General features: G+C 62.3%; 43 protein-coding genes and 2 tRNA genes (1 of these 45 cut by a window edge). 25 read left to right on the forward strand and 20 right to left on the reverse strand.

The features are described 5' to 3' along the window. Positions 1–348: the 5' portion of a Crp/Fnr family transcriptional regulator gene (locus tag NKI06_RS15710; protein WP_023668987.1), read on the reverse strand. 339 nt of this gene lie to the left of the window's left edge; only the first 348 of its 687 coding nucleotides appear in the window; it begins with the start codon at positions 346–348; its stop codon lies beyond the left edge, outside the window. A 508-nt stretch (positions 349–856) separates the two neighbouring features. On the opposite strand from NKI06_RS15710, the gene NKI06_RS15715 reads away from it, so the two are divergent. Beyond that, entirely contained in the window at positions 857–3,121 is a 2,265-nt protein-coding gene (locus tag NKI06_RS15715; protein ID WP_352986100.1) for a DNA/RNA non-specific endonuclease, read from the forward strand. Positions 3,122–3,369: 248 nt separating this feature from the next. Then, positions 3,370–3,642, forward strand: a complete 273-nt coding sequence (locus NKI06_RS15720) for a hypothetical protein (RefSeq protein WP_023706833.1) — start codon at positions 3,370–3,372, stop codon at positions 3,640–3,642. Between the two features lie 38 nt (positions 3,643–3,680). Here the strand turns inward: NKI06_RS15720 and NKI06_RS15725 are convergent. Both NKI06_RS15725 and NKI06_RS15730 read right to left on the reverse strand, forming a co-directional pair. Then, positions 3,681–3,755: transfer RNA gene (locus tag NKI06_RS15725), tRNA-Val, on the reverse strand. A 128-nt stretch (positions 3,756–3,883) separates the two neighbouring features. Next, a complete protein-coding gene (locus NKI06_RS15730; RefSeq protein WP_352654778.1) occupies positions 3,884–4,567 on the reverse strand; it encodes a phosphoglycolate phosphatase in 684 nt (227 codons plus the stop codon). Between the two features lie 155 nt (positions 4,568–4,722). Between NKI06_RS15730 and rpiA the strand changes: the two genes are divergently transcribed. From rpiA to gor, 3 genes are all read left to right on the forward strand, one after another. Next, on the forward strand, positions 4,723–5,454 hold the full coding sequence (gene rpiA / locus NKI06_RS15735; RefSeq protein WP_023736612.1) for a ribose-5-phosphate isomerase RpiA: 732 nt from the start codon (positions 4,723–4,725) through the stop codon (positions 5,452–5,454). Then, complete coding sequence (locus NKI06_RS15740; protein WP_023668979.1) at positions 5,441–6,058, forward strand: DUF2059 domain-containing protein; 618 nt, start codon at positions 5,441–5,443, stop codon at positions 6,056–6,058. Before rpiA ends, NKI06_RS15740 begins: the two co-directional genes overlap by 14 nt. A 124-nt stretch (positions 6,059–6,182) precedes the next feature. Beyond that, positions 6,183–7,574 carry a glutathione-disulfide reductase gene (gene gor, locus NKI06_RS15745; RefSeq protein ID WP_352986101.1) on the forward strand — a complete coding sequence of 464 codons (1,392 nt, stop codon included), beginning with the start codon at positions 6,183–6,185 and terminating at the stop codon, positions 7,572–7,574. A gap of 74 nt (positions 7,575–7,648) precedes the next feature. Here the strand turns inward: gor and mgtE are convergent, their stop codons facing one another. Together mgtE and NKI06_RS15755 are read right to left on the reverse strand one after the other, a co-directional pair. Next, positions 7,649–9,016, reverse strand: a complete 1,368-nt coding sequence (mgtE, locus tag NKI06_RS15750) for a magnesium transporter (protein ID WP_023738847.1) — start codon at positions 9,014–9,016, stop codon at positions 7,649–7,651. A gap of 290 nt (positions 9,017–9,306) precedes the next feature. Further along, positions 9,307–11,193 carry an ABC transporter ATP-binding protein/permease gene (locus NKI06_RS15755; RefSeq protein ID WP_352519919.1) on the reverse strand — a complete coding sequence of 629 codons (1,887 nt, stop codon included), beginning with the start codon at positions 11,191–11,193 and terminating at the stop codon, positions 9,307–9,309. Positions 11,194–11,826: 633 nt separating this feature from the next. Here NKI06_RS15755 and NKI06_RS15760 point away from each other — a divergent pair. Continuing rightward, positions 11,827–12,234: a hypothetical protein gene (locus NKI06_RS15760; RefSeq protein ID WP_198024927.1), complete on the forward strand. Its 408-nt coding sequence runs from the start codon at positions 11,827–11,829 to the stop codon at positions 12,232–12,234. A 6-nt stretch (positions 12,235–12,240) separates the two neighbouring features. Here the strand turns inward: NKI06_RS15760 and NKI06_RS15765 are convergent, their stop codons facing one another. Both NKI06_RS15765 and NKI06_RS15770 read right to left on the reverse strand, forming a co-directional pair. Next, a complete protein-coding gene (locus NKI06_RS15765; protein WP_352986106.1) occupies positions 12,241–12,921 on the reverse strand; it encodes a DsbA family oxidoreductase in 681 nt (226 codons plus the stop codon). A gap of 49 nt (positions 12,922–12,970) precedes the next feature. Further along, positions 12,971–14,791 carry an extracellular solute-binding protein gene (locus NKI06_RS15770; protein ID WP_023726575.1) on the reverse strand — a complete coding sequence of 607 codons (1,821 nt, stop codon included), beginning with the start codon at positions 14,789–14,791 and terminating at the stop codon, positions 12,971–12,973. 260 nt (positions 14,792–15,051) lie between these two features. On the opposite strand from NKI06_RS15770, the gene NKI06_RS15775 reads away from it, so the two are divergent. Then, complete coding sequence (locus NKI06_RS15775; protein WP_352986108.1) at positions 15,052–15,675, forward strand: invasion associated locus B family protein; 624 nt, start codon at positions 15,052–15,054, stop codon at positions 15,673–15,675. A gap of 81 nt (positions 15,676–15,756) precedes the next feature. Here NKI06_RS15775 and hspQ read toward each other — a convergent pair whose 3' ends face one another. Then, positions 15,757–16,080 carry a heat shock protein HspQ gene (gene hspQ / locus NKI06_RS15780; RefSeq protein ID WP_023668971.1) on the reverse strand — a complete coding sequence of 108 codons (324 nt, stop codon included), beginning with the start codon at positions 16,078–16,080 and terminating at the stop codon, positions 15,757–15,759. Positions 16,081–16,304: 224 nt separating this feature from the next. Here hspQ and NKI06_RS15785 point away from each other — a divergent pair, with 224 nt between their 5' ends. Then, positions 16,305–17,267, forward strand: coding sequence for an AEC family transporter (locus NKI06_RS15785; protein ID WP_023741221.1), 963 nt, complete (start codon positions 16,305–16,307; stop codon positions 17,265–17,267). On the opposite strand, the gene NKI06_RS15790 is transcribed toward NKI06_RS15785, so the two are convergent. Then, the gene (locus NKI06_RS15790; protein ID WP_023741222.1) at positions 17,244–18,455 is read right to left on the reverse strand and encodes a UbiH/UbiF family hydroxylase; all 1,212 of its coding nucleotides are present in this window, start codon (positions 18,453–18,455) and stop codon (positions 17,244–17,246) included. The genes NKI06_RS15785 and NKI06_RS15790 overlap by 24 nt on opposite strands. 95 nt (positions 18,456–18,550) lie before the next feature. On the opposite strand from NKI06_RS15790, the gene NKI06_RS15795 reads away from it, so the two are divergent. The 8 genes from NKI06_RS15795 to NKI06_RS15830 all read left to right on the forward strand — a co-directional run bounded on the left by NKI06_RS15795 (position 18,551) and on the right by NKI06_RS15830 (position 26,835). Next, positions 18,551–19,438 (forward strand): DUF2182 domain-containing protein, encoded by an 888-nt coding sequence (locus NKI06_RS15795; RefSeq protein ID WP_352986109.1) that lies wholly within the window; start codon positions 18,551–18,553, stop codon positions 19,436–19,438. Positions 19,439–19,452: 14 nt separating this feature from the next. Next, entirely contained in the window at positions 19,453–20,067 is a 615-nt protein-coding gene (locus NKI06_RS15800; RefSeq protein ID WP_027050895.1) for a DUF1326 domain-containing protein, read from the forward strand. Beyond that, on the forward strand, positions 20,064–20,894 hold the full coding sequence (gene pcsA, locus NKI06_RS15805; RefSeq protein ID WP_023668966.1) for a phosphatidylcholine synthase: 831 nt from the start codon (positions 20,064–20,066) through the stop codon (positions 20,892–20,894). Before NKI06_RS15800 ends, pcsA begins: the two co-directional genes overlap by 4 nt. A gap of 17 nt (positions 20,895–20,911) precedes the next feature. Continuing rightward, the gene (locus NKI06_RS15810) at positions 20,912–21,889 is read left to right on the forward strand and encodes a quinone oxidoreductase family protein (protein ID WP_023734010.1); all 978 of its coding nucleotides are present in this window, start codon (positions 20,912–20,914) and stop codon (positions 21,887–21,889) included. A gap of 210 nt (positions 21,890–22,099) precedes the next feature. Then, positions 22,100–23,677, forward strand: coding sequence for an ABC transporter ATP-binding protein (locus NKI06_RS15815; RefSeq protein WP_352986131.1), 1,578 nt, complete (start codon positions 22,100–22,102; stop codon positions 23,675–23,677). Next, the gene (locus NKI06_RS15820; RefSeq protein WP_031193354.1) at positions 23,674–24,798 is read left to right on the forward strand and encodes an ABC transporter permease; all 1,125 of its coding nucleotides are present in this window, start codon (positions 23,674–23,676) and stop codon (positions 24,796–24,798) included. Before NKI06_RS15815 ends, NKI06_RS15820 begins: the two co-directional genes overlap by 4 nt. Then, positions 24,798–25,718: an ABC transporter permease gene (locus NKI06_RS15825; protein ID WP_023668962.1), complete on the forward strand. Its 921-nt coding sequence runs from the start codon at positions 24,798–24,800 to the stop codon at positions 25,716–25,718. The genes NKI06_RS15820 and NKI06_RS15825 overlap by 1 nt, the downstream gene beginning before the upstream one ends. Before the next feature lie 49 nt (positions 25,719–25,767). After that, positions 25,768–26,835, forward strand: coding sequence for a BMP family ABC transporter substrate-binding protein (locus NKI06_RS15830; RefSeq protein ID WP_352986112.1), 1,068 nt, complete (start codon positions 25,768–25,770; stop codon positions 26,833–26,835). Positions 26,836–26,973: 138 nt separating this feature from the next. On the opposite strand, the gene rimO is transcribed toward NKI06_RS15830, so the two are convergent. The 6 genes from rimO to NKI06_RS15860 all read right to left on the reverse strand — a co-directional run bounded on the left by rimO (position 26,974) and on the right by NKI06_RS15860 (position 32,456). Further along, positions 26,974–28,287 carry a 30S ribosomal protein S12 methylthiotransferase RimO gene (gene rimO, locus NKI06_RS15835; protein WP_023691314.1) on the reverse strand — a complete coding sequence of 438 codons (1,314 nt, stop codon included), beginning with the start codon at positions 28,285–28,287 and terminating at the stop codon, positions 26,974–26,976. A gap of 139 nt (positions 28,288–28,426) precedes the next feature. Further along, on the reverse strand, positions 28,427–29,086 hold the full coding sequence (locus NKI06_RS15840) for a TerC family protein (protein ID WP_023668959.1): 660 nt from the start codon (positions 29,084–29,086) through the stop codon (positions 28,427–28,429). A 262-nt stretch (positions 29,087–29,348) separates the two neighbouring features. Continuing rightward, positions 29,349–29,756, reverse strand: a complete 408-nt coding sequence (locus tag NKI06_RS15845; RefSeq protein WP_032889884.1) for a DUF930 domain-containing protein — start codon at positions 29,754–29,756, stop codon at positions 29,349–29,351. A gap of 119 nt (positions 29,757–29,875) precedes the next feature. Next, on the reverse strand, positions 29,876–30,802 hold the full coding sequence (locus NKI06_RS15850; RefSeq protein WP_023691313.1) for a glycosyltransferase family 2 protein: 927 nt from the start codon (positions 30,800–30,802) through the stop codon (positions 29,876–29,878). Continuing rightward, complete coding sequence (locus NKI06_RS15855; RefSeq protein ID WP_352986114.1) at positions 30,803–32,023, reverse strand: FAD-dependent oxidoreductase; 1,221 nt, start codon at positions 32,021–32,023, stop codon at positions 30,803–30,805. A 43-nt stretch (positions 32,024–32,066) separates the two neighbouring features. Then, entirely contained in the window at positions 32,067–32,456 is a 390-nt protein-coding gene (locus NKI06_RS15860) for a sugar 3,4-ketoisomerase (RefSeq protein WP_023832183.1), read from the reverse strand. Positions 32,457–32,887: 431 nt separating this feature from the next. On the opposite strand from NKI06_RS15860, the gene NKI06_RS15865 reads away from it, so the two are divergent. After that, entirely contained in the window at positions 32,888–33,604 is a 717-nt protein-coding gene (locus tag NKI06_RS15865; protein ID WP_352986115.1) for a hypothetical protein, read from the forward strand. A gap of 347 nt (positions 33,605–33,951) precedes the next feature. Here NKI06_RS15865 and NKI06_RS15870 read toward each other — a convergent pair whose 3' ends face one another. Further along, positions 33,952–34,143, reverse strand: coding sequence for a DUF3606 domain-containing protein (locus NKI06_RS15870; RefSeq protein ID WP_352670684.1), 192 nt, complete (start codon positions 34,141–34,143; stop codon positions 33,952–33,954). Between the two features lie 186 nt (positions 34,144–34,329). Between NKI06_RS15870 and NKI06_RS15875 the strand changes: the two genes are divergently transcribed. Next, positions 34,330–34,491: a hypothetical protein gene (locus NKI06_RS15875; RefSeq protein WP_023691300.1), complete on the forward strand. Its 162-nt coding sequence runs from the start codon at positions 34,330–34,332 to the stop codon at positions 34,489–34,491. A 147-nt stretch (positions 34,492–34,638) separates the two neighbouring features. Here the strand turns inward: NKI06_RS15875 and NKI06_RS15880 are convergent. Further along, a tRNA-Ser gene (locus tag NKI06_RS15880) sits at positions 34,639–34,728 on the reverse strand. Positions 34,729–34,938: 210 nt separating this feature from the next. Continuing rightward, positions 34,939–35,418, reverse strand: a complete 480-nt coding sequence (locus NKI06_RS15885) for an MgtC/SapB family protein (RefSeq protein ID WP_027050850.1) — start codon at positions 35,416–35,418, stop codon at positions 34,939–34,941. A 295-nt stretch (positions 35,419–35,713) separates the two neighbouring features. Here NKI06_RS15885 and NKI06_RS15890 point away from each other — a divergent pair, with 295 nt between their 5' ends. The 7 genes from NKI06_RS15890 to NKI06_RS15920 all read left to right on the forward strand — a co-directional run bounded on the left by NKI06_RS15890 (position 35,714) and on the right by NKI06_RS15920 (position 43,230). Then, positions 35,714–36,919 (forward strand): septal ring lytic transglycosylase RlpA family protein, encoded by a 1,206-nt coding sequence (locus NKI06_RS15890; protein ID WP_023701721.1) that lies wholly within the window; start codon positions 35,714–35,716, stop codon positions 36,917–36,919. 102 nt (positions 36,920–37,021) lie between these two features. Continuing rightward, complete coding sequence (locus NKI06_RS15895; RefSeq protein ID WP_352986116.1) at positions 37,022–38,188, forward strand: D-alanyl-D-alanine carboxypeptidase family protein; 1,167 nt, start codon at positions 37,022–37,024, stop codon at positions 38,186–38,188. Positions 38,189–38,260: 72 nt separating this feature from the next. Next, positions 38,261–38,935, forward strand: a complete 675-nt coding sequence (gene tmk, locus NKI06_RS15900; RefSeq protein ID WP_023668949.1) for a dTMP kinase — start codon at positions 38,261–38,263, stop codon at positions 38,933–38,935. Further along, complete coding sequence (locus tag NKI06_RS15905) at positions 38,932–39,987, forward strand: DNA polymerase III subunit delta' (protein ID WP_023730621.1); 1,056 nt, start codon at positions 38,932–38,934, stop codon at positions 39,985–39,987. Before tmk ends, NKI06_RS15905 begins: the two co-directional genes overlap by 4 nt. Positions 39,988–40,078: 91 nt before the next feature. Continuing rightward, positions 40,079–41,629 (forward strand): methionine--tRNA ligase, encoded by a 1,551-nt coding sequence (gene metG / locus NKI06_RS15910; protein ID WP_352986117.1) that lies wholly within the window; start codon positions 40,079–40,081, stop codon positions 41,627–41,629. Beyond that, on the forward strand, positions 41,629–42,417 hold the full coding sequence (locus tag NKI06_RS15915) for a TatD family hydrolase (protein WP_352986119.1): 789 nt from the start codon (positions 41,629–41,631) through the stop codon (positions 42,415–42,417). The genes metG and NKI06_RS15915 overlap by 1 nt, the downstream gene beginning before the upstream one ends. Before the next feature lie 3 nt (positions 42,418–42,420). Continuing rightward, positions 42,421–43,230 (forward strand): MBL fold metallo-hydrolase, encoded by an 810-nt coding sequence (locus NKI06_RS15920; protein ID WP_352986122.1) that lies wholly within the window; start codon positions 42,421–42,423, stop codon positions 43,228–43,230. Between the two features lie 23 nt (positions 43,231–43,253). Here NKI06_RS15920 and NKI06_RS15925 read toward each other — a convergent pair whose 3' ends face one another. Further along, a complete protein-coding gene (locus NKI06_RS15925) occupies positions 43,254–44,015 on the reverse strand; it encodes a GNAT family N-acetyltransferase (protein WP_352986124.1) in 762 nt (253 codons plus the stop codon). A gap of 288 nt (positions 44,016–44,303) precedes the next feature. Further along, positions 44,304–44,738 (reverse strand): hypothetical protein (locus NKI06_RS15930; RefSeq protein WP_352986126.1); only part of this gene is annotated, 435 nt, incomplete at its 5' end.

Consider the following 44,738-nt stretch of genomic DNA (forward strand, 5'->3'; position numbering starts at 1 on the left):
GCGATCAAAGAGTTGTGTCCTGCTGAGCGAAACCAGCTCGCAAGCGGTCAGGCAGATGGCGGTGGCGGTGCGTGGCCGCCCGTCAAGCGCGCCGATCTCGCCGACGAGGCTGCGCGACAGCTCGATATTGGCCACCAGCTTCTGCCCGCCAGGCGAATAGATCGAGATTTCCACCGTGCCGCTCATCACCCCGTAGATTCGGTCGGCGGCATCTTCCTGGACGAACAGATGCTGGCCGGCGGCGTAGCGCTCGACCTTGCAGCCGCTGAACAGGATATCGAACAGCTTTGGATCGATGCGTGCCAGGCGCGGCAGATCGTTTCTGTCGTTTGGGCCGCCAAAAGCCATGTTCCAAATTCCCAATTGCCGCAATCGGCGAAGTTTAAGGGCCGAAGTCTAAGGCAAGAGTGCACCGCGTCAAAGGCCGGCGTTCATCCCTTGCGATTACGCCTTGTAAAGGCTTGGCGCAGTGGTCGCGCCCAGTGCCTGGCTCGTGCGGGGCGGAAAGCCGCCTGCACGCGCGGCGAGAGGAGCCGCGCGTGCAGGCGCCAACTGATAAAAATGGATAGGTGATAAAATTTCTGTAAAACCGAGCGGCCGCAATGGCCCTTCCACCCGTTGCGATAGGTGGGCGCAAACAGCGTGAGCGTCTGTGACGGAGATCACATACAGCATCGCTGAAATAATGCGAGCGTCATACATCGCGCGAGCGACTGCGGCAAAGAGACATGCCGACGTTGCACTCCGGTCATCTTCGACGCGAGTTGATTTGTTTCCTTGCCTGCCAGTCAGAATTGCACCAGTCTAAAATGGGGCAATACATTTCTTTTCTTCGACAGAACCTTTGAGGGCGACTATGCCGGTCAGCAGAGAGCAGCGAATCCGTCAATATCTCGATCTCGTCACCGGGGGCGAGGGGACTGAATCAGTCCTCGGCAACGTGGAGACGATGGCAGGCGGCGCTCTGGAATCCCTTGCGCCTGCGGAAGCCGGCAAGACGGAGGCGGCGTTTGAATCGGCGCGCGCTGGCATGGAGAGCCTCGCGCGGGGCGCCGAAGTCGCGCCCGAGCAGCTTTCCGATCTGGAAGCCATAATCATCCCGGAGTTGCGGCCGGTCTATGACATCAAGGATGGCACCTTTACGACGCTGACTTTCGACGGCGCTCCGACACCTGGCCATTCGCTGTGGACGAAGCTTACCAGCGAGGCCGCATTGAAGCAGCGCATCGAAGCCGCCCTGCCGGCGATCGGGCGTATCGAACTGTTGTGGGACACCAATATCCCTTACGGCGGCACGGGCTTCGTCGTCGGCCGCAACCTGCTGATGACCAACCGTCATGTGGCGCAGATATTTGCGGACGGCCTTGGCGACCGCAATGTGCAATTCATCAACGGCCGCGCCGCCGGCATCGACTTCAAGCGCGATTCGGCGGCAGGAAACGTCTTCAAGATCCGCAATGTCCGGATGATCCATCCCTATTGGGACATGGCGATTCTCGAAGTCGAAGGCCTGCCCGACAACATCACGCCGCTGTCGCTCGCGGTCGCCGACGCGCGCGATATGCTGCGCCAGGAAGTCGTCGCCATCGGCTATCCGGCGTTCGACAATCGCAACGCGGTCGATGTCCAGAACGAGCTCATGCGCAATCGTTTCCAGGTCAAGCGCCTGCAACCGGGCATGCTGCAGGGCGGCTTCGATACGGAGAGTTTCGGCAAGATCGTCAGCGCGGCGACACATGATTGCTCGACCACTGGCGGCAACTCCGGCACCGCCATGATCAACCTCGCCACCGGCGAGGTCGTGGCGCTGCATTTTGCCGGCCGCTATCTCGAGCGCAACTACGCCGTGCCCACCGGCGCGCTCGCCAAGGACCAGCGTGTCGTCGACCTCGGCCTCAATTTCGCCGGCGCCGCCAGCGGCGGCCCCAACGATTGGGGCGCATGGTGGAACAAGGCGGACAGTGGGTCGCCGGCCGAGGGCGTAAACCTGGTTGAAGTCGGCGGCGCCCAGCAGATCCCGGGCGTCGCCACCCAGACGCCTCCATCCGGAGGCGTCGTCGTTTCGCCGGGCGGCAGCGTCACCTTCGAAGTGCCGTTGCGCATCACCGTCTCGCTCGGCGCAACGCCTGGCCATGAAGCGGTCACGGAATCGGTCGAACTGGAAGCGGCCAAGCCGACCCCTCCAGGCGGCGCATTCGTTCCCAAAACGGTCGCGGACTATGCCGGCTATAAGGGCTACGACGAAAAATTCCTGTCCGGCGGCACCAAGCTCGCGCCCGTCGTGGTGCCGATGCCGGAGGCCACCGACCTGTCCGTGCTGGCGCAGCTCAAGGCAGGGGGCACGCGGCTAGATTACCAGAATTTTTCACTCAAGATGCACGCCAAGCGGCGGCTGGCGCTGTTCACCGCCTCCAACGTCACCGAGGAGAGCAATCTGCGCGAGCCGGAAAAGGGCCGCAACTATTCGCGTGGCGGCCTGTTCAGCGAGCGCTGGTTCCCGGATCTGCGGCTCGACGACAAGTATCAGATCCCCGATGTCTTCTACACCCAGGATCAGGGCGCCTTCGACAAGGGCCATATCGTCAGGCGCGATGACGTGGCCTGGGGCAGCACCTTCGAGCTGCTGCTCAGGGGCAATGTCTGCTCCTTCCATGTCACCAACTGCTCGCCCCAGGTCGAAGGCTACAACCGCTCCGACAGCGGCGAGAAGAACTGGGGCGATCTTGAGAACCACGTCCTGTCGGAGGCGGCGAGCGAGCGGCTTTGCGTCTTCGCCGGGCCGGTCCTCGCCGAAGACGACCGGACCTTTGCCGGCAAGGGTCCCAAAGGCACCAGTCTTCGCGCGCTAGTGCCGCGCCGCTTCTGGAAGGTGGTGGTCGCCCACGTCAGTGACGGCATCGCCAGCTACGGCTTCGTGCTCGAACAGGATCTGTCGGACACGCAGCTTGAGTTTGCCGTCTCCGACGAGTTCATCGGCGCCATGTACCCGCTGACCGAAATCTCCGAAATGACCGGCGTCAGCTTCGACCAGTCGCTGGTCGATGCCGACCAGTACGAAACGGTTCGCGGCACCGAAATTGCCATGCGGGCGGGATCACGGAGACGAAAGAAGAAGGCTTAGGCTCGCGCGGCGCTGCGATGCCTTGCAGGGAACACCATGACCGAATGGACGCAATCCAAGCCGACCTCCCTGCTGCCGGCCACGCGCCCCCGAGCGGTACCAATTAGCGCCAACACAGCGGAGATCTGGATCAGCACATAGCTGACGGCGAGCCGGGCACCGGAAAGAAGTCGTTCGTCAAAAAGCCGTGATGCAGCGCTTCAAGATAGCGGCAATAATACGGGCTGGTTTTCATTCGGGGTTTTTACATGCGCACACGTCACGCCATCATGCTTGCACTTTCCGTGCTTTCCATTCCTGCCGTCTCCATCCCGGCGCAGAAGGCACGAGCGCTGGAGCCTGAAAAATACACGGTCTACTGCGCCAACGATCACATCGAGGTTTCGTTCTGGGATCTCGAGCAGATGAAGGTGCGGAACGGATCCGATGTATGCCAGTTCCAGAGCTACACGAGCTACTCAAGCGCGTTGAACTTTGCGCAGAAGAATTTTGGTGGGGAAGGGGCGAGTTGCAGCTGCTAGGAGTGCTGGCTTGGAGTGTGCTGTTCCGGGAAAGAAAATGGTGGGCGATGCAGGGATTGAACCTGCGACCCCACCCGTGTGAAGGGTGTGCTCTCCCGCTGAGCTAATCGCCCGCTCGTTGCCCGAAGGCCAAGCGAGCCGCGATATAAGGGAGGCAGGGTTGTGAAGTCAAGGCGATGCGCCCGCCTTCTATGCCTGAAATAGGCGAGGGCAGGCGCTGCCGCGCACTCGCCCGTTTCGTTCAGCCGGTCGCCGCAGCAATCAGCCGTTCCGCCAGGTCGAGCGTCAGCGCGTCGAAATGCGAAATCACCGCCGACGGCTCGAATTCCCTGACATGGCGGTCGGTGTAGCCGAAATCGACGGCAACCACGGGAATGCCGGCGGCCTTGGCCGTGTCGATGTCGGTCTGCGAATCGCCGACCATCAGCGCATGGTGCGGGTCACCGCCGGCGAGCCTGATGGTTTCGGTGAGATGGCGCGGGTCGGGCTTGCGGAAGGCGAACGTGTCCTGGCCGGCGATCGCGGCGAAATGCTTTGTCAGGCCGAGCGCCTCGATCAGCGCTTTCGAATTCGCCTCGTATTTGTTGGTGCAGATGGCAAGCAGATAGCCGGCCGCCTCGAAACGGGCGATCGCCTCGACCACGCCGGGGTAGGGGCGCGACTTGCCGGGAATGTTGACCGTGTAGTGATCGAGGAACAGTTTCAGCAGCCGGTCGTGCTCGTCCACTGCCAACGACTTCTGCTGCGCGGTATGCGCGCGCTCGATCATCACCCGTCCGCCCTGGCCGACAAAACGCCGGAAGCCGGCCTCGTCGACAGCGGCAAGCTCGCTGGCGGCAAGGCTGTGGTTCAGGCTATCGAGCAGGTCCGGCGCAGTGTCGATCAGCGTCCCGTCGAGGTCGAACACGATGATCGGTTGGGTCATGGCCTATCCTGTGGCTGATGCATTGCAGGCAGGCGATAGCGGCTGCGCTTCTTTCAGGCAAGCCGGTGCGAGCCAAAGTCTTTGACCCTGCGGGCAAAAGTGCTAGGAGCGCGCATCCAGAAAAATCAGAACCAAGCCAAATCCCCGGGGCGAGCATGGATGCGAGGCAGTTGAAGGTCGAGGCCGCGCGGGCAGCCCTTGCCCATGTCAGCGACGGCATGCGGCTCGGCATCGGCACCGGGACGACGGCCGACGAATTCGTGCGGCTGCTGGCCGAAAAGATCGCCACCGGCTTGTCCGTCATCGGCGTGCCGACGTCGGAGCGCACTGCAGCCCTTTGCCGCGAACTTGGCGTGCCGCTGTCGACGCTTGAGGAAACGCCCGAGCTCGACCTTACCGTCGACGGCGCCGACGAGATCGACGCGGCGCTGACGCTGATCAAGGGCGGCGGCGGCGCGCTGCTGCGCGAGAAGATCGTCGCGGCGGCATCTCAGCGCATGATCGTCATTGCCGATCGCTCGAAGATGGTCGACACCCTTGGCCAGTTTCCCTTGCCGATCGAAGTCAACCGGTTCGGCCTGCGCGCCACCGAAATCGCGGTCGCGGCAGCGGCCAAAAGTCTCGGCCTTTCCGGCCCGGTTACATTGAGGATGACGGGGGGCCAGCCTTTTGTTACAGACGGCGGCCATTTTATCCTCGATGCATCTTTTGGCCGCATTCCGGATACAAGAGCGCTTTCGAATGCTCTCCATGCCATTCCTGGTGTGGTCGAGCATGGTCTTTTCATCGGGCTGGCGTCAGCGGCCATCATCGCCGGCGGCGACGGCATCCAAACCGTCCATGCCGCCCGAAAACCAGGGAGTTCTACCGATCATGATGTTGCATAACCGGGTTCGCAATCTTTGCGCCGTTCTGGCGGCTTCGGCCGTTTTCGCCTTCTCTTCCCCGGCGTTCTCGCAGGAGATCACGGAATCGCATCTGAAGGCGGCACGGGCGGCGGTCACGGCAATCCACGCGACCGACTCGTTCGACAACATCCTGCCGCAAGCGGCGGCCTCGCTCGAGCAGCAGCTCATCCAGAAGAACCCTGATATGCAGGAGCTGATCGGCAAGACCGTCAGCGAAAAGGCACTGGCGCTGGCCTCGCGCCGTGCCGATCTGGAGAAGGAAGCAGCGCTCGCCTATGCCAAGGTGTTCTCCGAGAAGGATCTCACCGACATCGCCGCCTTCTACAATTCCGATGCCGGCAAGAAGCTGCTCGACAACGGCCCCAACGTGACGCGCGAACTGGTCAAGGCCGCCGACATCTGGCAGAACGGCCTGGCGCGCGATCTCGCCCAGCAGGTCGGCGAAACGCTGGCAGCCGCCGCGAAGGCCGCTGCTCCGGCCGCGCCTGCGCCGGATAACGCAACTGCCCCCGCCGATGGCGCTGCACCTGCCGACGGCGATGCGCCCGCAGACGGTGACCAGCCGGAAGCGCCGAAGAACTAAGACGTCTGATTTCGCCACCGGCATCCTTGCCGCTGGACAAGAAAGCCCGGTGGAAACCGGGCTTTTCTTTTGGCCTCGTGCGGCCTACCTGTCTCAAACATTTCTTGAGGCAAGGAACAGCAGCATGGCCGGTTACGACTACGATCTCTTCGTCATCGGCGGCGGCTCCGGCGGGGTGAGGGCGGCGCGCGTGGCGGCAGCGCTCGGCAAGCGCGTTGGCATCGCCGAGGAATACCGCTATGGCGGCACCTGCGTCATCCGTGGCTGCGTACCGAAAAAACTCTATGTCTATGCCTCGCAATTTCCCGAGCATTTTGCCGACGCCGCCGGCTATGGCTGGACGGTGCCCGAGGCGAGCTTCGACTGGCCGACGCTGGTCGCCAACAAGGACCGCGAGATTGCCCGTCTGGAAGCGATCTACGAAAAGAACGTGAAAGGCGCCGGCGGCGAGACGTTCCACTCGCGCGCCATGCTGGTCGACCCGCATGTCGTGCATCTCCTGGGCGATGACCGCACCGTCACCGCCGACCAGATCCTGATCGCCACCGGCGGCCGGCCGGCGCCGCACCCGGCGCTGCCCGGTCACGAGCATTGCATCTTTTCCAATGAGGTTTTCGACCTCAAGCAACTGCCGAAGGCGATCATGATCGAGGGCGGCGGCTACATCGCCGTCGAATTCGCCAATATCTTCCATGGCTTGGGCGTCGACACCACGCTGGTCTATCGCGGCAAGGAGATACTGTCGCGCTTCGACATGGACCTGCGGCACATGCTGCACGAAACCATGGAAAAGAAGGGGATCAAGATCCTCTGCCACGCCGTGTCGGAATGGGTCCGCAAACGGCCGGACGGCAGGCTGGATGCGTTGGTCACCGGCGGCAAGGTGCTGACGATCGACCAGGTCATGCTCGCCATCGGCCGCCTCCCAAACACCGAGAATATGGGCCTGGAAGGCGTCGGTATCGAGCTCGGCATAACCGGCGCCATCGTTGTCGACCAGTATTCCCGCACCAACATCGACAACATCTGGGCGATCGGCGACGTCACCAACCGCGTGCAGTTGACGCCTGTGGCGATCCACGAAGCCATGTGCTTCATCGAGACCGCATTCAAGGGCAATCCGACCGCGCCCGACCACGACACCATTCCGACCGCCGTCTTCTCACAGCCGGAGATCGGCACCGTCGGGCTGTCCGAGGACGATGCCGTCAAGCGCTACTCCGATATCGAAATCTACCGCGCCAGATTCCGGCCGATGCGGCACACGCTGTCGGGCCGCGACGAAAAGATGCTGACGAAGCTGGTGGTCGATGGCGCCACGCGAAAAGTGCTCGGCGCGCACATCCTCGGGCCGGACGCCGGCGAGATGGCGCAGTTGCTCGGCATTCCGCTGAAGGCCGGCGTCACCAAGGATGATTTCGACCGCACCATGGCCGTCCACCCGACGGCAGCGGAGGAACTGGTCACCATGTACAAGCCCACCTACCGCGTGAAGAACGGCGTGCGGGTCGATTGACGCCCGCGCGCTCGATCTTGAAGAACCCCCCATGGCAGCCGCTGTTGCCACCGCGATGGGAGGCCTGAAGCTTATTACAACAAAGTGCCGCGCAGGATGACCAGCGCCACCGAAAAATAGATCACCAGGCCGGTGACATCGACCAGCGTGGCGACGAACGGCGCCGAGGCGCTCGCCGGATCGAAGCCGATCCGTTTCAGCGCGAACGGCAGCATCGACCCCGACAGCGAGCCGAAGGTGACGATACCGACAAGGGCTGCCCCCACGGTCGCCGCGATCAGCGGCCAATGCGGCCCATAATCGTAGAAGCCCATATACTGCCAGAGCGCGATGCGGCAGATGCCGACCACGCCAAGCATGGCGCCGAGTACCAGGCCGGTTGGCAATTCGCGCAACGCCACCCGCCACCAGTCACGAAGGCCGATCTCGCGCAGCGCCAGCGCGCGAATGACGAGCGAGGTCGCCTGCGAACCGGAATTGCCGCCCGAGCTCATGATCAGCGGAATGAACAGAGTGAGCACGATCGCCTTCTCCAGTTCGCCTTCATAGCTTTGCATGGCGTTGGCGGTCAGCATCTCCGAGATGAACAGCGCGCACAGCCAGCCGCCGCGCTTCTTGATCATCGCGAGAAAGCTCATCTTCATGTAGGGCTCGTCGAGCGCCTCCATGCCGCCGAAACGATGCGCGTCCTCGGTCGTCTCCTCGATCATGGTGTCGATGATGTCGTCGATGGTGACGATGCCGAGGATCTTGCCGTGGTCGACGACGGGAACCGCGAGCAGGTCATATTTGGAGATCGTCTGCGCCAGTGTCTCGCGATCGGTCAGCGGCGTCACCGTCACCGGGGCGCGATCCGGCGCCACCGACAGGATCGGATCGTCCGGCTCGCCGGTGATCAGCCGGCGCAGGCCGGTCGAGCGCACCAGCACATGCGTGTCTGGATCGACGATGTAGATGGCGTAGACGGTCTCCCGCGTCCGCTCCACCTTGCGGATGTAGTCGAGCGTGCGCCCGACGGTCCAGTCCGACGGCACGCTGACGAATTCGGTCGTCATGATCGAGGCGGCGCTGCCTTCGGGATAGCCGAGAATGGAAAGCAGCGTTGCCCGCAGCGGCGGGACCAACCCGCCGAGCAGCTCGGAGCGCGCCGGTTCGTCCAGTTCGCGCAGGATATCGGCGGCGCGGTCGACCGACATGGCGGTCAGGAGCTTGCACGCCTTGGCGCGCGGCAGCGCCTCGGCCAGATCGGAGGCGCCGTCGAGTTCAGGCTGGTCGAAGATCTCGACCAGCCGCTCGAACGGCATTTCGCAAAGCAGTTCTATCGCGGTATCGCGAGATTCCCGGTTCAGGGCCTCGACGACATCGGCGACGTGATCATTGGCAAGGATACGCGCGATAGCGACGGCATCGTCGCCCGCTACGACGGGGGTAAATTCGTTCATGGCTCACTCCTTGCCGTCCGGCGGGACGTGAGCCGTTAGAGGTCACATCGAGGCGGACGGCGGTTGCGTTCGACTGCTGTCGCCAGGCATGGCGCGGTGACCTTTCTGCTCGCGGGTTCGAGTTGGAATTCAGCGAGCGGGCGCAACATAGGAGCGCATCTTGGCGAGTCAATCGCGGGGGTGGCGGAAAACAGCCGGGAGCCGGCCCAATCGCGAGACTGTGATGATTATTGAAGGGGGAGGGAGCGAGTGCCCCGCCGCCAGTGGCGGAACGCGCTTCGGCGTGGCTGCTATTTCTGCTTCAGCCGGCGTGAAAAACGCATCCATTTGTCCTCGACCGGCCGCGGCTGCGTAAGGATGGTGGTGAGCTCGCGCGGAAGGTTCGGAACAAGCGGCCTCTTGGTGGCGACGCCGTCGGCGATCGCGACCACGCTGTGATAGAATTCCTCGCCCGAGGCCGAACGTGGCGGCACCGCCTCGTGCATGATGCTGATCACCGTGACATCGGGGCAATTGTCCTTGATCGCCTGGTGGAAGGCGATCTTGCCTTCGGGGTCGAGCGCGCCGGTCGCTTCGTCGAGGAACAACAGTCCCGGTTGCTGCAGCACGATGCGGGCCACAACCAGCTTCTGCTTCTGGCCGCCGGACAGCAGCTGGTCCCAGATCTTTCCCTCGCGGCTTTCATCGGCCATGTGTTCGATGAAATCGCCAAGGCCGGCCTTATGCAGGGCTGCCGCGACCTGCGCATCGCCATAGTCGTCCTCGGAGCCGGGCAGGCACACCAGCTGCTTCAGCGACACCTGCTGCAGCTTGACCTCCTGGGCGGCATAGAAGCTCCTCACACCGTCAGGGAAGACGATGGTGCCGCGGCCATAAGGCCACAAGCCGTTGATCGCCTTGATCAGCGAAGTCTTGCCGCAGCCGGATTCGCCCTTGAGGAATGCCCACTCGCCGCGCCGAAAGCGCAGATTGGCTGCGCTCAGGAACGGCGTGGCGTCTTCACCCTGATGCGCCAGTTCAAGCTTCTGGATGGTCAGGCCGAAGACCGGGTTCTGGCTGGCATAGTGGAAGTCGGAACGGCCGGTCTGGCTGTAGAATTCCTGCGGCTGTTGGACGTTTTCAATGGCGTGCGCCAACTCGATGACGCGCTGGCTGTTGGCCCGCAAGGTGGCGAGACTCGGCATGACATGGATGAACCAGGAACATTTGCTGATCAGCGCGTTGACCTGCTCGGAACCGGTTATGTAGCCCTTGAGGTCGACGCCGTTGTGGATGAACGGCACCAGACCAGGTCCGTAGGCGACAACTTTGGCCCCGACGAAATTATAGACCGATTCGAATCCCGCATAGAGGGTGTTGACGATGTTGAGCTTCGACCAGGTGGTATCGATATCGAGATAGAGCCGTCCATGTATCGTCTTTTGCACGTCTTCGCCTTGCGACGCCGACACATGGAAACTGCGGCGCAACAAAGTGATCAGCTCGCTGCGATAGGTGCCTTCGGCCTTCTGCATCCTGACGTTGAGCCACTCCAGCATTCCGCCGAGTTTGATCGCGATCCAGGTATTGACGGGCACGTAGATGGCAACCGCCAGCAGAGCGAGGACGGCGCTGCCATAGCTGCCGAGGGCATCCAGACCTTTTACCTCCACGGAATTCGCCAGCAAAGCGCCGCCGACAAAATAAAGTGAGGTGAAGACGCCGAAGACACCTTGGGCAAGCCCGATGGCGCCGCCCGCCATGTCTTTGATGGATTCCTGCACGCGCTGATCGATGTTGTCGGGCGCTGGCGCATCTGGCGAGCCATTCTGAGCGTGGTAGTGAGTATGGTTGGTATCAAGCAGCGCCGCATTGAAACGCGCGTTCAACCAGGCGCGCCATTTGCGATGCAATGTCGCCGATACAAATTTGCAGGCGCCTATGATTCCGATGTCCTTGAACACGACCAGCAGCACAAGCAGGCCGGCATTGGTAAGCACTGATTCAAGGGGCGTGGTATTCGCGGCGTCGTGGAAAAAAGCGATTGAGGCTGCCAGTTCGCCCGCCAACACGGTAAACCAGACGTCGGCCTTGCTCGACAGGGCTATGATGAGTGCGAGGACGACGGTGAGAGCCCAGGCCTCTCTCCACCGGTCCGAGAACCAGTAGGCCCGCATCAGTCCCCAGAAGGTCCGCATCGACGATACTGGCGTCAGGGGCGACGGCCCGGCGGGGGCGTCGCGGTTCCAAAGTGCCGATATTGAACGTCGCGGTCTGTCGACCCGAATCACAATCCCGCCCAAACCTTTTTTAGTTTTGTTACGGATAGTAACACCAATTGATCATTTTCTATGAATTTTATCCCGGCGAATGTGAAGCAGCCCACCGGCCGTTGCCATGAGGCAACAGTTGGTGCTGCGAGATCGCCGTCTTTGGGTCAAATTTGTCCTTTGTTTCAATGTGTTGCGAGAACGCTCAGATGTGCGAATATATTCCACTGAGGGAAAGCTCATACACGGCTTTGTGACCAAAAGGCCTGCCCGTCGGCCGGTTTTCCCACCGCGCGCTAACCGGATCGCCCGAAAAATTGCCGTCCGTGATCGCCCCAGGCCGCCCGAATCATTTCACCGGCCATCATGGTTGGGCACGCAAGATCGTCGCTCCTGCACGGCGACTGCTCATGAGTTGGCCCACGCTTTTTAGCTGCAGCTGAACACCGTTTGACAATCAAGCGCACTGGAATGAACCTTGCCGGGCACTGTCGGCACCGATGCATGTCCGGTCCCCAACAAGGAAGCTCCCCAATGCTTGCACGCGCAGCCGTTCCCGCAATGGTGACGCTCTTTGCCTGGCTGCCTCTTGCGCATGCCGTCAGCCAGACCATTCCGGCAAGCGCCGAAGGGCAAATTGAGTTCAATGGGCCGTCCGGCAACATCGGCTGCATCTACACGCCGAAGGGCGGCACCAGCACCTACGAGCCACAGGATGGCGGTCCGGAACTGAGCTGTTCGCGAGTCGAGCCCAGCTACGTCACCGTGATCCTTGGGCCGAACGGCCCGGCGACATTGATCAAGAATCCGGGAGAGCAGGGCTGCTGCAGCGATGTCGCGAAGCTGGCCTATGGCAACAGCTGGAGCAAAGGGCCGTTTACCTGCCAGTCGTCAACCAAGGGACTGACCTGCACGGGCAGCAACGGGCATGGCTTCTTCCTCAGCAAAGCCAAGGTGACGGTGAAATAACTTCGGTCAGCCGGCCTTTTCCAGCTCGCCCTTGGCCTTTGCAGCCGCGACCTGGCGGATGGCATCAGTCAGCGTCTCGGCGTCCTGCGCGCCCATGACGGCGTATTTGCCTTCGAGCAGGAAACACGGCACGCCGGTGATCCCCATCCGCGATGCCGTGGCGATTTCTGTGCGCACCTCCTCGACGTCGGCATCGGTCGGCAACAGCGTTTCGACCACGGCAGCGTCCATGCCTGCCTCGCGGGCGGCATCGACCAGCACGGCGTGGTCGCCAATATTGCCGCCTTCCTCGAAATACAGCTGGAACAGCCGGCGCACGAGCCGGTTCTGCATGGCTTCACCGGCGGCACCGGCCCAGCGGATGACACGATGCGCGTCCAGCGTGTTGGCGGCGACCTTGATGGCGTCGAAAGCGAAATCGATGCCTTCGGCTTCGCCGAGCGGCTCTATGCGGGCATGCATCTGACGGATGCGCTCGTCGCTGCCGAATTTGGCCAGCATGTATTCGCGCCGGTCCTTGCCCTCGAGCGGGATGGTCGGGTCGAGCTGGAACGGCCGCCAGCGCACATGAACCTCAACGTCGCCGGCAGCGGCAATCGCTTTATCCAGCCGCTTCTGGCCGACGAAGCACCAGGGGCAGACGACGTCGGAAACCACGTCGACCGTAATGGAATTGTCATCGCTCATCTTGATCTCCTGCAGCCGAGCGTTTTACCGAGCATGATCTCGGCTACGCTCAGTTCGGCTTGCGCCACCATGTCGGCCATTGATAACCGAATATGGGTGTCTTTTTGGGATGATCCAGGTAATTCCAGTAAGCGAGCCATTGCTGCGCGTTGTACTGCATCGGCACCATGTAATTGCCGGAGATCAGCAATCGGTCGAGCACGCGCACGGCGGCGACATAGTCTTCCTTGGTCCGTGCTCTCAGCATCGCGTCGATCGCCGCGTCGACCGCCGGATCGGCGACGCCGGCCAGATTGAATGAACCTTCTCTTTTGGCCTCTGAAGAACCCCAGCGAAGGTTCTGCTCCATACCGGGAGACAGCGAGTTGCTGAACCCGCTCGACCCGACAAGAACCTCAAAGTCGAAACGCTGCTTGCGCGACTGGATCTGGTCGGCCTCGAGGCTGCGGATGGTCACCGCGATGCCGATCTTTTCCAGCGAGCGCTGATAGATGGCGGCAAAGCGTTCCTCGTCCTGCGAGGCCGTCAGGATCTCGAAACCGAACGGGTTTCCCTTTGGGTCCAGCAGGACCCCGTCCTTGACGGTGTAGCCCTGGCTCTTCAGCAGGTCGAACGCCACCTTCAGCACCTTACGGTCCTGGCCGGTGCCGTCATTCACCGGCGGGCGCCAGCTGCCGTCCATGACATCGGCCGGCACGCGGCCGGGGTAGGGCGCCAGCAGCGCCTTTTCCCTGTCGCTGGCGGGATGGCCGAGCGCGGAAAGTTCGGAATTCTGCCAGTAGCTCATCGTGCGCGTGTACTTACCGCCGAACAGGTTCTTGTTGGCCCATTCGAAGTCGTAGAGCATGCCGAGCGCGCGCCGCACCTCCGGATTGGAAAACTTCTCCAGCCGCGTGTTGAACAGGAACCCGGTCACCACGGGCGGTATGCCGGTGTCGAAGGTCTCGGCGATCACCTCGCCGCGATGAAAGGCGGGAAAATCGATATCGCGCTCGCGCTTGACCGGATCGCCCTCATCGTAAATGGCGCAGATGCCTTTCTTGAACGCTTCCGTCTTGGCATTGGCGTTGAGGAAGTACTCGATGGTGATCTGGTCGTAGTTGTCGAAGCCGCGCTTGGAAGGGATGTCCTTGCCCCAGTAATTCGGATTGCGCTTGAAGACGATGCGCTGTCCCGGCTGCACCTTGTCGATGGTGTAGGGACCGCTGCCGATCACCGGCTTCAGCGTCGTCTTGTCGAAGGTATCCTTGTTGAAGGCGTGCTTTGGGATGATCGGCGTCAGCGCGATGATCAAGGGGGTCTCGCGATTGGCCTTGTCGTTGAAGGTGAAGCGCACGCTGTGATCGCCGGTCTTTTCGAGCTTGGCGATCAGGCTCATGCGATCCCTGTAGGGCGGGCGGCCCTTGTCGGTGAAGACATCGTAGGTGAACAGCACGTCATCCGGCGTCACCGGCTCACCGTCCGACCACTTCGCATTTGGATTAAGGTGGAATTCGATCGATTTGCGCTCCAGGTCCATATCGGCGCTGTCTGCGAGCAGGCCATAGAGGGTGAAGGCCTCGTCGTAGTTGCGCATCATCAACGGCTCGAAGACGAGATTGCCGAAAATGAGGTCCTGCATGCCGCGCGCCGTGGTGCGCAGGCTCTTCAGGATGAACGGGTTCAGATTGTCGAAGCTGCCGACGACGCAGTAAGTGATGTTGCCGCCCTTGGGCGCATCGGGATTGACGTAGTCGAAATGCTGGTAGTCGGCTGGCAGCGCCGGCTCGCCCTGCATGGCGATGGCATGTTTCGGTTCCGACATCGCCACGCCGGGTGCAAAGGCGAAGAACGAGATTGCGGCGATCAGCCAAACAAGAATGCGGCCCATGACCGTCTCCTTACTGGGCGGCTTGATGATTCGGAGTGCACCCTAACATGGCGCCGCGGCGCTCCGGCCAGATACATCAATCCAAATCGCACGACCCAAATTGCGAGGCCAAGAATTGCAGGCGGCGGGCTGGATTCGGCTGCTCATGCAGTGTAACACGCGCTCCGAAGTCATTCTGTTGCCTCAATTCGGCAACAGGTAGCAGGACCACACGGCGCGAAGAAGCCGGTCCCGGGATCATTTGAGAGGAAATGCACGACATGACGAGCCTGAACAGCAACGCATACCGCCTTTCGGTCCTGGCCGCGGGCGTGGTCGGCTTTCTGGGCGCCGGACTTCTCACCGCTTCGGCACAGCAACAGATTCCGCAGGGTTGGTTCAAGGCCTGCACCAAGCAGGAAGATGTCGACATCTGCAATGTCCAGAACATCATCACTGCCGGCAACGGCCAGTTCGTCACCGGCGTCAGCCTGATTGAGTTGAAGGGCAAGGTAAACCGCAAGGTCTTCCAGGTCACGGTTCCCCCAGGTCGCCTGGTGCCCCCCGGCATCGCCCTGCAAATAGACGCCGGCAAGGCGACGAAGCTGGATTATGTCATTTGCTTCGCCGACCGTTGCGTTGCCGAAGTGCCGCTGACCGACGCGCTCGTCGCTTCCTTCAAGAAGGGACAGGCGATCACGCTGACCTCGATCAACTTCCAGAGTCAGCCAAATCCAATCAAGGTTGCCTTGACCGGCTTCAGCGGCGCCTTTGACGGCGCGCCGCTGCAGCAGTCGGACATCGAGGACCGGCAGAAAAAACTTCAGGATTTCGTCGTCAAGAACAACCAGGACTTCGCCAAGAAGCTCAAGGACGAGCAGGCCAAGGCCAAAGCCGCCAACTAATCGCCGGGACAGATACCGGAGCGACAAAAAGCGGGGTCATGCCCCGCTTTTTTGTTGTCGTCACGTCGATGCAAGGTGATGTCAGTGTCTCGACTGGCGTTTCGGCTCGTAGCGTCCATCCGGCCGCTTGTCGAACATCTCGCCGATCTGCGGATGACGGACCGGCTCACCTGATTGGTCCTCGAGCAGGTTCTGCTCGGAGACATAGGCGATGTATTCGGTTTCCGAATTCTCGGCGAGCAGATGGTAGAACGGCTGGTCCTTGCGCGGCCGCACGTCGGCCGGGATGGCTTCGTACCATTCGTCGGTGTTGGCGAATTGCGGATCGACATCGAAAATGATGCCGCGGAACGGAAACAGCCGATGACGAACCACCTGTCCGATCGAAAATTTGGCCGTTTTCATCATACTCACCACTAAGCCTCTAGAGCGCCCGGCGTCCCCTCCAATGTGCGAAGAGCGCTCTAAGGCTTTGAATTTACACACACCGTGGCCCAAAATCGAGCCCGACTTAGGTCTGGGATCAGGCTTTATTTGGCGCAGATGGCGTGTCAGTTCAATGCCGAAGCGCTTGACGCCCGATGAAGCTACGGGCTAGCCCGGTCCCGGGGTTTCGGGCCAGGGCAAAAATGTCTGACATTGTCGGTCTTGTTCTTCCGTTCTTCGGGCTGATTTTCATCGGCTTTCTGGTCGCGCGCATGACCAGGCAGCCGCTGGAAGCGCTTGGCTGGATGAACACCTTCATCGTCTATGTCGCGCTTCCTGCCCTGTTCTTCCAATTGCTGGCCCGCACGCCGTTCGAACAGTTGACCGAATGGCGCTTCATCTTCGGCTCGGTATTTTCCACCTACACGATCTTCTCGATCATGTTCGTATGGTCGGTGACGGCGTCGCGCGGCGAGATCGCCCAGTCGACGATCAAGGCGCTGGCCGCGGCCTACGGCAATATCGGCTATATGGGGCCGGGGCTGGCGCTGCTCGCCTTCGGCGAACAAGCGGCGGTTCCCGTCGCGCTGATCTTCTGCTTCGAAAATATCATGCATTTCGCCATCGCGCCGATGATGATGGCGCTGTCGGGCGACGACAAGACATCGCCGTGGCGGCTCATCCTCGGCGTAGTCAGGAAAATCGTCCTGCACCCGTTCATCATCGCGACCGCGCTTGGCGTCGGCGCCGCCTATCTCGGCTTTCACCCACCGCAGCCGGTGGATCGCCTGCTTGAATATCTTTCGCGGGCAGCCGCCCCTTGCGCCCTGTTTGCCATGGGCGTGACGCTTGCGCTCCGGCCGCTCAACCGCGTGCCGCATGAGCTGGCGTCGATCGCGGCGCTGAAGCTGATCCTGCATCCATCGCTCTGCTACGTCGTGCTGAGCTGGATCGGGAACTTTTCCGAAATCTGGGTTTTTTCAGCCGTGCTTTTGGCGGCATTACCGACCGCAACCAACGTCTTCGTCATCGCCCAGCAATATGGCGTCTGGGTGCAACGCGCCTCGGCCAGCGTGCTGATCACCACCTGCCTCTCGGTGCTGACGGTGACCGGGCTGCTCTACATGATCCGCCACGGCATCTTACCGCCGGACCTGTTTCCCTGAACCGCCGGTAAGCGCCGCAAAGCCGCTGCCCGGCCTCAAGCCTTCGCGCATGAAAAAGGCGCGCAGCCGCGCGAAACTGCCGAGCACATTGAGGCCGGCGCTGCGTGCCATCTGCGCCGGCAGCATGTCCGAAAGCAGCGACATGTTGAGCAGATTGACCGCGCCGGAACGCGCCAGAATGTCGGGACGGCGCCTGGAATCATAGGCGGCCAGGGCCTTCGCGGCGCCGGGGTCGCCGCGATTTTCACCAGCGATTCCAATCAGATCCTCGATGTCCCTGATGCCGAGGTTGAGACCTTGGGCTCCGATCGGCGGGAACACATGTGCAGCCTCGCCGACCAGCGCCACCCGGTTTTGCGCGAAGCGCCCCGGTGATGCCGCTGAAAGCGGGTAAATTTGTCGGCCGGGCTCGACCGACACCCGGCCCAGCATCGACTGCATCTGCTGCTCGACGCGCTCGGAAAGTGTCACGTCATCGAGTGCGGCGAGGTCCTTCGCCGTCTCCGGTTTCACCACCCAGACGAGGCTGGAGCGGTTGCCGGGCAACGGCACCTGGGTGAACGGCCCGGTCTCTGTGTGGAACTCGGTCGAGGTGAAGCCGTGTTCGCTGCGATGGCCAAAATTCAGCACCAGCGCCGCTTGGCGGTAGGATCGCACCGAGGCCACTATGCCTGCCGCCTCGCGCGCCGGCGACAGGCGCCCATCGGCAGCGACCGCAAGCGCGGCCGAGACTTCGCGACCATCAGTCAAGACGGCATGCGCCTGATCGGCGTCCAGACGCCAACTCTCGACCATCGACGTCAGCCATTCGATGCCGGGATGCGCCGCGACAGACTTGGCCAGCGTCGGGTTCAGCGCACTGTTGGGCAGGTTGAGCCCGAACTGCTCCTCGCCGATCTCTATGGCGCGAAAAGTCACCACCGGGCTGCGGATCAGCCGGCTGGTCGCATCAACGATGCGCATGACCTTCAGCGGCGCGGCCTTCGGCGCAAGTTCGGCCAGCACGCCCAGCCGATCGAGAACCTTGAGAGCAGGGTTCATCAGCGCCGTGGTCCGGCCATCGGGCCCGCCTGCTTCGGGTCCGACCAAGGTTACCGGAAAGCCCGCCTCGGCGAAACCGAGCGCCGCGATCAGTCCGGCAGGGCCGCTGCCGGCTACCAGTATCCGTGCTGTCTCGAGATGATCCAAATTGGACTTCCAGTTTGCGATGCAGGTGTCTACCCATGGATATAGGTCAGACCATGCGGCTTGATCAACGCGGCGATTAGGCTCATTCGGTTGTCATGACCGGCCAGCAGGACGATTTCAGCCATCTCGACCGCGCCGGCCGCGCCACGGCAAGCCTGGCCCGCAGCCCCCGCCTGACGGTCAACATCGCCATCGCCGGCGGCATTCTGCTCGCCTGGTTCATTCTCGGCGCCATGGCGATCCGCGGCGCCGAAGGCCGGCTCCCCGGCGTACCAGGCGATGTGGTCCTGCGATATCTGCCGCAACTGCCGCTGCCGGATGTCCTCGACCGCTTCTTCGGCATGTGCCTGACGCCCGCACCACTTGATGCCGGCGGCGCACCGGTTCTGGCGCTGATCGTAATGTGGTTTTTGATGGCCGTGGCGACGATGCTGCCGTCGGCGGCGCCGATGATCCGTACCTATTGTGAAATCGCCGACACCGCCCGCATCAAGGGCGAGCCGGTGGCCCACCCGCTGCTCCTGGTTGCCGGCTACCTCTCGACATGGCTTGTCGCCTCTATCGGCTTCGCGGTGCTGACGTTGCTCGTCCACGCATTTGCGTCCTCCGCTCGATTGCTCGATCCGGTGAGCGGCCTTGCCGCGGCGGCCGCGCTGCTGGTTGCCGGCCTCTACCAGTTCAGCAGCCTCAAGCAGGCCTGCCTGACAAAATGCCGGAACCCGTTCTCGACACTGTTTTCCAACTGGAGCGCGGAGCCGGGTGGCATCTTCCGGCTAGGGCTGAAGCAGGGCCTGTGGTGCCTCGGCTGCTGCTGGGCGCTGATGCTGGTGATGTTTGCCGTCGGCGCGATGAACGTGTTCTGGATGGCGCTGATCGGCCTGTTCACCTTGATCGAAAAACAAACCGCCGGCAGGCTTCCAACCCGAGTGGCCGGTGCGATACTGCTTGTCTGGGCAGTCGCCCTGCTAGTAGTCTCGGCATGACGGGGGAAAATTCCATGGCAGAGCAAGGCTGGGCAATGAAAGGAGAGCTCGTACTCTCCTGCAATTGCACGGTTTTTTGCCCTTGCGTGCTGTCGCTTGGCAGCCATCCGCCGACGGAGGGTTATTGTCAGACCTGGGCGGGCTTCCGCATCGACGCAGGCCATTTCGGCGAGGTCGACCTGTCCGGCCTCAATGTCGGTCTGGTCATGGAAATCCCCGGCTATATGAGCCGTGGCAACTGGACCGCAGGCCTGTTCATCGACAAGCGCGCCTCCGTCTATGCGGTGAAAGCGCTGACCAGGATCTTCACCGGCAAGGCCGGCGGAACCACCGCGCTGTTGTCCATCCTTGTCAGCAAGTTCCTCGGCGTCGAGCAGGTGCCGATCACCTACGAGACGCGTGACAAGACCCGTATTTTCCAGATACCGAAGATCATCGACGGGGCGGTCACACCGATTCCCGGCAAGGATCGCGAGAAGGATACCGTGATCGGCAACTCGGAATACTGGATCGCGCCGGAGATCATCGTGGCCAGGTCCGACAAGAGCAAGATGCGGGCTTTTGGCCGCAACTGGAACTTTGCCGGCCGCTCGGCCGAAATCTGCAAACTGGATTGGCGGGGCCCGTGAGCAAGAACACAACCGCCAGAAACGCCGCCAAAAAGATCACCGACCGGATTCCGAGGCCGAAGAAAAAGGTCACCTGGCCGCAGGCGCGGGCATTCTCGGTGCATCTGTTGACCGCGTCTGGCTCGTTCCTGGCCTTCCTGTCTCTGGTGGCGGCAAGCGAGCAACGCTGGACGGCGATGTTCTGGTGGCTGGGGCTGGCGCTGTTCGTCGACGGCATAGACGGGCCGATCGCGCGCAAGCTTGAGGTCAAGGAGATCCTGCCGACCTGGTCGGGCGAACTCCTCGACAACATCATCGACTATGTCACCTATGTGCTGATCCCCGCCTTCGCGCTCTACCAGCGCGGCTTCATGGGCGAAGGGCTGTCTTTCCTGTCGGCGGCCATCATCGTGGTGTCCAGCGCCATCTATTATGCCGACACCGGAATGAAGACGAAGGAGAACTTCTTCAAAGGCTTTCCGGTGGTCTGGAACATGGTCGTGTTCACGCTGTTCGTCATCGAGCCGGGACAGTGGGTGTCCTTCGGCGTCGTCGTGGCGGCCGGCATCCTCACCTTCGTGCCGATCAACTTCATTCATCCCGTGCGGGTGGTGCGGCTGCGGCCAATCAATCTTGGCATGACGCTGCTCTGGTGTGCTTTCGGTGCGCTGGCGCTGGCGCAGGCGGCCCTTGCCGCCTTCTACGACCAGATCGGCGTTTTGGGCGAACAGGTCAGCGTCTTTACCAAGGTCGGCATCACCATCACCGGACTTTACCTCGCCTGCATCGGCGGTATCATGCAGTTCTTCCCCAAACTCGGCGCCAAGCCGGACACTAAGAAAGCCTGACCGCAGGAAAGCCCACAATGTCCAAAGCAGTCCGTATCCACGCCCATGGCGGTCCGGAAGTCCTGACCTATGAAGACGCCGATCCGGGACAACCCGGCGCCGGGCAGATCCTGGTCAGGCATACCGCGATCGGCCTCAATTTCATCGATGTCTATCACCGCATCGGCCTCTATCCGCCGGCCGGCGGCTTCCCGCTGATCCCCGGCGGCGAGGCGGCAGGTGTGGTTCTCGAGGTCGGCGCAGGCATCGACTGGCTGAAGCCGGGCGACCGCATCGCCTATGCCGTCAACGTCGGCGCCTATGCCGAACAACGCGTCGTCGCCGCCGACCGCGTCGTCAAGGTGCCGGACCGCATCAGCGACGAACAGGCCGCCGGCATGATGCTTAAAGGCATGACGGCGGAGTATCTGTTGCGCCGGACCTTCAAGGTGAAGGCAGGCGACACCATCCTGTTCCATGCCGCCGCCGGCGGCGTCGGGCTGATCCTGGGACAATGGGCAAAACATCTCGGCGCCACCGTGATCGGCACGGCAAGCTCAACCGACAAGATCGAGCTCGCCAAGGCGCATGGCTTCGGCCATGTCATCAACTACAAGGAGCAGGATTTCGTCGCCGGGGTCGCCGCCATCACCGGCGGCAAGAAATGTGACGTCGTCTACGATTCGGTCGGCAACGACACATTCCCGGCCTCGCTCGACTGTCTGAAGCCGCTCGGCATGTTCGTCTCTTTCGGTCAGTCCTCTGGACCGATCCCGCCATTTTCGATGTCGCTGCTGGCGCAGAAGGGCTCGCTGTTCGCTACCAGGCCGACTTTGTTCGTCTACAACGCCAAGCGTGAAGACCTCGAAGTCTCCGCCGCGGCATTGTTCGACGTGGTGTTGAGCGGTGCGGTCGAGATCAAGATCAACCAGCGCTATGCGCTGAAGGACGCCGGCAAGGCGCAAGCCGATCTCGAAGGGCGCAAGACCACGGGTACGACAATACTGATCCCCTGATCTGCCTTGCTTTTCAGCGTTTTGCCGCGACGCCAGGCACTGTTTACCCGAAAAACCGGGCGATCGGTTTGTTGTGCGAAGCAGGTCAATCTTTACCCCTTGAGTTTCCGCTGAAATTCTTGAAGCTCTTTCAAGGCGGGTGCTGCTTTCGCACGAGAGCGGCCAGCGCATACCATGCTGGCGGGAACACAGAACATGTCCGGGAACCGGATGGGAGGCACTGTGAGTGCAGATCATGATGGAGCGAACCTGCTTGAGGTTCGTGGCCTGACCAAGATATTCGGCACGCTGACGGCGTGCGATCATATCGACCTCAACATCGCCAAGGGCGAGATCCACGCGCTGCTCGGCGAAAACGGCGCCGGCAAGTCGACGCTGGTCAAGATGCTGTTCGGTTCACTGGAGCCCAATTCCGGCGAGATATTCTGGAACGGCGAGCCGGTCCGCATCACCAGTCCGGGAATGGCGAAGAAGCTCGGCATCGGCATGGTGTTTCAGCACTTTTCGCTGTTCGAGGCGCTGACCGCGGCCGAGAATATCGCTCTGTCTCTGGATGACGGCTCACCGATCAGCTCGATCGCGGCCAAGGCGAGGGCGCTTTCCTTCAGCTATGGCCTGCCGCTCGATCCGGACTCGCTGGTCGGCGATCTCTCGGTCGGCGAACGCCAGCGCATCGAGATCATCCGCTGCCTGTTGCAGACGCCGCAGCTCATCATCCTCGACGAGCCGACCTCGGTGCTGACGCCGCAGGAAGCCGACAAGCTGTTCGAGACGCTGGAGCGCCTGCGCTCCGAGGGCAAATCCATCCTCTACATTTCGCACCGGCTGGAAGAGGTCAAACGCATTTGCGACCGCGCCACCGTGCTGCGTCACGGCAAGGTCGTCGGCCATTGCAATCCGCGCGAGGAAACGGCTTCGTCGCTGGCCCGCATGATGGTCGGTAACGAGGTGAAGGCCGTGGTGCGTGCGCCGGCCGAAGGCATCGAGACCGCGCAGCCGCTGCTCGAAATCCGCGCCCTCAGCCGCAAGCCGGCAACGCCGTTTTCGATTCCGCTGAAGAATATCAACCTCACTGTGCGCGCCGGCGAGGTGATCGGCATTGCCGGTGTCGCCGGCAACGGCCAGGGCGAGTTCTTCGAATCCGTCTCCGGCGAGGTGCTGCAGCAGGACGCCGCATCCGTGCGCATCCGCGGCAAGGATGCCGGCTCGCTCTCGATCACAGGCCGGCGGCTGATGGGCGCTGCCTTCGTACCGGAAGAACGCCTCGGCCATGGCGCCGCGCCGCGCATGAAGCTTTCGGAGAACCTGCTCCTGTCGCGCCACGCCACCGACGGCAAGGTTTTTGTCGGCACCGGCGGCACGGTCAAAAGCGGTGCGGTCTATGCCGCCGCCCAGCGCATCATCGTGGCGATGGATGTGCGCAAGAGCGCGCCCGATCCGGAAGCTGCGGCCCTTTCGGGCGGCAATCTGCAGAAATTCATCGTCGGTCGCGAACTCGACCGCAGCCCTGCCGTCATGGTCGTCAACCAACCTACCTGGGGCGTCGACGCCGGCGCCGCCGCTCATATCCGCCAGGCGCTGATCGAACTGGCGCGCAGTGGCTCGGCGGTTCTGGTCATCAGCCAGGACCTCGATGAGCTGTTCGAGATTTCGGACGCGATCGCGGTCATGCACAACGGCGAATTGTCGAAGCCGCTGCCGATCGCCGAGGCAACTTTCGAAAAGATCGGCCTGTTGATGGGCGGCGCCGAGCCCGGCCACGCCGAACATGTTCTGGAGACGGCATGATGCGCCTCGAACTCGTCAAACGCCCGCAGCGCTCTATGCTCTTTTCGGCGCTGTCGCCTTTCATCGCCTTCGCCCTAACGATCATCGCCGGCGCGGTTCTGTTCGCGCTGCTCGGCGTCAACCCGCTGAGCGCATTCGAGATCTATTTCATCGAGCCGATCAGCCAGGTCTGGCAACTGCATGAGCTGGCGATCAAGGCCGCGCCGTTGATCCTGATCGCGGTCGGCCTGTCGGTCTGTTACAAGGCCAACATCTGGAACATCGGCGCTGAGGGACAGTTCATCCTCGGCGGCATTTTCGGCTCGGCCATTCCGGTGCTGTTTCCCGGGTTCGAAGGCCCACTGGTGCTGCCGCTGATGCTGTTGTTCGGTATGGTCGGCGGCGCCGCCTATGCAGCAATCCCGGCTCTCTTGAAGACGCGCTTCGGCACCAACGAAATCCTGACCAGCCTGATGCTGGTCTATGTCGCCCAGCTTTTCCTCGACTGGTTGGTGCGCGGCCCCTGGCGCGATCCACAGGGCCACGGTTTCCCGCAGACGATCCAGTTCAATGACTCGGCGGTCCTGCCGGAACTGATGCCGGATGCCGGCCGCGCCAATTGGGGTTTTGTCTTCGCGCTTGTTGCAGCCGTGCTGATCTGGGTGCTGATGAGCCGCCTGCTCAAGGGTTTTGAGGTCCGCGTGCTCGGCTCCAGCCCGAGGGCAGGGCGCTTCGCCGGTTTCGGCCTCAACCGCATGGTGTTCTTCGCCTTCCTGCTGTCAGGCGCGCTGGCTGGGCTTGCCGGCATTTCGGAAGTCTCCGGCGCCATCGGCCAGCTACAGCCGGTGATCTCGCCCGGCTACGGCTTCACCGCCATTATTGTCGCGTTCCTCGGCCGGCTCAATCCGCTCGGCATCGTCGCCGCCGGCCTGGTGCTGGCGTTGACCTATCTCGGCGGCGAGGCGGTGCAGAGCGCGCTCGGCATTTCCGACAAAGTGGCACGCGTGTTCCAGGGCATGCTTTTGTTCTTCGTGCTCGGCTGCGACACCCTCATCCACTATCGCATCCGTCTGGTCGGCATGGCGCTGACGAAAAGCGCGGCGAAGCTTGAAGCCGCGCCGAAGTTGAAGGAAGCCCGCTGATGGACATCGCCGTCAACATCCTTTTGACCATCGCCACGGCGGCGACGCCGCTTTTAATAGCGGCCATCGGCGAACTGGTGGTCGAGCGCTCCGGCGTGCTCAACCTCGGCGTCGAAGGCATGATGATCATGGGCGCCGTCGGCGGCTTCGGAGCCGGCTATCTCACGGGATCGCCCTGGATCGGCCTGTTGGCGGCAATTGCCATGGGCGCGGTGTTCTCGCTGCTGTTTGCGGTGATGACGCTGTCGCTCGCCACCAACCAGGTGGCGACCGGCCTGTCGTTGACGCTGCTTGGCCTCGGCCTGTCCGGCATGATGGGGACCAGCTTCGTCGGCCAGCCCGGCGAGCGGCTGCCAAACCTCTACGTTCCGGTGCTCACCGACATTCCAGTGGTCGGCAGGCTGTTGTTCGGCCAGGACCCGATCTTCTACATCTCGATCGCGCTGACGGCGGCCGTCATGTGGTTCCTGTTCAAGACCCGCACCGGCCTCACCCTGCGCTCGATCGGCGACAGCCACACATCGGCGCATGCGCTCGGCATCAAGGTCATCCGCTACCGCTATCTCGCGGTCATCTTCGGCGGCGCCTGCGCCGGCCTTGCCGGCGGCCACCTGTCGCTGGTCTACACGCCGCAATGGGTAGAGAACATGAGCGCGGGCCGCGGCTGGATCGCGCTGGCGCTGGTCGTCTTCGCCTCCTGGCGGCCGTGGCGCGTGCTGGCCGGCGCCTACATCTTCGGCGCGGTGTGGATCGGCCAACTTCATGCACAGGCATTTGGCATTCCGGTGCCTTCGCAACTGCTTTCTTCTCTGCCCTATCTGGCAACCGTCGTGGTTCTCGTTCTAATCTCGCGCAACAAGCGTCTGACGATGATGAACACGCCGGCTTCCTTGGGGCAGCCATTCGTTCCGGATCGTTGACAACAAAAACAAACGGGAAGCTCCAGGCTAAACTCAGAGAGGTAACACAATGAAAAACCTCCTTTTGGCGTTTGGCCCCCCCCCCGCCCCCTTGGCCCGGGGGGCGTCGGCCCAGGCCGCCGACAAGTTGAAGGCATGCTGGGTCTACACCGGCCCGATCGGCGACTTCGGCTATTCCTACCAGCACGACCAGGGCCGCCTCGAGGTGGAAAAGGCGCTCGGCGACAAGGTCGAAACCGCCTATCTCGAGAACGTCTCGGAAGGTCCCGATGCCGACCGCGCTTTCGAGCGTCTGGCGCGCGAAGGCTGCAAGATCATCTTCGGCACCTCTTTCGGCTTCATGGACCCGGAAGTGAAGGTCGCCAAGAAGTTCCCCAAAGTGATGTTCGAGCACGCCACCGGCTACAAGACCGCTGACAATCTCGGCATCTACAATGCGCGCTTCTATGAAGGCCGCTATGTGCTCGGCCAGATCGCCGCCAAGGAATCGAAGGCAGGGGTCGCCGGCTATATCGTTTCCTTCCCGATCCCCGAAGTGGTGATGGGTATCAACTCCTTCATGCTCGGCGCGCAGTCGGTCAACCCGAACTTCAAGGCCAAGATCGTCTGGGTGAACTCCTGGTTCGATCCGGGCAAGGAAGCTGACGCGGCCAAGGCACTGTTCGACCAGGGCGCCGACATCATCGTTCAGCACACCGATTCCACCGCTGCCTTGCAGGTGGCGGAAGAGCGCAAGCTGCACGGCTTCGGCCAGTCCTCCGACATGATCAAGTTCGCGCCGAACGCGCAGCTGACCTCGCTGACGGACGAATGGGGGCCGTACTACATCAGCCGCGTCCAGGCGGCGCTCGACGGCACCTGGAAGCCGGACAATGTCTGGCTCGGCATCAAGGACGGCGCCGTCAAGCTGGCGCCCTTCACCAACATGCCGGACGATGTGAAGGCGATGGCCGAGGCAACCGCCAAGAAAATCGCAGATGGCTGGAACCCCTTCACCGGACCGGTCGCCAAGCAGGACGGCACGCCGTGGCTCAAGGACGGCGAAGTCGCCGACGACGGCACGCTGCTCGGCATGAACTTCTATGTGAAGGGCGTCGACGACAAGTTGCCGCAGTAAGTATCGGAACGCAAAAGAGAAGGGGCGCCGCGCGGCGCCCCTTTTCATTTCGCGGACTGCACGCTTCGACCGCGAAACCGCGCCGAGGGCTGTGCCAAAAATCCGAGGGCGCCGGGAGGCGCCCTTTTTGGTAATTTTCTAAACCGCCGAGCCGTAAAGGTCGTAGGCGTCGGCGCGGTCGATCTTGACCGTGACGATGTCGCCTTGGCGCAGCGGACGGCGCGACTGGATATGCACCGAACCGTCGATCTCGGGCGCGTCGTATTTTGTCCGGCCCTTGGCAGACGTGCCATGCGCCTCGTCGATCAGCACCGGCAGGCGCTTGCCGACCTTCTTAGCCAGCTGCGTCGCCGAGATCTTCTGCTGGCGCTGCATGAAGCGATGCCAGCGCGCTTCCTTGATCTCCTGCGGCACCTGTTCGAGGCCGAGATCGTTGGAGCGGGCGCCGCGGACCGGCTCGTATTTAAAGCAGCCGGCGCGATCGATCCTGGCCTCGTCCAGCCAGTCGAGCAGCATCTCGAAATCCTCGTCGGTCTCGCCGGGGAAACCGACGATGAAGGTCGAGCGTATCGCCAGATCCGGGCACACCTCGCGCCAGCCGCGAATGCGCTCCAGCGTCTTTTCGCCATGGGCTGGACGGCGCATGTTCTTCAGCACCTGCGGCGAGGCGTGCTGGAAGGGGATGTCCAGATAGGGAAGGATTTTTCCATCCGCCATCAGCGGGATGACATCGGCGACATGCGGGTAGGGGTAGACATAGTGCATGCGTACCCAGATGCCGAGCTTGCCCAGCTCCTCCGACAGGTCGAGGAATTTCGCCCGCACTTCGCGGTCGCCGAACATCGACGTCTGGTACTTGATGTCGATGCCGTAGGCGCTGGTGTCCTGCGAGATGACCAGCAATTCCTTGACCCCGGCCTTGGCCAGCTTCTCGGCCTCGCGCAGCACATCGGCCGCCGGGCGCGAGACGAGGTCGCCGCGCAGTGCGGGAATGATGCAGAAGGTGCAGCGGTTGTTGCAGCCTTCGGAAATCTTGAGATAGGCGTAGTGGCGCGGCGTCAGCTTGACGCCTTGCGGCGGCAGAAGGTCGATATAGGGATCGTGGCTGGGCGGCGCCGCCTCATGCACCGCGGCCATCACGCTCTCATAGGCCTGCGGGCCGGTGATGGCGAGGACGTTGGGGTGCTTCTCTCGGATGACGTCCGGCTCGGCGCCGAGGCAGCCGGTGACGATCACCCGGCCGTTTTCCGAAAGCGCCGAACCAATGGCGTTGAGCGATTCGTCGCGGGCCGAATCGAGAAAGCCGCAGGTGTTGACGACGACAAGGTCCGCGCCGTCATGCTTGCGCGCGATCTCATAGCCTTCGGCGCGCAGGCGCGTGATGATGCGCTCGGAATCCACAAGCGCCTTCGGGCATCCAAGGCTGACGAAACTGACGCGAGGCGCAGACATGAGAAACATTCCGGGTTTTTCGGGATCGGCGGCCAGTACCACACTTATTGCGGCATTGGTATGGGCAGCGGCTGCGGCGAACGCGACCACTGCCTCCGGCAGATACCCGTAGTATACAGAAGCTGTAGGACCGGCAGAGTCAGCTCACCACAGGACTGACATGCGGCCAGACCTCGACAACGCCGCGATAGACCATATCGATCGCGACGTAGAGAATGATCAGCAGGCCGACATAAGCGATCCAGCGGTGGCGGTGCAGCAGCTTGGCAATGAAGCTCGCGGCCAAGCCCATCAAGGCGATCGACAGCACCAGGCCTATGACAAGCACCGGAAAATGATCGCGCGCCGCACCGGCGACCGCCAGCACATTGTCCAGCGACATCGAAACATCGGCGACGACGATCTGCAGGGCCGCCTGGCCGAGCGTCTTGCGCGGCGCCTTGCCACCTACCGTTCTGTCGCTGTTGAGGTCGGAATCGGAGAGCGCCTCGGTCGCCTCGAACTCGTCGGCATGCGACGTCCGCAGCTCGCGCCACATCTTCCAGCACACCCACAACAAAAGGATGCCGCCGGCCAGCAGCAGGCCGACAATGGCAAGAAGCTTGACGGTGACGGCGGCAAACAGGATGCGCAGCACAGTCGCCGCCAACACGCCGATCAGGATGGCTTTCTTGCGCTGCTCGACCGGCAGGCCGGCGGCGGCAAGGCCGATGACGATGGCATTGTCGCCGGCAAGCACCAGATCGATGGCGATGACCTGGAGGAGGGCCGTCATGCTTGCAGCGCTGAAAATGTCCATCGACCGGAGCCCCTTGCTGTATCGGCGTGTTCGTCGTCGGATATGCCGACGCCCTAACGTGTATGGTTCCCGCGCGTCAAGAGACTGCCGGCGCAATTCCAGGAAAAGTGCGTAGCGGTTTTCCGTCCGGAATCATGCAAAAACAAAGAGTTAGAGTGGGTCAGCTGCTCTGTAAAAAGCTGAACCGCTCTAACGGCCGACGCTGAAAGCCACGGGAATAGGGAAGGTCGTTCTGCCAGAGAGAATTCTGGTCGCAGCGAATTCAGTCGTAGAGATTGTACTTCGCCCAGTCGGCTTCCGGAATCTCGTCGCCGATGCGGTAACGGAACTGCAGGACCTCCATATGGTCAGGCGCCGTCTCGCATTTGAACTTCAGCCGGTACCACTGCCCCTTGCTGCGGAAGGCAGCGCCCGGGCTGCGGATGGCATCGGCCTTCATTTCCGGCGTCGCGAAGGCGTAGGCGACGACGCGGTCTGCCTTGTACTTGTGGTCGTCATGGCTGATGCGGTCGAGCACTTCGGCGTCGCATCTCTGCTCCAGCCGGGTCTCCGGGTCGAGTTTCAGCAGGCCGGCGCGCAGGGCGGCGTCCATCGCGTGGGCGGGCCAGGCCAGCGTCACCGAGGCCAGCGCCGCAAGGAATAGTTTTTTCATGGGCGGGAGAACGACCATAACTCGCGTGAAAAATCAACCGGAGTGCCATTTTGGGGCAGCCGGATATGCGCGGAAATCGCCGTTGGCCGGGCAGGGTGTTTTGACGCAGCCGCTTTGATACGTCGCCGGCGCCATTCTTATTTGTCCGGGCTGCCATGCACCGATTGCCTGTTTCGCCGTCTTTGCGCTTCTCGCGATCGCGGCACCCACCGCCACGGCCGCAAGGCGATATAGACAGCGAGGAAGGCTCTTTGTGCAAGGCCGGCCTCGCTGTGCCAGACCTCCCTTATCCCCGCCGCCCGCAAGGCCCTTCGTTGGGTGCTGTTGCGGTCCCAGCGCCGGCTGATGCTGCCCGCCCGGTAGTATTTGTGGCAGAGCACTTGCGGCACGCGGACAAAGCCGCCGAGCAGCGACAGATGCAGAAGCCAGGTCCAGTCGGCGCTGAATTCGCCTTGGCTGTTGGGCTTGATCCCGCCGCTACGGTGGAACGCCCAGGCCCTGAATATCCCACGATTGGGAACCCACCATCCATGCGGCTGGCGCGCCATCGCCCGGCCACGCGCAAAACCGTCCTGCAAGCCCTCCAGCAGGTCGAACTTCCACGTGGCACTTTCGCCGCTGACTTCGATCACTTCGACGTCGCTGAACGACAGTACGGCCGCGGGATTGGCATCGAGCGCCCGCACCAGCGCCTCGATATAGGTTGGATCGATGACGTCGTCATGGAAGGCAAAGAACATCAATTCGCCGCTGGCATTGGCCATCAGATCGTTGGAGTTCTTCAGCCATCCCAGGTTTTTGTCCCGGCGGAGGATACGGACATCGTCGCGGCCGCCGGCGAAGGCTGAAACGATCTCGAATGTCGCGTCGGTCGAATTGTCCTCCCCGACCAGGATCTCGATATTGTCCCAGGTCTGCGCGGCGAGGCTGTCCAGCGTACGCGAAATGAATGCCGCCGAATTGTAGCATGGCACCAGCGCCGTGACCTTCGGCCGCCAGCCGGATCGAAGCTGGACTTGTTTCTGCGCTACCTGCTTCGCGCCGCCCTGTTCTGTCTCACCCATTCACTCGATCCCGCAGATTTGCCGCGCCAGCCTGTCGGCAAGCCACGGCGCCGTCGAATATTTACCTGTGTCGACCGAGATGTAGTTGCCCAGGCGGTTGACCCCGAATTGGTCGCGGCGATGGATTGTGGCTTTCGGGTCGCTGAGCGAACCACGCCCTTGCGCAAACACGAAGCCGCCGCGTACCTCAAGCTCCTCGGCATCGTCGAACATGCTGGAAACACTGGGCACCAACCGGGCGAGCGTGGCGCGAACGTCGCCGATGAACCGCTGTCGTGCGTCGGCATCGAGCGCTTGCGGCGTTTCGATCGACAATTCGCCACTCTCCGCAAGCAACCCGCTCGGGTACCAGGAGAGATAGAAGTTGCGCCCGTCATAGTTTTTTATGTCGCCGAACGGGCCAAGGGCGACGACCGCGCATGGCACATTGACAGGCTGCCTGGTGCGGCCGAACAGGCAAAGCCTGTAGCGGTGCGACCATCCGTGAACCGGCTCGATGCCGGCCGTGCGGTCGACAGCCAGCCGCCCCTCCCAAAGGCAATTGACGACGATGTCGAACGCCTCACTTTTCTTGCCTGCGACCGCCACGCGCCATTTCCCGTCAATTCCGTCCACCGGCTGTGCCGACAGGACTTTGGACGCCATCCGCAAGCTGATATTGGGTTCACCCCGAAGCGCCGCGCAAAGCCGGTCGGCAACCCATCGCGTGTTGACGGATCGCTCCGGCACCTGGAAGCCGCCGACGATCTGGTCCGAGTTGGTGACATCGGCCAATTCAGTTCTGGAAAGCCGTTTCGACCGCGCCGCCGATACGTCGGCAAGGTAGCTCGTGGCGTCAGCGTGGCTGCGCACCAATACATCCACACGTTCAAAGATCGCCCCCAGCGCCTCGGCAGCGACGATCGAGTTGCGATGGATCAGATAAAGGTCTTCCGAAAGGGTCGTGTGCGCTTCCAGATTGCTTCCGATCAGCTCGGAAACAAGCCTGCCGAAACACAGTCCTCCCGAAAGCAGATGCCGGGCGGTCAGCAGCGAGGGATCGTTCCCGTAGAGATAGCCGAGATGAATCTTGCCCTCGTTCCAACGGCTGGCGCAGGCCATCGGCTCGCTCTCCTTGTCGAAGAGGGACACCGCGTAGCCTCTGCGGGCCATCATGAGAGCGAGGCTGGCGCCCATGATGCCGGCGCCGAGAATAGCCATTCTGCCGCGAGGCGCTGTCATGTCCTGGCGCGCATCGCGGCCTCTCCTTTCCCGATGAGTGTCATCAGGGGTTCGATACGTAGTTTTCAGGGTCGTATTCGGTATCGCAGAAAACCAGCAAAGACGGGTTCTCGCCTTCATAGGTCTGCAGCGCCCACACCGGGGCATCGACCAGCACCGCGCGGTTCGATGCGGTGAGCGTCAGCCGTTCGATCTGTTCCTGATAGCGAAATTCGATGCCGATCTGGCCCGACAGCTGCATCATCAATTGCCGGCCCGAGCCGTGTGCATGTCCGCCCCGCGACGTGCCGCGCGGCGCGGTGACGACGAACGCCCGCACGGCTTGGAAATTGTAACCGCTGAACTCGATAGCGGTCAGCATTCCCCTGGGATCGCAATGTAACGAAGTGGGGATCTCGGTGACCTTGCCGCCAAAGAACGTTCGATGCTGCATAACGTAAGCCCGCCAGATGCCGGTCGAAATTTACCTCAGACTAGCGCTTATATCAAAAGACAGAGAATACAACCACTTAGGCGGTGTTTTGGGACACAGCAGCGGATCGATGTCGAGCTCGGCCTCAGGCCGATACGGTGCCGACTACCGAAGGTCGCCGCGCCGTCACGACTTCTGAGTCGCGGCCGAAACCACGGCTTAAGACCTTGGTCCGAGCGGTCTAGGACCTTTGAGTTCGGAAGGCCGGCCGGTCCCAACGAGGGTGATCTACTTCAGCAATTTCAAAGAGTTATGCTGGTTGGCGTTTCGCCGGCCGGCCGCTTCGTTCTCGCAATGAAAGCACAGCTATATCCAAGTTTACCCTTTGTGTTAGCGATTCCTCATGTTGCCCGCTATAGCGGTTAGTGGCGGTGGCAATCTCGGAGGTAGTTATGACATCCCGAAAGACCCTTTTTGCTGCATTTGCGGTGTTCTCGCTTCTGGTGTCGCCGGCCCTGGCTGCTGCTGGTGGCAACGGCCATGGTAACGGCCATGGCAACGGTAACGGTAACGGCAATGGCAATAGCGGAGGAAACGGTAATGCTGGCGGCAATGGCGGAGGCGGCGGTTCGCTCGGCAAGTCGGCATCCGCCAAGGGCCAGGTCGCCAAGGCCGCTACCGGTTCAGTGTCTAAGGAAAAGAATATCCATGCCAAGCTGGGCCGATTGAACTCACTGCAGCGCAACGCCAACGCCCTTATGCACTCCAAGAGCAAGAACTTCGCTGGCGTGCAGGCTTTTGTGACACAGTCGGCAATAGCCAAGAACGCTCAATCGGCGCTCGATGCCGCTAATCAGGCGGTTGCCGACGCCAAAGCGGCGCTCGACGCGCTGAATGCGAAAGCGGCTGACCCGAATACCCCGCCCGAAGATGTCCCGACGCAGGCCGACCTCGATGCAGCACAGGCAGCGCTCGATGACGCCACCCAGGATGCGGCCGCTGCTCAGACCGCCGCCACAGCTGCCGCTGCCAACGTCCCATCGATCGATGCAGCCCTTGCCCAAATGGCCAACAAGCCCGTTGACCCTGAGGTGACAGATTGGGCCAATAGCGTACTTGCCGACAAGATCGACCAAGTAGCCGCCAAGCTGGCGCCGGCCGCGCCTTAAGGCCCCATGCGGCGGCAGCGATCCAATCGACGATAAGCCGTCGGGTCCGCCCGGCGGCTGCACCTTTCTCGCCTATCTGCAGCGTTGGTCCCAATGCAGGTCCGAGATTCTGGTCATGGCTATTTTGCGAAATCTCCAGCCGGGCCGCCGTCCTCAAGGCTGAATTCATGCGTGCTTCGCGCATCTTCATCGACCACACGAAACCAATGCTCCTGAAGCGCTCTAGGCGACACCCTTTGGCCCGTGACCTTCTCTACCGCAGATAACGGATCATCGGCGCTCGTGGCCTGAGTTGAGACACACTCCTCTCCATGCCACTCTTCCACCTGGTACTCTGGCATGCCGGCCTACCTACCGCTCCCCAGAGCCTTCGCTTCCCGCTCCAGCGTCTCGCGTCGGTTGCCGTGCTTCGCGATCAATCCCTTGACCTGCTGCGGGGTGATGCCGGCCTTGGTGGCGAAATACTCGACTTCATAATCCTCATCGGCAGAGACGCGGTCCCGATCGCGGAAGTCCGTCTTCGTTTTGTCGTCGGCCATTTGCTTTGCTCCTGGTTGAATGATCAACCGCAACGTGCAGCCGCAGCCTTTTGTTGCAGCGGAGCCCGGATTTCCGAAACGGTCACATGGGAAAACGGCCCTCAGTCGCAGGAGGTGCTGGTGTTGCTGTAACTTTGAACGGAACGGTTCTTCTCCTTGACGGTTGTGACGTGAAGGAGATGCCTCATGTTTGAAAGTGTGATGTGGTTGATCGTCGTTGCTGGTGGGCCACTGTTGCTGGCCCTATTGATGGCATACGTTCTTATGACCCGACGCCACCGTGGTCCTGCAGAACGCATGGAAAGCGACCGCGCGACCAAACGGCTCTACCGCCAGGACGAACGTTGATCCTGAGGCTGGCGCAACGTTTGCGCTCACGCTTGCCCGCTGCCTCGCGGTGGCAGGCTTCTTCGTTTTAGGAAGATAGGAATAACTTAGGAAAGATTTGGCCCTCTTTGAAAATACAGAGGCAATTCAGCACGGTAGCCAAATATCTGGCGGAGGGAGTGGGATTCGAACCCACGGTGGGCTTGCACCCACGCCGGTTTTCAAGACCGGTGCCTTAAACCGCTCGGCCATCCCTCCAACGTGACTTTTCAATCATCTAGGAACATCAACCGACCCAGTGAACGACAGTTGGTATCGAATGATACCTATCCTTCCGGACCAGCTTGCGGTTCATTTCTCTAGAGCGTTGCCCATCGCCAAGTCAACCATCGGCGCTGCCATGGATAATAGGGGGTGGCGTTCGTTACCCGAACGGAGCTGCGAACCCGTTTTCGAAGGAGCCGGGATCTAATTGCGATCCTTGCTGCCGACCTGCACAAGTTGCAGAAGACCCAGCACGACAAGTGCGAGCAAGGTAGCTAAAGCCGCGATCTGCCAGAACCCGAGCCCAACCGCCAGGCCTATGGCGCCTGCCAGCCACATGCCCGCCCCAGTGGTAAGCCCTTGAACCTCGCCCTTGGAGAAGAAGATCAAGCCCGCGGCCAGAAATGCCACGCCGGCAGTCGTGGCTTCGATCAAGCGGATAGGATCAATGGCGATTTCCTGACCATCGAAGACGTGAAGATGAGTAATCTCGATCGTGAGGATAGCAATTAGAGCCGTCGCAACACAGACCAGGATGTGTGTCCTCAATCCGGCCGGTCGGTTACGCCATTCGCGTTCGATCCCAACGATGGAGCCAAGGACGGCCGCGAGCAAAAGCCTGGCTGAAATTACGGAAAAGGGCAGCCACGTCTGTTGCCCGAAACGTTCAATGAATTCATCCATGAGGCGCAGAACGTATCTCGGGTCGGTCGGTTCCAGGCAGCCGCGCTTCATGCCACAGGTTCACTTCCAGACTCCAAAGGACAGAGGTCTCGGATGCCTCCTCACAGGCGCCCGGCCAGCCCGGGACCTGGCCGCCACAATCCTGCCCGGTTCCGGACACAATCGATTAATACGCTGATAAACAATTCCTGCGCACAAGGGATGGGGATTGGCGCGTCGCAGGCATTGCTCATCTGGCTCCGCCGAAATTCTAGAAGCGGCGCCTGTGTCGAGACGGTAGGGGACATCGGAAAACATGCAGACCACGACGCATCGGCGTCTTCGTCGCGCTCCTGCTTTGGTGTTGTGCGCTCTTTCGGCTGCGTTGCTGGCCGCGTGCGCGTCGCCGCAGTCCGAGCCGAAAGCCATGGTCTACAAGAAGCCTCGCTCGAAGGAATATTTTGCCGAGACCGAATACGGTGTGAAGGCCAGCCCGCGCGTTCAGTACATGCGGCGCGGCGGCGGCCGCGACCAGTTGGGCAAGCCCTATCAGGTGCGCGGCAAGTGGTATTACCCCAAGGAAGACAAGCGCTACGCCAAGGTCGGTCTCGCCTCCTGGTATGGCGATGCCTTCCACGGTCGTCTCACAGCCAATGGCGAAGTCTACGACATGACCCATCTGACGGCGGCGCATCCGACCATGCCGCTGCCAAGCTACGCCCGTGTCACCAACACCGAGACCGGAAGCTCGGTCATCGTGCGCGTCAACGACCGCGGCCCCTATCACGAGGGACGCATCATCGATGTCTCGGAACGCGCCGCGCAAATGCTCGACTATGCCAAGGTCGGCACGGCCAGGGTCAAGGTGGAATATATTGGCCGCGCACCGCTCGACGGCGACGACGACCAATATCTGGTCGCCTCCTACCGCCCGGGCAACCGCCCGGACCCGTCCGATGGCTTGCCGACCGGCGTCATGGTGGCGATGAACGGACCTTCGCCGAGCCTATCTGTTGGCGCACCCCCTGCCGTAGTGCCGTTTCCTGGTCAGTTGACGAATTCCGACACACAGCCAGTGATGTCGATGCAGGCACCGGCCTCAAGCGATGTGACGCTGCCTGAATTCGGGCCGATCGTGCCTCAGCGCCCGGAATCGCCCTTTGCCGTGGCTTCGCTCTCCTATGCGGATGAGCGCGTACAGCGCGCCGACGTCTTTGCAGCGCTTGACGATCAGGGCATGTCGCCAGCCGACATCCTGCAATCGTGGAAGAAATCCAACCCGCAGGCATCGCCTGCCGTTTCCGACTATGTCGCCGCCGGATCCTTCGACGATGCTGCCGAGGCAAAGCGGGTGGCTGCGGCTCTCGAACCGTTCGGCAGGACCGAAATCCAGAGCACCGAACTCGACGGCAATGACTGGTACGCGGTCAATCTCTATCCGGATGGCCATGGCAATGTCGACGACCTCTTGCGCGCGGCATGGTCGCATGGCGCGCCGGACGCGCTGGCTGTGCGCAACTGACCAACAAAGGCACGCCGGTTTTGTGATTGCGCGGTTGATCCGCCGGGAAGAAGCCTGATAGCGTTGCGGCAAGTTTCTGCCGGCTAACAGTCGAGCCTCTTCATGCGATTTCGCCTTTTCCACCCTTTTGCCGGGCTTTTTGGCCTTGGCTTCTTGCTTGCCGCGCTGGTTCCGGCCAACGCGCAGCTTTTCGAGACCAAGGCGACGCGGGCTTTCATGATCGATGCCGAAACCGGCACGGTGCTCTTTTCCAAGGATGCCGACCAACCGATCCCGCCGGCCTCGATGGCCAAGCTGATGACCATGGAGATGGTCTTCAACGCCATCAAGTCGAAGCGCATGAGCCTCGACGACACCTTCGTGGTCTCGGAGAATGCCTGGCGCAAGGGCGGCGCCCCGTCGGGAACGTCGACCATGTTCGCCAAGCTCAAATCGGCGATCCGGGTCGAGGATCTGATCCAGGGGGTCACCATACAGGCCGCCAATGACGGCTGCATGGTGCTGGCCGAAGGCATGGCCGGTTCGGAAGAGAATTTCGCGGCGCAGATGAACGATCGCGCGCGCCAGATCGGGCTCGCGAAATCGACATTCGTCAATTCGACCGGCCTGCCGGCCGACGGCCAGCAGACGACGGTGCGCGAACTGGCGCAGCTTGGCCTGCATATATGGCGCGAATATCCGGATCTCTATCTCTATTACGGCCGGCCCGATTTCACCTGGAACAAGATCTCGCAAAAGAACCGCAACCCGTTGCTGGCCATGGGCATCGGCGCCGACGGAATGGCGGTCGGGTCAAGCGAGGCGGGCGGTTTCGGCATCGTCGGCTCGGTCAGCCATGAGGGGACCAGGGTGTTCGCGGCGATGAGCGGATTGGCCAATGACCGCGAGCGCGCAGAGGAAGCGCGCAAGCTGCTCGAATGGGGCGTCCGCTCCTTCGAGAAGACCGAGATTTTCGCCAGCAACGAAGTGGTCGGCGAGGCCCAGGTGTTCGGCGGCGCCAAATCCAGCGTAGCGCTGAAGGCAAAGGCGCCCATCGACGTCCTGCTGCCGATCGCCAACCGCGACAAGCTGACCGCCAGGATCGTCTATCAGGGGCCGGTATCGGCGCCGGTGGAGGAGGGACAGCCCGTCGGCGCGCTGCGCGTCTGGATCGGCGACACGCTGAGCCAGGAAACACCGCTTTTCGCCGCCGAATCGGTTGGCGTCGGCACACTGCCGCAACGAGCGTTTGATGCCGCCAGGGAACTGGCCGTAGGCTGGCTGCGTTGAGTTCCTGCCGCGTGGACCTTTTCTCGGGCGCGGACTAAGACACCAGCGCAAAGCAGGACAAAGGCCTTTCGATTGGCAAGCGGATTTTTCATCACCTTCGAAGGCGGCGAGGGCGCCGGCAAGTCGACGCAGATCGAGCGGCTGGCCCAGAAGATGCGCGCCAAGAAATACGATGTCCTCCTCACCCGCGAACCCGGGGGGTCACCCGGCGCCGAGGCGGTCAGGCACGTGCTCCTGTCCGGCGCCGCCGAGCCTTTCGGGCCGAAGATGGAGGCGTTGCTGTTTGCCGCCGCACGCTCCGACCATGTCGAGCAGGTCATCCGGCCGGCGGTGGAGCGCGGCTCCATCGTGCTTTGCGACCGTTTCCTGGATTCGTCGCGCGTCTATCAGGGCGTCACAGGCGGCCTCGATCCGGCTTTCATGGAAGCTCTGGAGGAGGTCGCCATCAACGGCATGATGCCGGACATGACGCTGATCCTTGACATTGACCCCGCCGAGGGCTTGCGGCGCGCCGCCGCGCGGCGTGGCGCCGAGGACGGTCCGGACCGCTTCGAAAAGGAGACGCTGGACATCCACCAGCGCCGCCGTGACGCCTTCCTGGCGATCGCAGCCGCCGAGCCGGACCGCTGCATCGTGATCGACGCGTCGGCTCCTCCCGCTGCGGTGGAGGATGTCATCACCGCGGTGGTGTTCGCCGCACTTGAGGCGAGGGCGCCCGCGCGCAACCGACAGGCGGCGCCCGCATGATCTTCGAACGCATCGCTCCCGAGCAGCACGACACACTGGACGGTGTACCGGAGCCGTCCGAGACGCTGCGCCTGGTCGGCCATGAGCAGGCGGCCGCGATGCTCGCTGCCGCCTATCGCTCGGGAAAACTGCCGCATGCGTTGATCTTTGCCGGGCCGGTCGGCATCGGCAAGGCGACGCTTGCCTTTCACCTGGCGCACCATCTGTTGAAGCATCCGGCCTTCGACCAGGCGCCGGATGTGTTTGCCGTTCCCGATCCGGCCTCACCGCTGTTTCGCCAGATCGCCACCGGGGCGCATCCCGGCGTGCTGCACCTGACCCGGCCGCTGAACGACAAGACCAAGAGTTTCAAGACCGTCGTCACCGTCGACGAGATCCGCAAGGTCAACCGCTTCCTGTCGCTGACCTCGCATGACGGCAGCTACCGGGTGGTGATCGTCGATCCGGCCGACGACATGAACACCAACGCCGCCAATGCCTTGCTGAAGAACCTCGAGGAGCCGCCGAGCCGCACGCTGTTCATCCTCATCGTGCATGCGCCGGGCAGCCTTTTGCCGACCATCCGTTCGCGCTGCCAGATGGTGCGGCTGACGCCGCTCGATGCCGGCAGCCTGATGAGTGTTCTGGAGACCGTCGAGCCGCCGCCACCTTCCGATCCTGCTGCGCGCGCGGCACTAGCGGAACGGGCAGGGGGCAGCGCCCGCAATGCGATCCTTCTGACCCAATATGGCGGGCTGGAGATTGCCGGCACGCTCGACGCCCTGGTCACGTCGGGCAAGAGCGACATCGCCGGCGCCTATCGCCTTGCCGAGGCCGTCGCCGGCCGCGACCAGGCGATCCAGTTCGACATCTTCAACCGCCGCGCGCTCGATCTGCTCTCCACCGGCGCCAGTGAAGCCGCGCTGGCCGGGGATCTCGCGCGGGCGAAAACGCTGTCCGACACTTGGCACGAGGCGCTGAACGCCATATCTGAGACCGATACCTACAATCTCGACAAGAAGCAGCACGCCTTGACCATGATCGACCGACTGAATTCCGCAATGCGAATGTGACCGGATCCGGCCTCGGGTCGGGATGGCAATCGCCGTCTCGATGCGATATCCACCGCTCACACTCAATTCGGACATTCATGACGGTTCATTCATGTCACGCGACACATTCTACATCACCACACCGATTTTCTATCCGAACGGCAAGCCGCATATCGGCCACGCCTATACGGTCATTGCGACCGACGCGCTGGCCCGCTTCCAGCGCCTGGACGGCAAGGACGTGCTCTTCCTCACCGGCACCGACGAACATGGCCTCAAGATGCAGCAGACGGCCGAGAAGGAAGGCATAACGCCACTCGCGCTTGCCGACCGCAACTCGGCGATCTTCCGTTCGATGACAGAGGTCCTGGGCGGCTCGAATGATGATTACATCCGCACGACGGAACCACGCCACTACGAGTCGTGCCAGGCGATCTGGAAGGCGATGGCGGCCAATGGCGACATCTATCTCGACCGCTACAGTGGCTGGTATTCGGTCCGCCAGGAAGCCTATTTCGAAGAGAGCGAAACCACGCTCGGCGACGACGGCGTGCGCCGCGAGCCGCTTGGCTCGCCGGTCGAATGGAATGAGGAGGAAAGCTACTTCTTCAGGCTTTCCGCCTATCAGGACAAATTGCTTGCGCTGTACGAAAGCCAGCCCGATTTCGTCGGTCCGGCCGAGCGCCGAAATGAGGTGATGAGCTTCGTCAGGTCCGGCCTCAAGGACATCTCGGTCTCGCGCACGACCTTCAATTGGGGCGTGCCGGTGCCCGGCGACGACAAGCATGTGATGTATGTCTGGGTCGATGCCTTGACCAACTACATCACCGCTGCCGGCTATCCCGACACCAAGGCCGAGCAATGGCGCTACTGGCCGGCCACGCACATCATCGGCAAGGACATCGTCCGCTTCCATGCTGTCTACTGGCCGGCTTTCCTGATGTCGGCCGGCATCGAACTGCCGAACCGCGTCTTCGCGCATGGCTTCCTGTTCAACCGCGGCGAGAAAATGTCGAAGTCGGTCGGCAATGTCGTAGACCCCTTCACCATGGTCGAGCATTACGGCCTCGACCAGGTGCGCTATTTCTTCCTGCGCGAGGTGCCATTCGGCCAGGACGGCAGCTACAGCCATGACGCGATCGTCAACCGCACCAATGCCGATCTCGCCAACGGTCTCGGCAATCTGGCGCAGCGCTCGCTGTCGATGATCGCCAAGAACTGCGGCGGCGTGGTGCCGCATCGCGGCGAGCTGACCGAAGCCGACAGCGCGATCCTCGACCAGGCGGTGGAAGCGCTGGGTACCGCGCGCCAGGCGATGGCGGAACAGGGCATCCATCTCGCGTTGGCGGCGATCTTCGGCGTTGTGGCGGAAGCGGATCGCTACTTCGCCTCGCAGGCGCCCTGGGCGCTGAAGAAGACCGATCCGGCGCGCATGGAAACAGTGCTGTGGACGACCGCCGAACTGGTGCGGCGCGCGGCATTGCTGTGCCAGCCCTACATTCCGAGGTCGGCCGGCAAGCTGCTGGACCTGCTGGCGGTGCCGGCGGACAAGCGCGACTTCGCGCATGTCCATGCCGACTATGCGCTGGTGCCCGGCACGGCGCTGCCCGCGCCGGAGGGCGTGTTTCCGCGTTACGTCGAAAAGCCTGAGGCGAGCGCCTGATGCTCGTCGACAGCCATTGCCATCTCGACTTTCCGGATTTCGCCGAGGAGCGGGCGGCCATCGTCGCCCGCGCAAAGGCTGCCGGTATAGGTCACATGGTGACCATCTCGACACGCGTGAAGCGGTTTGCGCAAGTGCTTGAGATTGCCGAGAGTTTCGACGAAATCTATTGCTCGGTCGGCACCCATCCTCACAATGCCGGCGAAGAGCTGGATGTGACGGCTGAGGACCTTGTGCGCCTGTCCGCGCACCCGAAGGTGGTGGCGATCGGCGAGGCCGGGCTCGACTATTTTTACGACAAGGCGCCACGCGATGCGCAGGCGCAGGGTTTTCGCACTCATATAGCAGCCGCGCGCGAGACCGGGCTGCCGCTGGTGATCCATTCGCGCGATGCCGATGACGACATGGCTGCCATCCTCGAAGACGAAACAGGGAAGGGCGCCTTCCCCTTCATCCTGCATTGTTTTTCGTCGGGGCGACGGCTGGCAGAGGTCGGCGTGGCGCTTGGTGGCTATGTGTCCTTCTCGGGCATACTGACCTTCAAGAACTCCGCCGATTTACGCGCCATCGCAGCCGATGTGCCGCGTTACCGGCTGCTGGTCGAGACCGACGCACCGTATCTGGCGCCGGTGCCGTTCCGCGGCAAACGCAACGAGCCGGCCTATATCGCGCATACAGCCAAGGTGCTGGCGGAGACGGTCGGCGTTGGCGAAGCCGAGATCGCGACGCTGACGACGGAGAACTTCTTCCGGCTGTTCGGCAAGATGCCGCGGCCCGCCGGGCTCTGACGCATGAGCGACCGGCTGCGCCTCACCATCCTCGGCTGCGGCTCGTCACCTGGCACGCCGCGCATCACCGGCGATTGGGGCAATTGCGACCCGGCCAATCCGAAAAACCGGCGTACACGCTCAGCCGCGCTCGTCGAGCGGATAGCAGCCAACGGCGCCAGAACCACGGTCGTCATCGACACCGGGCCTGATTTCCGTGAGCAGATGCTGATGGCGGCGGTCCGGCGCATCGACGCCGTCGTCTATACGCATCCGCACGCCGACCACATCCACGGCATCGACGATCTGCGCGGCTACGTGCTGGAGCAGCGCCATTTGATCGATGTCCATGCCGACCAGCCGACCATGCTCAGGCTGCGCGAAGCGTTCGGCTATTGCTTCGAGACGCCGCTTGGCAGTTCCTATCCGCCGATCGTCAGGCCGCACATCATCGATCACGCAAGGGCGGTGACGATCGAAGGCGAGGGCGGTGCCCTCACCCTCGAGCCGCTGCCGCAGATCCATGGCGACATCATTTCGCTCGGCTTCCGCATCGGCGGGCTGGCCTACTGCCCCGATATAAGCGACTTCCCGAATACCACCGCCGAGCGGCTGCGCGGCCTGGAAATGCTGGTCATCGATGCCTTGCAGTACCATACCCATCCCAGCCATCTGTCGCTCGGTCAGGCGCTCGGCTGGATTGAAAAACTGGCGCCGAAACAGGCCGTGCTGACGCATATGCACGTGCCGCTCGACTATGCCACGGTCAAGGCTGAGGTGCCGGCCAACGTCACTCCGGCCTATGACGGCATGGTGATCGAAATTCCTTTATGAGACAGCATGATACGAGCAGATGTTTATAAGGACGTTCGGTTCTTCGGCGCGAAGATCAGCAGCGTTCCAATCCGCTCATAGCCCATGCGGGGATAAAGCAGCGCTCCTGCACGCGTCGCCAACAGCATCGAGCACCGCGACCCATGCGCTTTGTCGTCATGCAGCATTTTGGCCATCAGCGCCTGGCCGATGCCTCGACGCCGGTGCGAAGGCTCGACAAACATTGCCGAGCACCATGTGGCGCCGACGGCGTCTATGCTGCGCACACGCCCGACGATGGCGTCGCCATCGAGCGCCACATACTGGCGAAACGGCGCATTGTCGCCGAGTTGATCGTCTGGAAGTGGCCGCCTGCGTATGACCTTTCCCAGTTGTGCAGCGCGTTCAGCCGTCCTCACGCGTTCGATAGAGACGATTGCTGGCGGGTCTGGAATTTGGCGCAGCGACTGGACGAAAAAGCCTTCCGTCCGCAGCAGCCGGTAGCCGAGCGCCTTGTAGGCCGTTCGCGTTGGTTCGTCCGGGCCATCATTCGCGATCACGACCGAAACGGCAAAGCCCGGCCGCGCATGCTGCCGCACGATGGCATCGGCTTCCTCGGCGGCGACGTCATGGACGATCCATTCTTCGCCACGGTAGTCGCGTGCATTCTTGCGCTCGGCATCGCGCATCAGCCACAAGGGTCCGACGCGGCTGGCTTCGTATGGAAAGGTGCGGCTCTTGTCGGTGCTGAAGCCGTGCACGAACACTTCGATCGCCGCTTCGATGTCACGCTTTCCTGTCGTCATCGACACAGCGTAGCGTTGGCCAACGGCTCATGCCAAGCCCTATGAAAGTCCGCGTCCTTTCCCAGCTGCAGCCTGATGCATAAGTTCCATAATCTATCTTATGCGACTTTCACATGTGGCTGCTGACTGAGATGCAGGCCGGCGGCTCTGATTGCTTGGCGGGAGGAACGTTGACGAAGCAGTGGCGAAATGAGTTGGCGTGGTCTTCATTTCTCAAGGGATGGCGCCTTTCGCAAAGGCCTCGACTTCCTGCTCGACGGGCTGGCACCAGGAAAACGAACAGGAGCGTCATCCCGAGAAGCTTTCCAGGAGGCCGCTGAAGGCTGCTGCGATTGCAACAAGATGGAAGACGCCAAGGGCCAGCCATCTGGAGCCGCCGGCGCCCGCAACAAATGCCCCATAGGCAGGAAACTGCAGCGCAGCCAATCCGATGGAAAGGCCGGTGATCGTTGTGTTGGTCAACAGCGTTGCCAGCATGGGGACCGGATAGAGAAGTCGCGCCAGCCCATAGTCGCCATGCCCGGCTCCGGCCGAATAGAGCGCCAGGAAAAAGGCGACGGGCGTGATGCCGAGGCCGACAAGGAACCCTGCCCGCGAGGAGAATTTTGGCGACGTCATCTGGCCATGGCCAGGGGCCCCTGTCGGCTGGCCATGGGCCAGGCGGGGGGCGGGTCGCCGTCGGGCGGCGCGCCCGGTGGCGAATGGGCACGCCCCGTCGGCGGG

This window comes from Mesorhizobium sp. M0772 (genome assembly GCF_040320135.1).
Lineage (GTDB): Bacteria > Pseudomonadota > Alphaproteobacteria > Rhizobiales > Rhizobiaceae > Mesorhizobium.

What these genes read in the sequence shown, in the direction of transcription:
- NKI06_RS15715 (WP_352986100.1), top strand. Translation starts at nt 857, where the DNA reads ATGCCGGTCAGCAGAGAGCAGCGAATCCGTCAATATCTCGATCTCGTC.
- NKI06_RS15720 (WP_023706833.1), top strand. Translation starts at nt 3,370, where the DNA reads ATGCGCACACGTCACGCCATCATGCTTGCACTTTCCGTGCTTTCCATT.
- NKI06_RS15730 (WP_352654778.1), bottom strand. Translation starts at nt 4,567, where the DNA reads ATGACCCAACCGATCATCGTGTTCGACCTCGACGGGACGCTGATCGAC.
- rpiA (WP_023736612.1), top strand. Translation starts at nt 4,723, where the DNA reads ATGGATGCGAGGCAGTTGAAGGTCGAGGCCGCGCGGGCAGCCCTTGCC.
- NKI06_RS15740 (WP_023668979.1), top strand. Translation starts at nt 5,441, where the DNA reads ATGATGTTGCATAACCGGGTTCGCAATCTTTGCGCCGTTCTGGCGGCT.
- gor (WP_352986101.1), top strand. Translation starts at nt 6,183, where the DNA reads ATGGCCGGTTACGACTACGATCTCTTCGTCATCGGCGGCGGCTCCGGC.
- mgtE (WP_023738847.1), bottom strand. Translation starts at nt 9,016, where the DNA reads ATGAACGAATTTACCCCCGTCGTAGCGGGCGACGATGCCGTCGCTATC.
- NKI06_RS15755 (WP_352519919.1), bottom strand. Translation starts at nt 11,193, where the DNA reads ATGCGGACCTTCTGGGGACTGATGCGGGCCTACTGGTTCTCGGACCGG.
- NKI06_RS15760 (WP_198024927.1), top strand. Translation starts at nt 11,827, where the DNA reads ATGGTGACGCTCTTTGCCTGGCTGCCTCTTGCGCATGCCGTCAGCCAG.
- NKI06_RS15765 (WP_352986106.1), bottom strand. Translation starts at nt 12,921, where the DNA reads ATGAGCGATGACAATTCCATTACGGTCGACGTGGTTTCCGACGTCGTC.
- NKI06_RS15770 (WP_023726575.1), bottom strand. Translation starts at nt 14,791, where the DNA reads ATGGGCCGCATTCTTGTTTGGCTGATCGCCGCAATCTCGTTCTTCGCC.
- NKI06_RS15775 (WP_352986108.1), top strand. Translation starts at nt 15,052, where the DNA reads ATGACGAGCCTGAACAGCAACGCATACCGCCTTTCGGTCCTGGCCGCG.
- hspQ (WP_023668971.1), bottom strand. Translation starts at nt 16,080, where the DNA reads ATGAAAACGGCCAAATTTTCGATCGGACAGGTGGTTCGTCATCGGCTG.
- NKI06_RS15785 (WP_023741221.1), top strand. Translation starts at nt 16,305, where the DNA reads ATGTCTGACATTGTCGGTCTTGTTCTTCCGTTCTTCGGGCTGATTTTC.
- NKI06_RS15795 (WP_352986109.1), top strand. Translation starts at nt 18,551, where the DNA reads ATGACCGGCCAGCAGGACGATTTCAGCCATCTCGACCGCGCCGGCCGC.
- NKI06_RS15800 (WP_027050895.1), top strand. Translation starts at nt 19,453, where the DNA reads ATGGCAGAGCAAGGCTGGGCAATGAAAGGAGAGCTCGTACTCTCCTGC.
- NKI06_RS15810 (WP_023734010.1), top strand. Translation starts at nt 20,912, where the DNA reads ATGTCCAAAGCAGTCCGTATCCACGCCCATGGCGGTCCGGAAGTCCTG.
- NKI06_RS15815 (WP_352986131.1), top strand. Translation starts at nt 22,100, where the DNA reads ATGGGAGGCACTGTGAGTGCAGATCATGATGGAGCGAACCTGCTTGAG.
- NKI06_RS15820 (WP_031193354.1), top strand. Translation starts at nt 23,674, where the DNA reads ATGATGCGCCTCGAACTCGTCAAACGCCCGCAGCGCTCTATGCTCTTT.
- NKI06_RS15825 (WP_023668962.1), top strand. Translation starts at nt 24,798, where the DNA reads ATGGACATCGCCGTCAACATCCTTTTGACCATCGCCACGGCGGCGACG.
- NKI06_RS15830 (WP_352986112.1), top strand. Translation starts at nt 25,768, where the DNA reads ATGAAAAACCTCCTTTTGGCGTTTGGCCCCCCCCCCGCCCCCTTGGCC.
- rimO (WP_023691314.1), bottom strand. Translation starts at nt 28,287, where the DNA reads ATGTCTGCGCCTCGCGTCAGTTTCGTCAGCCTTGGATGCCCGAAGGCG.
- NKI06_RS15840 (WP_023668959.1), bottom strand. Translation starts at nt 29,086, where the DNA reads ATGGACATTTTCAGCGCTGCAAGCATGACGGCCCTCCTCCAGGTCATC.
- NKI06_RS15845 (WP_032889884.1), bottom strand. Translation starts at nt 29,756, where the DNA reads ATGGTCGTTCTCCCGCCCATGAAAAAACTATTCCTTGCGGCGCTGGCC.
- NKI06_RS15850 (WP_023691313.1), bottom strand. Translation starts at nt 30,802, where the DNA reads ATGGGTGAGACAGAACAGGGCGGCGCGAAGCAGGTAGCGCAGAAACAA.
- NKI06_RS15855 (WP_352986114.1), bottom strand. Translation starts at nt 32,023, where the DNA reads ATGACAGCGCCTCGCGGCAGAATGGCTATTCTCGGCGCCGGCATCATG.
- NKI06_RS15860 (WP_023832183.1), bottom strand. Translation starts at nt 32,456, where the DNA reads ATGCAGCATCGAACGTTCTTTGGCGGCAAGGTCACCGAGATCCCCACT.
- NKI06_RS15865 (WP_352986115.1), top strand. Translation starts at nt 32,888, where the DNA reads ATGACATCCCGAAAGACCCTTTTTGCTGCATTTGCGGTGTTCTCGCTT.
- NKI06_RS15870 (WP_352670684.1), bottom strand. Translation starts at nt 34,143, where the DNA reads ATGGCCGACGACAAAACGAAGACGGACTTCCGCGATCGGGACCGCGTC.
- NKI06_RS15875 (WP_023691300.1), top strand. Translation starts at nt 34,330, where the DNA reads ATGTTTGAAAGTGTGATGTGGTTGATCGTCGTTGCTGGTGGGCCACTG.
- NKI06_RS15885 (WP_027050850.1), bottom strand. Translation starts at nt 35,418, where the DNA reads ATGGATGAATTCATTGAACGTTTCGGGCAACAGACGTGGCTGCCCTTT.
- NKI06_RS15890 (WP_023701721.1), top strand. Translation starts at nt 35,714, where the DNA reads ATGCAGACCACGACGCATCGGCGTCTTCGTCGCGCTCCTGCTTTGGTG.
- NKI06_RS15895 (WP_352986116.1), top strand. Translation starts at nt 37,022, where the DNA reads ATGCGATTTCGCCTTTTCCACCCTTTTGCCGGGCTTTTTGGCCTTGGC.
- NKI06_RS15905 (WP_023730621.1), top strand. Translation starts at nt 38,932, where the DNA reads ATGATCTTCGAACGCATCGCTCCCGAGCAGCACGACACACTGGACGGT.
- metG (WP_352986117.1), top strand. Translation starts at nt 40,079, where the DNA reads ATGTCACGCGACACATTCTACATCACCACACCGATTTTCTATCCGAAC.
- NKI06_RS15915 (WP_352986119.1), top strand. Translation starts at nt 41,629, where the DNA reads ATGCTCGTCGACAGCCATTGCCATCTCGACTTTCCGGATTTCGCCGAG.
- NKI06_RS15920 (WP_352986122.1), top strand. Translation starts at nt 42,421, where the DNA reads ATGAGCGACCGGCTGCGCCTCACCATCCTCGGCTGCGGCTCGTCACCT.
- NKI06_RS15925 (WP_352986124.1), bottom strand. Translation starts at nt 44,015, where the DNA reads ATGACGACAGGAAAGCGTGACATCGAAGCGGCGATCGAAGTGTTCGTG.